Consider the following 55,868-nt stretch of genomic DNA (forward strand, 5'->3'; position numbering starts at 1 on the left):
CATGTCGAATGTGCTGGTAAAGCGCCTGACGCGAACATGCTCACCCGCCGTTATTGTGGTCTGGATGGTCTTCATGCAATTGCCGATGGGTCTGGTCATGGCCCTGTTCGACTGGCAGCCGGTCGTATGGGGCAATCTGCCCTGGATCGTCGTCGCTGGCATCGCCGGGCTCAGCGCGCATTACACCATGGCGCGGGCCTTCCTGTATCTGGACGCAACGGTCGCAATCCCGATCGACTTCCTGCGCGTGCCACTGACTGCGCTTGTCGGCTTTTCCTTCTACGCAGAGACGGTCAGCATCTGGCTGTTCGTCGGGGCAGGTATCATTCTGGCGGCGAATTACTATGCCTTTGGGGCTGAACGACGCAGAGCGCGCGTGGCGCGCGCCCTGTCCGTGCCAGGCTAGGCCCAGAATTAAAAAACGCGGCCCACATGGGCCGCGTTCTTGTTCTTCGATCGAAACCGGATCAGCGCTTCGAGAACTGGAAGCTGCGGCGGGCCTTGGCCTTACCGTATTTCTTCCGCTCGACCACGCGGCTGTCGCGGGTCAGGAAGCCAGCGGCTTTCAGCGCGGCGCGCAGCGACGGCTCGTGCAGTTGCAGCGCTTTCGAGATGCCGTGCTTGACCGCTCCGGCCTGACCGGAAAGACCGCCACCGGTCACGGTTGCGACGACGTCATACTGACCGGCAACGCCAGCAACGTCGAAAGGCTGGCGCAGGATCATCTGCAGAACCGGACGCGCGAAATATTCGTTCATCGGTTTGCCGTTGACGGTGATCTTGCCGGAACCGGCTTTCACCCAGACGCGAGCGACAGCGTCTTTACGCTTGCCGGTTGCATAAGCGCGGCCGTGCTGATCGCGCACCGGCTCACGCGGGGCGGCAGCAGGCGCTGCAGCGGTTTCGTTTTCGGCACCAGCGGGGGCCGCGGTTTCCGTGACCACGTCTTTCAGCTGGTCGAGGGATTTGATGTCTTCGGCCATGATTACGCGCTCCGGGTGTTCTTCTTGTTCAGCGGCTTGACGTCCAGGACTTCAGGCTGCTGAGCTTCATGCGGATGTTCGGTGCCGGCATAGACGCGCAGATTTGACATCTGCTGCTTGCCCAGCTTGTTGCGCGAGATCATGCGTTCGACCGCCTTGATCACCACGCGCTCGGGATGCGCACCTTCCAGCACCTGACGTGCGGTGCGGTGCTTGATGCCGCCCGGATGGCCGGTGTGCCAGTAGTATTTCTTGTCATCGCGCTTGGCGCCGGTCATCTGCACCTTGTCGGCGTTGATGATGATGACGTTGTCGCCCATATCCATGTGCGGGGTATAGGTCGGCTTGTGCTTGCCACGCAGGCGCATGGCGACGAGGGAGGCGAGACGGCCCAGAACGACGCCCTCTGCGTCGATCAGGATCCACTTCTTCTCGATCTCCGCCGGTTTTGCGGTATAGGTCTTCATGTCGCTGCCCTTTTGGGGGTTCAAATTCGAGATGGCGGTATATCGGTGATAGATCGCCTCAGGTCAAGCGACACAACTCAACAATAATCGTTTAAAAACAAATGGTTGAAAAATAGGTATTTAAATACCACATCATAACACACCTTTATTGCGGGCTTTTCGGCGGAATCGCATAGGTCATCGAGCATCGCGCGACAGGCTCCCCTACCCCTTCCGAAAAGATCAGCGTGTCTGCGATGGCAAGATTGCGACCCAGCTTCAGCACCCGGCATTCGGCCCGCAAATTCTGACCCGAGGCGGGCTTTCGCATGAAATCTATCGACGCGTTCGTCGTCACCGCCAAGGGCACCTTGCCGATCCGGGACAGAATCGCGCAATAGATGGCAAGGTCGGCCAATGCGAACATCGACGGGCCGGAAACCGTGCCACCGGGTCGCAAATGCGCATCTTTCACACGCAGTTCCGCGACCAGAACATCCTCCTGGGCACGCAAAACGCTGAAATCGGGCGCGACCTGCGCAAAGTCCTCTGCCAGAAACGCATTCAGCGCGTCCGCATCCATCTTCAATCCCACGGCTTTCCCCCCGTCCATCTTTGTGCCTATGCTGCGTCAGGCAGAGGGAGGAAAGCAACGATGTCCGAACTGATCTTACGCAACGACACAGGGCATGTGGTGCGGCTGGTTCTGAACAGCCCGAAGAACTTCAATGCTTTGTCTGCCGAAATGATCGCGGCCCTTTACACGACTCTCGCCTCTGTCAGCGCGGAAGAGGACGTCCGCGCGATCATTATCGCCGCCAATGGCAAAGCGTTCTGTGCCGGCCACGACCTCAAGCAAATGCAGGCCGCCCGCGCAAATCTTGACCGTGGCCGGGCCGGATTCGCGGCGCTGTTCGATGGCTGCGGTCAGTTGATGCAGCTTATCAGTTCGCTGCCCCAGCCCGTCATTGCCGAAGTTCAGGGTGTCGCAACTGCCGCCGGTTGTCAGCTTGTCGCATCATGCGATCTGGGCGTCGCGGCCAAAGCAGCAAAGTTCGGCGTCAATGGCATAGATATCGGCCTGTTCTGCTCTACCCCAGCGGTGGCGCTTTCACGTGCGATTCCGCGCAAAGCCGCCTTTGAGATGCTGGTGACCGGAAAATTCATCACCGCGACAGAGGCCGCGCGCCTTGGCCTGATCAACCGTGTTGTCGCCGCTGAAAAGCTTGAGGCCGAAGCGATGGAATTGGCACAGCAAATCGCGACGAAACTTCCCTCTGCCATCGCAATGGGCAAGCGTGGTTTCTACGAACAACTGGCCCATGAAACGTCCGAAGCCTATGAGGCCGCCGAGGACACGATGTGCGCCAATATGCTGCTTGCCGAAACGGATGAAGGCATCAGCGCCTTTCTTGAAAAGCGTAAACCAGCCTGGGCGAGCTAGCGCCGCCGGATCGTTTGCATCGCGCGCGCCCAACCGCCGGGAACCAGCAAAAAGCACGACAGGAACCCGATCCCGAAGCCGGAGATTTCGGCGATCCATGCATAGCCCGCATTGCCGAAAAGCAGGCCGAACACCAGTTGGAACAGCAGCAGCATCCCGATCAGCGTAAAGGCCCGCATCCGGTTGGCATCCTCCATCCCCAGCCGGACCCAAAGCAGGAATGTAAAGGCACCGACAAAGCCGTAGACCGCCGGATAGCCGCCGATCAGCGGTGCCAGCGGCAAGCCACTGGTGACGCCGAACAGCGTGTAGACGGCTGCCCCGCCGATGGATGAACCGAAGAAAAGTGCCACGACCGCCCAGGGCCGGAACTGCTCTGCCACCATCTTTCCAAGCGCCAGAGAGAAGACGATCACTAAAAGCGCATGTGTGACAGACTCGTGGATAAACGGGTATGTCAGCACTCTGGCGGCCTGACGGGCGCTGAAGACCCCCAGCTCCATCATCCGCACGGGCAGCTGCGGATAGTAGGCCGTCATCTCCAACGCATTCAGGCGCATGCCAATGCCCTGCGCCCCGCCGATCAGCCCGATCGCGCCCAGCCCGAACACGGCTTCGGCCGCGATCATTGGCAGCACAAGCGCCCAGACAACGGGCGGAAGGGCGTTTATGGGCGATTCATCATATCCGGGGCGCATTTACGTCTCCTGCTCAGGGCGGTTGCGCCCGGTTGTCCGCAGGGTTAAGCCACCTTCACGGATTTTCCAAGCAGGCACGATATGACCGACGCCAAGACCCAACGCATCTTTTCCGGCATCCAGCCTTCGGGCCACCTGACCCTCGGCAACTACCTGGGCGCGCTCAGGCGCTTTGTCGAACGTCAGGACGAGGGGATCGAGACGGTTTACTGTCTCGTCGATCTTCATGCGATTACGGTCTGGCAGGACCCTGACTCGCTGCGCCAGCAGACGCGCGAAGCGGCGGCCGCGTTCATGGCGGCGGGTATCGACCCTGCGCGTTCTATCCTGTTCAATCAAAGTCAGGTGCCGGCTCATGCGGAACTCGGCTGGTTGCTGAACTGCGTGGCTCGCATGGGCTGGATGAACCGCATGACCCAGTTCAAGGAAAAGGGCGGCAAGAATGCTGAAAAGGTCAGCCTTGGCCTCTACGCCTATCCTGCCCTGATGGCGGCCGACATCCTGGCCTATCACGCGACGCATGTTCCCGTCGGGGAGGATCAAAAGCAGCATGTCGAGCTGACGCGCGACATAGCGGCGAAGTTCAATCACGACTACGGCGTGGACTTCTTTCCCATGCCGGAGCCAGTAATTGAAGGGGCTGCGACGCGTGTCATGTCGTTGCGGGACGGTTCGAAGAAGATGTCTAAATCCGATCCATCGGATGCCAGCCGGATCAACCTGACCGACGATGCCGACACCATCGCACAGAAGTTCCGCAAGGCGCGGACCGATGCCGAACCCCTGCCCGGCAGCATGGACGAGCTGAAGGACCGGCCAGAGGCGCGGAACCTTGTCAATATTTATGCGGCTTTGTCCGGCGAGACACAGGATGAAGTGCTTTCACAATTCGACGGCAAAGGTTTCGGCGACTTCAAACCGGCGCTTGCGGATGTGGCTGTATCAGTCCTCGGTCCGATTTCCACCCGGATGACGGACTACCTTTCCGACGCCACCGAGATTGACCGCATCCTGGGCGAAGGCGCGGTGAAGGCCGAGGCGATCTCTGCCCCCGTCGTCGCGAAAACGCGCGAGATCATGGGCATGATCCTGTCGCGATAAGGGGCGAAAACGGGCATATAGAACACGTATATTTCGCATACATATCGCGTATATAATCTGTATATACAAAAGCGGGTCGGGGGAATCCTCCGACCCGTTTGATTTTTCGTCATTAGGGCGGCCGGTCGCGGTGACGCCGCTCGGCTGAGGCGTTAAAGGTAACCCACATCAAGGAGCTGGAGCCGTCGCATCTGGCCCGAAGCTATCCTTCGCTCGCAGCAGCATGACGCCAAGCGCCGACATGAATGGGCCGACAGTGGACGATCGCAACGCAACGCTACGCAAGAAAGTTGTACTATGCGTAGTTAGTGCCCTTGGCTTATTCCTGCCAAAATTGCAGCAATACAGCAGTATAATCAGCTGTAACCAAAAGGCTCTCTAAACATAGTTGCGGGATATTGTTTTGATGCGAATAATCGACTTGGAAGCTTCTGAAGCAAAGGCTTACCTCGAAAAATCAGAATGTTACTTCCGGTCGGATTTTCCCCCATATATCAGCTTTGAAGATATTTTAAAGGATACTGCAGCGGTCTTGGGTGGCGACACCTACCTCGCCTTTCAGAAGCCAAACCCCGACCGTGCAGTTGATATGTCTGGCGTCAACTATGAACTTCTAAGCACCAAAGATGGTCGCTTTGCCTGGCGACCGTTCGAGCTCATTCACCCAGCCATTTACATCACATTGATTAAGATCTTCTGCGAAGAGGAAAACTGGAGGTTGCTGCAGGACCGATTCAAGCAACTTCACTCAGGTGTAGTGGAATGCACCAGCTTTCCGATGGCGTCCAATGGTGAAGATAAACATGATGCTGTTCAAGTTCGCAATTGGTGGTTGCGATATGAGCAACGCTCGTTAGAGCTATCTATGAGCTATACACACCTACTAAAGACTGATGTCTCTAATTGCTATGGATCGCTCTATACTCATAGTATTGCATGGGCCTTGCACGGATACGAGGCCGCCAAAGTAGCCAAAAAAGACTATAGCTTACTTGGAAATCAGATCGATTTTCACATTCGCAATAGCCGCTACGGCCAGACGAATGGAATCACCCAAGGCTCTGTTCTGATGGACATTGTCGCCGAATTAGTGCTGGCTTACGTTGATCACCTAGTCACCATTAAACTCAGCGGCGAAAAGGACTTTCATATCCTTAGGTATCGCGACGACTACAGCATTTTCACACTGAATGATCAGCGAGCATCTGAGATTGTCAGAGTCCTTAGTGACTGCCTAAGAAAGGTTGGAATGCAGCTTGGCGCAGCAAAAACTTCTGTCAACAGCAATATCATCGAGGGTGCGATCAAGCCCGAAAAGCTGGCAGGTGTGCAGCTCGAAGACATGGATATCACACAAGCTAAGACCGTTCAGAAGCAGCTTCTGCGACTACATGCTTTTGCTCGCCTCTATCCCAACACTGGCGCAATCAAGCGGCTAGCGGATAGCGCGTTCCAAAAGATATCGAAGATCACCGAGGCTCCCGAAGATCTGCGCGTACAAGTGGCGATTGCTTGTGATATCGCGGTGGTTTCTCCTGGTGCGTTCCCTGCCATTTCTGGCATTCTTGCCAAACTGATTTCGCTCGCACCAGAACCGGACCGCCCGGAAATGTGGAGCAGCGTAGCAGATAAGATGACGTGGATACCGCATAACGGCCATCTCGAGGTTTGGCTACAGCGAGTCACGAAGGCGAAAGGTGTCGGGCTATCTTTTGAAAGCACAGAGCCGATTTGCAAAATTGTCAACGGCGAGTCTGTCCAACTCTGGAATAATGACTGGATTAACAGTCAAGACCTACTTCGGGCCCTTGATGTTTCTAAGATCGTTGTCAGCAGTCCGGGAGACCTCGATCCCGTTCCAGATACAGATGAGCTTTCGCTTTTCCGCGAGTACGCCGAATTCTCCTAATTACGATGCAGCTAAGTAAGCTTGTGTCAGCCTCTTTGAAGGTCGGATCGCTGCCGTTCGCCTAGGACGCAGCGAAGGTCCGTTTCCCGCCCGGACTCCGCAATTGCAAGAATTCAGACTAAATTAGCGAGGGCCGGGTCCCCCCGGCCGCTCCCTTTCTCACTCATCAATATCCGACAGTCGCGGCCCCGGCCCTGCGCGGGTCGGATGCGCCGAGCAGATAGCCGGTCTCGGGGTCTTTCATCACAGATTGGGTAGAGCCCATGACCTCTTGCAGCGACACTGTGTGGCCCTTGGCGGTCAGGGCGCGTTGGGTGTCGATGCTGATGCCTTCCTCGATCCGCAATTCCTCGGGCAGCCACTGGTGGTGAACGCGCGGTGCGGTGGAGGCCTCGGCCACATTCATTTCATGGTCGATCATGTTCATGATCACCTGAAGCACGGTGGTGATGATGCGTGCGCCGCCGGGAGAGCCGGTCACCAGCCAGACCTCGCCATCCTTGTTGACGATGGTCGGTGTCATGGATGAAAGCGGGCGCTTGCCTGCCTCTACGGCGTTGGCATCGCCGCCGAGCAGACCGTAGGCATTGGGCACACCAGGCTTGGCAGAGAAGTCATCCATCTCGTTGTTCATCAATACGCCGGTGCCCTCGGCGACAAGGCCAGAGCCATAGCTGAAGTTGATCGTGTAGGTGTTTGAAACCGCGTTCCCTTCACTGTCGATGATCGAATAATGCGTGGTTTCGTTCGATTCATATGGTGTCAGATCAGCAGGTGCGATGTTTTCGGAAGGTGTGGCAAAGGCCTGATTGATCTTTGCCCGCATATCCTCGGCGTAGTCCTTGCTGATCAGCTCATCAATCGGGACATCCACAAAGTCCATATCGCCCAGATATTCCGAGCGGTCGGCATAGGCGAGCTTCATCGCCTCGGCCATGAGGTGGATCGTCTCGGCCGAGTTCTCGCCAAGTGCACCGATCGGATAGCCTTCCAGTGCATTCAGGATCTGGATCAGGTGGATCCCGCCCGAGGAAGGCGGAGGCATGGAGACGATTTCATAGCCGCGATAGCTGCCCTTGATCGGTTCGCGCATGACGGCCTTGTAATTGGCCAGATCCTCGACGGTCATATCGCCGCCCGCTTCGGTCACGGATGTGGCAATGGCTTCGGCAACCGGACCGGAATAGAAGCCGTCCGGACCCTGTTCGGCAATCGCCTTCAGGGTGGTGGCAAGATCAGCCTGAACCAGCTTATCGCCGGGGCGGTAAAGCTCCCCACCTTCTTTATAGAAGATCGAGGCAGCGGACGGGTATTTGGTCAGCCGGTCCTTCAGCGCCTCCAGACTGTCGGCGAGATCGGGCGTGACGGTGATGCCTTCCTCGGCCAGTTTGATCGCGGGGGCGATGACATCGGCCCATTCCATCGAGCCATATTCATCAAGCGCCATTTTCATCCCGGCAACGGTGCCCGGAACGCCGGAGGCCGCGCCCGAAAAGCGAGAAAGCTCGCTGTCGGCATCGCCATTGGCATCAAGGAACATATCGCGCGTGGCGCTTGCAGGTGCCATTTCGCGGTAGTCGATGGCGTGGGTTTCGCCGGTTTCCGCGTCATGCACCAGCATGAAGCCGCCACCGCCAAGGTTGCCTGCGCGGGGCAGCGTCACGGCAAGGGCGAAGGCCACGGCGACGCCCGCGTCGATGGCATTGCCGCCCTGGGCCAGGATGTCACGCCCGACCTCTGCGGCGATCCGCTCTTGCGCGGAGACCATGCCGTTTTCGGCCCAGACGGGATGCACCCGGTCCATGCCGGAATAAATCGCCGCCTCCTGTGCGGCGGATGGCAGCGCCGCAGCCGTGGCCAGCGTCAGCACAAGCGAGCCGCCGAGCCGGATGTTTCTCATCATATTCATGATGACACCTCCCTGATTTCCGTTGATATGAAACCTCAGTCGAACCGCGTTCTGCCCCAAGGTCAAGTCGCGTTTACCAATCCTGCCCCAAGGACTTAGTTTTGCCGGGTGAGCCGCTTTGCACCGTCAAGGATGCTGAGCACGGGCCGATCAATCGCCTGCGCCAGTGCCTGCGCATAGGGCGGCAGGTTGCCGCATTCCAGCAGGACGGTTGTCACTTCGGGATGGCTGCGGATCAGTTGGCGGCCTGCGCAGATGACCGCCGCCTGCATCGCAGCGCGATCGAAGTGATTCGGCTGAAGGCTTTTCGGGGCAAGAAACACCCGTGAGAATTCCGGCATGTGGTCCAGACCCATGATGCGGATGCAGGGCGGATCTATTCTGGCGGCAGCCAGTGCGTTCGGGCCCAGGCTGGCCGCCGATGCCGTCAGAATGCCGATGACCTGATCCGGCTGCGCGGCCTGCAATTGCGCCACCATGCTCAGCGCAGAGAGCATGACCGGGATTCGGACAGCCTGCGCTATCTCATCCTGCATGGAAATCAGGAATCCGCAGGTCGAGGTGATGAGGATCGCGCCCTCGCCTTCCATATCCCGCGCGGCGGCGATGAAGCGCTCTGCAAGCGCGGCCGAGGGGCGGCCATCGCGCACGATCAGCGGACTGTCCGCGCCTTCGACGATGCGGATGCGGGCCGGGATGTGGTAGCTGCCCGGGTTCCCGGCATCGCCTGCAATGCGCGGGAAGCGCGTGTCGAGGCTGAGGACACCAATAAACCCGCTCATCCCGGTTCCGGCCTGTCAAGGGCGCGCAGGATGATGGGCGAAGCGTAAATCGGGATCTGGGCCATCGCGACGAACAGGCTGAAAGTCGGGTCGGGCGGAAGCGCGGCCAGCATCAGCGCGATATTGCGGTTGCCAAAAACCAGCCCGAGTGTGCGGGCTTTGGCCTGACCAAAGGGCCGCGCCGCAAGCGCCCGGATCAGCAGGTTCGCCCCAAGGTTCAGCGCCAGTGCCAGCAGTGCCAGCCAAAGGGCGAGGCCGGGCTGCGCCATCGCCTTTTCGCGAACCCCATCCATCAGCGGAAACAGGAAGGCCATCATCACCAATGCGCCCAGCCCGTCCAATGCCTTGCCCTGCGCGGCAATGCGGTTCGGACCAAGGATGCGGCGCAGCGCAACCCCTATGGCGATACCGCCCAAAAGGATCACCGCGACACGCAACGCGATCCTTGCGGGCTCGACAGACAGATCTATGCCCGAGGCAGACAATGCGAGCGGCACGAAAAGCGGTGCCAGCATATTGCTGGCCAGCATCCAATAAAGCGCCAGCCGCGCCTCATAGCCCAGCATCAGCGCGATATTCCCCGCAGAGTTCAGCACAGGTGCTGCACAGAATGCCGCCAGCACCAGCAACGTGCCGCTGCTGAAGCCGGCGCGTTCCCCAAGCCCGGTCAACAGCAAGGCCGCACCGATCTGAAAAAGTGCCATCCCGACGATCAGCGCCGGAAGATAGCGCGGATCGGTCAGGTCGGACATGATCGAGGCCAGGTCCAGCCGCGACAGCGCCAGCCCGATCAGCAGCGCGATCAGAAGTGGCAGCAACGGCACGAAAGCCGCATGCGGGATCGGCAGAAAGGGAATGACCAGCAGGCCCGACAGCAACAGCAGCCGGGCATGGCGCCCCGCCCATTCCAGCACATGGATCAGGATCAATTCGGCGCCTGCTTCATCGCCTCTGGCAGCCATGTCGCGAGTTGCGGGAACATGACCAGCACGCCGACCATGACGACCATGATCAGGAACATCGGCAGGGCCGTGCGGGCGATATAGCCCATGTCATGTTTCGTCATGCCCTGCAGCACGAACAGGTTGAAGCCGACCGGCGGGGTGATCTGGGCCATCTCGACCACCACCACCACGAAGATGCCGAACCAGATCATGTCGATCCCCGCGCCGCGCACCATCGGGTCGATAATCGCCATGGTCAGAACGACCGCCGAGATTCCATCAAGGAACATGCCGATGATGATGTAGAACACCGTCAGCGCCGCGATCAGCGCGATGGGCGAAAGCTCCATACCACCGATCCATGCGGCAAGCGTTCGAGGCACGCCGGTAAAGCCCATCGACAGGGTCAGGAAGCTGGCCCCCATCAGGATCAGCGCGATCATCGCGGATGTGCGGGTCGCGCCAAGCAGGCTTTGGCTGAAGCTTTCCCATGTCAGCGAACGCTGGACAGCAGCCAGAACAAGCGCACCGACGACGCCGAAAGCCGCGGCCTCTGTCGCGGTGGCGATGCCGATATACATCGAGCCGATCACCGTGACGATCAGCAGGATCACCGGAATCAGCAGCACCGAGTTTTTCAACGCTCCGACGAAGCCCAGCCGAGGCTCTGCCGCGGGCCTCTGATCAGGGCGGGCGATGGACCAGCCTGCGATATAGAGCATGAACATCGCCGCCAGCACGAGGCCCGGCAACACACCCGCCATGAACAGCGCGGTGATGCTTTCCTTGACCGTGACCCCATAGACGATCAGCGTCAGCGAGGGCGGGATCATCAGGCCAAGCGTTGCAGCCCCCGCAAGCGTACCGATGATCATGAATTCGGGATAACCGCGCCGGCGCAGTTCCGGGATGGACATTTTGCCGACCGTCGTCAGCGTGGCGGCAGACGAACCCGACACGGCAGCGAACACCGTGCAGCCGACGACATTGGTGTGCAGCAGGCCACCCGGCAGGCCGCGCAGCCACGGGGCCAGACCCTTGAACATGTCTTCCGACAGGCGGGTGCGGAACAGGATCTCTCCCATCCAGATGAACAAAGGCAGCGACGTCAGCGTCCAGCTTGAGGAACTCGTCCAGACGGTGATCGCCATCGAACTGCCCGGATTGCGCGAGGTGAAGCCGATCATGCCCATATAGGCCACGCCCATCAGCGCCAGCCCGACCCAAATGCCCGTGCCGAGCAGGAAGAACATGACGAACAGGAAAATGCCGATTTTCAGCCCCGTGGCGTCACGGTCAAAGCCGGTCATCAGATGGATCGCGGCATAGACGACCAGCAGGAAGGCCGCCAGCAGCGCGAAACGCAGCTTACGGTCGGTTAGCCGGTCAGGCGACATGGCTTCGCGAGGCGGGTCGACGCCAAGGCTGTCGGTCGTCAGTATGCGGATCAGATTGTCGATCATGGCCACGGCCATGACGCTGGCGCCAATCGCCATCGATAGTTGAGGGATCCACAGCGGCGTCGCATCCTGCCCTTGCGACACGTCACCGAAACGGTTGCTGATGATGGGCGTCTGAATCGCGTTCCAGGCGAAGAAGATCATCACCAGCGTGCCAAGCGCATAGCACCAGATTTCAAAGCCGCGCCGCCAGTTTCCGCTGCGGTCGATGACCAGCCCGACACGGATATGTTCGTTGTGAACGAAGGTATAGGCCAGCCCGAAGAAAGAGGCAGAGGCCATCGCATATCCGGCATAGGTCGCGCCGCCCGGCAGCAGCCCCCCCGACCAGCGTGCCACCATCTGTGTCACGACAATGCCGAGGATCGCCAGAAGCGAAAGCGCGGCAATATAGCCGCAGGCGGTGTAGATGGCGTCAATTGCGCGGCGCATGGGTTCCCCTTGGCAGAATGGCCGGCACGCCCCTGCGCACCGGCCATGTTCGCTCTGGCTGCGGATGCAGCCGTTTTGCTTATTCGGCGCGGAATGCGTCGATGATGGCCTTGCCCTGATCGCCCGTCGCCTCCAGCCATTCAGCCGTCATCTCTTCGCCGATACCGGCCAGATCCGCTGCAAGCTGCTCGCCCGGTTCGGCAACGTTCATGCCATTCTCTGCCAGCGTCTCAAGGAAGCCACCGCTCAGCTCTGCGGCGGTTTCCGAACCGCGCGTCTGTGCGGCTTCGGCGGCTGTCGTTACGCAATCGCGCTGCTCTGCCGGCAGGGCTTCCAAAGCGTCGGTATTGGCGAAAACCGTGTTGCGGGGCAGCCATGCCTTCACATCGTAGAAATGGCTCATATCCTCCCACGCCTTTTCGTCTACGCCCGTCGAACCGGACGAAATCATCGCAGCAACAACGCCGGTCGCAAGCGCCTGCTTCAGCTCTGCCGCTTCAACCTGCGTGGGGACCATACCAGCCAGTTCGGCAACACGCGCGGTGGAAGAGTTATAGGCCCGGAACTTGATGCCGGACATGTCCGCGACGCTGTTGACTTCCTTGTTGAAATACATCCCCTGCGCGGGCCACGGCACGGAATAAAGCAGCGTCAGTCCCTGACCGGCCATCATCTCTGCCAGCACGGGCTGGGCAGCGGCGCGAAGTTTCTCTGAAGCCTCGAAAGAGCTTGCGAGGAACGGCACGGAATCATAGCCGAACAGCGGGTCTTCATTGGCATGGGCCGACAGCAGACGCTCACCGATCTGCGCATCGCCGGTCTGCACCGCACGCTTGATCTCATCGCCCTTGAACAGCGAGCCCGAGGGATGAACGGTGATTTCCAGCTCTCCGCCGGTGCATTCCGCGACCTCTTCGGCAAAGGTGACTGCGTTTTCCGTGTGATAGTTGTCCGCAGGATAAGCGACGGGCATATCCCAGCTTTCGGCCTGCGCGGCGGTCGCAGCGACGATCCCGGCAGCGACGAGTGCGGCAAAATTCATCTTCATTTTTTTCCCCTCTGTTGGTTGGCATTTCTTATCGTTCTTGACCCCCGAAAGGGGTTGCAGGAAATACGTAACATCCTTTCCCCAACGTGATCCAGTGTTTAGCGCGACCGCCGAAACCTTGCCGGGGCAAAAGGCGTGATCTCTGATGCAGGGGTGCGGCCAGCGATCAGATCGGCCACGATTTCCGCCGTCGCAGGTGCAGAGGCCAGGCCGATATGACCGTGACCGAAGGCGTGGATGATATCGGCACTGGCAGATGCACGACCGATGACGGGCCTGCCATCCGGGGTCGAGGGCCGGTGCCCCATCCAGCGGCTGACATTCTGGTCGTTGATCTTCAGTCCGGGCCATGTCGTCCGCAGATGCGCCAGCAGGATATCCGCGCGCCGCCAGTCCGGCCGCGCATCGGGAGAGGCCAGTTCAACCTGCCCCGAGGCGCGCAGCCCACCGGCAACCTGTATATTCGCCATGCGGCCATCCTGCGGCATGACGGGAATATTGGCGATGCCTTCGGTGCCTGCAATCTGCACGAAATAGCCCCGCTCGCTTTGCAGAGGGATACGCTCGCCCGCCAGTCGAGCCAGCCGGGGTGCCCGGATGCCATTGGCGATGACCGCCGCGTCGCAGGCGACAGGGCCGCGATCGGTCTGCACCGCGCCAAGCCTGCCGCCAGAGAGATCAAAACCAGTTGCACGCGCGGCATGAAATTTGCCTCCGCGCGCGCTGACCCAATCGCAGATCGCGGACACATATCCGCCGGGATCGGTGCAATGGCCACCATCGGTGATCCGGATGGCAAAGCGGTATAGCGGCGAAAGCGCGGGCAGCAGGTCGCGCAGTTCTTCTTCGCCCAGTTCCTGCATCCGGACGCCCAAACGCTGGCGAATGTTCCATGCTGGAGCGTCTGTCTCAAACGCTGCGCGGTCATGAAAGGCATAGATCAGCCCGTCATTGCGGATGAATTCCGGCCGCCCGATGCTATCGGCCAATGCCCGGTGCCGCGCGGGCGCGTCGGACAGAAGCTGGTTCAGGGCGCGGGCCGTTTCTTCAACCCTTTGGGGCGAGCGGCCCGCCATCAGAAAACGCCACAGCCATGGCGAAAGAGCGGGAAGATGCCGCCAGCGGATGGTCAAAGCACCTTTCGGATCGCGCAACATCCCCGGCACCTTGCGCCAAAGGTTCGGGGCCGACATCGGAATGATTGACGCAGGGCTGAGAAAGCCGCCATTGCCAAAGCTTGCGCAATGCGGGCCACCGGGCGGATCCGGCTCTATGACGGTGACACGGTGAGAATCGGCCAGTAAACGCGCCGCAACGATTGCCCCGATCACCCCTGCGCCAATCACGGCGACATGCCTTTTCACCGCCATTCACCCTGTCCGGTTTCGCGCCTGAACGCATGGCTAGAACAACCGGGCGCTCGTTTCCAGCGTCCAGTTGCGCTGTCGTTCGACTGCGGCCTGACGCTTTCTGCTCAGCCGCCGGCCTCCTCACTTTTCAGGCCGAGGATCGCCGCACCGACCAGACCCGGCTCAATCCGGCATTCGGCCGGTACGATCAGCGGGCGGTCGAATTTGCGCAGCACCTTATCCCGCACCGCCCGGTCGAGTGCCCCGACCAGCGGGCGCGCGTTCGACAGGCCGCCGCCGACGGCGATGATTCCCGCGCCAAGCATGTTCTGCGCCATGGTCATCGGTCCGGTCAGAATCTCCAGCCAGATGGCGATGGTCCGGCTTTCCTCGGCCCTGCCCCGCTGCCACCCGTCGACGATGGCGTGACTTGCAAGATTCGCACCCGGATGCAAATGGCTGTGCAGGCGTTCCATTCCGCGCGCACCGCAGACGGAATCGAGGCAGCCCGCATTGCCGCAACCACAGGCGAAGGCTGGCAGTACAACCTGCGGATCGCCGACAACGCGCTGCGCGACTTCACCGTGGCCCCATTCGCCCGCCATACCGCCATCGGGATTGATCAGCTCTCCCCTGACGACGATGCCGCCGCCGATCCCGGTGCCGAGAATCACCCCAAAGACGATGTCATGCCCCCGGCCCGCACCGACGACGGCTTCGGCCATGGCAAAGCAGTCGGCGTCATTGGCGAGCACCACCGGCAAGCCAAGCGCGGCACTGAGATCGGCGACCACGCGTTTGCCATTCATGCAGGGTATATTGGCGACATTTGCGACCCCGGTGTCGGGATCGACCGCCCCCGCGATGGAAAAGGAAAGCCGCGTCGGTGGTTCCGGCGCGTCGGCGATGGCGCGGCGCAGCACGTCCAGAAAAGCGTCCAGATCACGGCCCGGCGTCGCCTCGCGCCCCATCGGGCGAACATCCTGCTGCGAATAGGCATGGGCGATCTTTATCGCGCTGCCGCCGATGTCGAAACACAGGATCATATCTTCAGTTCCCTCACCCGTGCGGGTCCGGCATTCGGGCGGCAGATGCGTCCAAGGACCGCCATGCGGCTGCCTTAAACCAGATCGTCACGGCCACCCGGATGGACCTCTTCGTAATAGTCGCGCAGCTTCAACCGACTTGCGGCAGCCTGATCCAGCACGATGGTCGCCTTGCGGTGCATCTGCAAGGCCGACGCGGGGCAAGCCGCACTCAGCGGGCCTTCGATCATCGCGGCAGCGGCCTCGGCCTTGCTGTCGCCATAGGCCAGCAGCACGACCTCATCGGCGCGCATGATCGTGCCGATGCCCATGGTGATGGCAAGGCGCGGGACGTCATCGGGATTATCGAAATAGCGGGCATTCGCTTCGCGAGTGGAACGCGTCAGCGTCTTGATCCGCGTTAGCGAGGACAGGCTGGAGGTCGGTTCGTTGAAACCGATGTGACCGTTCGCGCCCAGACCCAGAAGCTGCAATCCGATATCGCCCGCCGCCGCGATAGCCTTTTCATAGGCCGCGGCCTCTGCCTCGGGATCGGCGGCGTCGCCGCGCGGCAGATGGGTCGCGCCTTCCGCGAAATCGACATGGTCGAACAAATGGCCGCGCATATAGCGCCAGTATGATCGCGGATGATCGGGCGGCAATCCGACATATTCGTCCAGATTGAACGAACGGCTTTGCGCAAAGCTGACCTCGCCCCGGCGGTGATGCTCGATCAGACGGGCATAGACCGCCTCCATCGTGCCGCCGGTGGCAAGGCCAAGCACGGTTCCCGGCAGCGCGTCCAGACGGGCAACGATCTGATCGGCGGCGCGGGCAATGGCAAGTTCAGGGGTCGCGTGAATCAGAACCTTCACAGCGGCTTCCAGGCGATGGCGTCAATCTCGACCTTCGCGTCGATCATCAGCCTTGACTGCACGGTAGAGCGCACGGGCGGATGGTCGATGAAGTGCTTTTCGAAGACCGCGTTGAAGCTGGTGAAATCGCGCGGATCGTCCAGCCAGCAGGTCACTTTGATGACGTCTTCCAGCCCGCATCCGGCAAGGGCCAGCACCTGCTTGATATTCTCGATCACCTGCTCGGTCTGGGCGACGATCCCGCCGCTCACGACCTCTCCATCCACGGTGGGAACCTGCCCGGAAATGTGGACATAGTCACCGGCCCGCACGGCCTTGGCAAAGGGGCGGCGCGTGCCGCCAGCCTGCGGATCTGCGGTATCATAGCGGACAAGACGGGGATCATTCATGGCGGGCCTCAGGTAATTCATTTTCACTCCGGGCAAGGCATCCACCCGGATCACAACTTTGCTTTACCCAATTTCGTCGGCTCAAGTAAATTATTTTCTTCAACAAAATCCACTCAGACGGCGATTTACGCGAATCCTCACGCCGTCGCCGCCGCTGCCTTCCGATCGCGCCGCTTGCGTCTGGAGGCCCGGTTGTCGCGCAGCATCAGCATGGCCGGCGTCACGATAAGGGTCAGAACGGTCGCCACCACCAGACCACCGGCAATGGCCGCCGAAAGCTCTGTCCAGTATTGGGTGGAAGGCGCACCATAGACGATGCTGCGACCGAAGAAGTCGATGTTCAGACCGATCACCATCGGCATCAGGCCAAGCGCTGTCGTGATGGATGTCAGGAACACCGGACGCAAACGCTGCGCGCCGGTGCGCAGCGCGGCCTCCAGCGGGTGCATGCCTTGCTTTCTGAAGTCATTATAGGCGTCGATCAGGACGATATTGTTGTTCACCACGATCCCCGCCAGAGCGATGACACCGACCCCGCCCATGACCACGCCGAAAGGTCGCCCCGTGACCACCAGCCCCAGCAGGACACCGGCGATGGAAAAGACAATCGCGCTCATCACCACGAACGCCTGATAGAAGCTGTTGAATTGCAGGATCAGGATCATGAACATCAGCAGCACAGCGGCGACAAATGCGCTGACAAGGAAGATCATCGCCTCTGTCTGATCCTCTGCTTCGCCTGCAAATTCATAACTCGCGCCCTCCGGCAGGTCCGCATCGGCAAGCGCATTCTGAAGGGCAACCACCTGATCGTTGACCAGCACGCCCGGCGCCACATTCGCCTCGACCGAGGTGACGCGCCGCTCATCAATGCGGTGGATCACGCCGACACGCTCCACAGGCGAAAAGGACACGAAGTTCGAAATCGGCACCAGCCCCGAAGCGGTCGGCACCCGCAGATTGCTGAGCTCGGCCAGTGACCGCGCCTCGGACGGGAACCTGACGCGAATGTCCAATTCGCCCTCTGCATCAGAAGGACGGTAATCCGTCACCGTAATACCCTGCGTCAGAAGCTGTACCGCCTGCCCCAACAGGCTGACATCGGCGCCGTAACGCGCAGCCTCTGCCCGGTTCACATTGATGGCCACCTCGACACCCGACAGCGGACGGGTGTCGCTGACATCGGTGAAACCGCCGATCTCGTCCATGATGCCCAGCACCTGATCGGTCGCAGCGGCCTGCGCCTCTGCCGAATTGGAAAAGACACGCAGATTGACCGGCTTACCTTCCGCGGGCCCGCCGCTTGCGGTTTCGACCTGAACTTCGATGCCGGGAATATCCGCCACCATCTTGCGAATCCGCTCACCCAGTTCGATGGCCTTGGGACGTGTATCCCATTCCGTCAGATCAAGCTGGATCGTGCCCAGCACATCCTCGTCGCTGCCGCCAGAGGTTCCCATGCTGGAACGGGCATAGACACGCTCTACCCCCTCCATGCCCAGAATACGCGTCTCCACCTCGCGGACGAGGTCGTCGCGCTCATAGATGGAAAGGTTGTCACGCCCTCGCACCTGAACCTGCATGAATTCCGGTTCAACATCGGGAAAGAAGCTGAGACCGCGGCCAAACTGCCCGTATACGGTGAAGGATCCCAGCAGCATCGCGATGGCCAGAACCGTCGTCGTCCAGGGACGCATGATCGCCTTTTCCAGCAGGCGGACATAGATGCCCGTCAGCCCCGGCACCCGACGCGGATCGCCATATTCCGAGGCATGAAGCGCCATCTTGTCTTTCGCCGTCTGCGGCCGCACGCGCCCGATCACCCCGCCGACGACCGGAATAAAGACAAGCGCCATGAACAGCGATGCGCTGAGCGTCAGCAACACCGTTATCGGAAGATATTTCATGAACTGACCGATAACGCCTGACCAGAAAAGCAGCGGGAAGAACACGCTCAGCGTCGTCGCCGTCGACGAGATGATCGGCCATGCCATGCGCTTGGCGGCATGGGCATAGGCCTCTTTCGCGGTGTCACCTTCCTGCAGGCGCCGGTCGGCAAGCTCCACGGTCACGATGGCCCCATCCACCAGCATCCCGACGACAAGGATCAGCGCGAACAGCACGACGATATTCATCGTATAGCCCATCGCCCAGATCGCGGTGACGCCGGCAAGGAAGGCACCGGGAATCGCCAGCCCGACCAGCACGGCAGAGCGCAGGCCAAGGGCAAAGACGATCACGATCATGACCAGAAGAACGGCCGCCAGAACGTTGCTTTCAAGGTTCGACAGCATCGTCTTCACCTCGGCGCTCTGGTCCTGCAGATAGGCGACATTGACCGTTTCCGGCCAATCCGCGCTCAACTCCTCTCCCACAGCCTTCACGGCGGCGACCGTGTCGATGATATTCGCGCCAGAGCGCTTCTTGACCTCCAGCGACAGCGCCGGCTGGCCGTCGATACGGGCATAGCCGGTCGGGTCTTCGAATGTGCGGCGGACCGTCGCCACATCCTCAAATGTGACAACTGTGTCACCATCGACCTTGATCGGCATCTGCATGACATCAGCCACATTCTCGATCAGGCCGGGCACTTTCAGCACCACGCGCCCACCACCCGATTCGATGGCGCCCGCAGCAATAAGCTGGTTGTTCCGCGTCAGTTGCGAAATCAGCGAGTCGAAATCGAGGTTGTAGGTCTGGAACACCGTCGGGTCGATCAGCACCTCCAGAAACTCTTCCCGCTCGCCGCCGATTTCGGCCTCCAGCACGCCGGGTATGGCCTCAAACGCCTCCTGCGCCTGTTCGGCAAGCTGGTTCAGGGTGCGCTCCGGAACCGGTCCAGACAGAACGATCGTAATGATCGGGAAAAGCGCGGTGTTGATCTCAACGACGCTGATTTCGGTGGCGTCATCGGGCAATTCGCCCTGCACGGTATCCGCCGCCTCGCGCACCTTGTCCAATGCCTCGTCAATGTCACCGCCTGCCGCGAATTCAAGCTGAACGCTGGCATAGCCCTCGGTCGCGGTGCTGTTCATCAGCTCCACCCCTTCGATGGCGCCGAACTCTGCTTCCATCGGTTCGACCAGCAGGCGCTCTGAATCCGAAGGGCTGATGCCGTCCAGCGTCGTCAGAACATAGACGAGCGGCAGCGGCACTTCGGGATTGGCCTCTTTCGGGATCGCGACATAGGAAATCGCGCCCAGAGACAGAATCATGATCAGCGAGATGATGACCGCGCGGCTACGAGAGAAGGCGGCGTCGATGATGGCGTTCAACGGCCCGGCCCCACATTCTGCGTCAACTCAGAGCTTCCCGGCGAATCTGCGGCGCTGATGGCCGACGTGTCTTCGCCCGACGTATCCGGCGTGGCCTTCGCGTCTTCTGCAAGCTCCGGCTCCGCCTCTTCATCCTTGACGCGCACCTCCTCTCCGTCACGCACAAAACCCTGCCCGACGGTGATGATACGCACATTTTCAGGCAGGCCCGTCGCCCAGATGCCACCCATCTGCGCATCCGCGACTTCGACAGGAACGAAGCGGACCACACCCTCTTCCTCGATCTTCACACCGACATCACCATCGGGGCTGAGAGAGACAATCGAAGGCTCTATAAAATGCGCAAGCTCTTGCCCGGTAGGTATTGTAATCTCGGCAGAAATTCCTGCCGGTATCTCTCCATCTGGGTTTTCGATCTCGATCTCGGCAAGGAAGGTCCGCGTCGAATCCTCGGCCGCGGTTCCGACAAAGGTGACCTCACCCTCACGCTCCTGCCCGGTGATGAACTGCACCTTTGCAACCTGCCCCACCTTTATGCGGTTCAGCGATTGCTGGGGCACCTGAATGCTGACGGTCAAGGGCGTGTTATCGACGATCCGCGCCACCTCATCACCCGCTGCGACGAATTCGCCATCGTTGATCGGCAGCGCTTCGACACGTCCGGCAAAAGGTGCCGTAACGCTCAGATCCTCCAATGCATTCTCTGCCGTTGTGACCGCCGCCTGCGCCGTTGCAAGATCGGCACTCGCCTGAGTCACGCGGTCAGTCGTGGCAACCCCGCGTTCGCGCAACTGGCTGGCATTGTCGAATTCGCGCTGCGCACGGCTGAGTTCCTGCCGCGCGCGTTCAAGATCGGCCTCCGCCTGTTCCGCAGATAGCCGGGCGATGACGGCCCCCGCCTCAACCTCGCTGCCCTTGCTGACGGCAAGCTCTATCACGGTGCCCGACGCCTCGGCGCGGACCGAGGTGTCACGATCCGGCTGCGCCTGCCCTTCGGCGCGAAAATTCAGCGTCACCTCCTCGGCGGCAGAACTGCGGACCAACACCGTCGGCGGCTCGATCTCTGGTGGGGCTTCGGCCTGTGGGGCGTCGGGCTTGATAATGAACCCGCTGGCCATCCACCCCACGATCAGCAGCAGCAAAAGCATCGCCACCCAGAAAGAGCGCGACGCACCCTTATCCGTTTCAAATCTCAGCGGCGAGCGCCCGGTCGTCTGATCGGTCATCTGGATATCTTGCTTTGTCTCTGCGCGCGGAAAAGTGCCGCGATACTAGGTTGGAGTTCTATATAGTCCATGAATATCGGATAAACATACCGTGTCCGGAAAATGCACGGATTTACGCCCCCAAAACCGCCCTTGACCGAACGTAAAGCCACAAATGGGCCAATTTTCGTCGCAATCCCGTGCATGGTAAAACCCGCGCCACCTGCTAGTGTAACCGCGCCACAAGCCTACAGGATGCAGCGATGAACAAAGCGGAAATCATGGTTCTCACCCCCGTGCGATCGTCAATCATGCCGCAGCTTGAGGAACGCTTCGACCTTCTGCGCGCTGACAAGGCCGGCGAAACAACCGCCGAGAAAGAAGCATTCGTCACCAGACACGGCGCGAATTGCCGCGCCTTGCTGTGCAGCGGCAATGCCGAACTGACCGTCGCCATGCTGGACGCAATGCCGCAGCTTGGCCATGTCAGTTGCCTCACCGCTGGATATGATGGCCTGCCGCTGCGGGAACTGGCCGCGCGGGGCGTGACGCTCAGCAATACGTCGCCCGCTTTGCGCGATGACGTTGCCGATATGGCGATCCTGCTCATGCTTGCCGGGAAACGCGATTTTGTCACCGCCGAGACCTATGTCCGCAGCGGTGACTGGGCGACGAAAGGCATGTTCCCGCTTCAAAGATCCGTTTCCGGCAAAAGGCTGGGCATTGTCGGGCTGGGCTCTCTCGGTCAGGCGGTGGCGACGCGCGCTCAGGCGTTCAACATGCAGGTCAGCTATTGGAACCGACGGGAAAAGAATGCGCCCCTTCGTTTCCATCCTGATCTGATCCAGCTGGCCTCGGAATCCGACGTTCTGATCGTCACCGTCGCGGGCGGCCCGGAAACGGAGAACCTCATCTCGGCCGATGTGATGCAGGCGCTTGGTCCTGACGGGCTGCTGGTCAATATCTCACGCGGTTCCGTTATCGACGAACCGGCGCTGATCGACGCACTGCAAAGCGGCAAGCTCGGTGCCGCAGCCCTTGATGTTTTCGCGTCAGAGCCTGACCCCGACCCCAGACTGACCGCCCTGCGCAATGTCACGCTGTCGCCCCATCACGCATCCGGCACAGAGGAGGCCCGCAATGCAATGGCCCAGCTTGCCGTCGACAATATTTTCGCATTTATGGACGACAAGCCGCTGATTTCTCCGGTTTCTATCTGACCTGGAACTTTTCCCCGGCAAGCCAGACACGCCCGACGGTGATCTCTGGCGTAAGGGACAGGAAGTCTGCCCGCGCACCGGGGCTCAGATGGCCCAGATCGCACGCGCCCATCGCCTGCGCCGGATACAGCGCCGCAAGCCGCAGCGCCTCGTCCAGCGGCAGGTCCAGCTTCTTGTGGACATAGCGCACCGCGTCAATCTGCGCGATATCCGCGCCGGCCAGCGTGCCATCGGCAAGCGTCAATCGCCCGTCCTTGCGATAGATCTGGCGACCGTTCAGCGTGAATCCCGGCAGATCTGTCCCGATCGTCGACATCGCGTCCGACACAAGGAACATCCGCGCAGGCCCCGCCTTCCCGCGCAGCGCCACGCGCAGAGCCGCGTCATCGACATGGAAACCATCGGCTATCAGACCGGGCCACACGCGCCCGTCATCCAGTGCCGCGCCGACCAGCCCCGGCTGTCGATGACCAAGCTGGCTCATGGCATTGTAAAGATGCGTCGCCATCCGCGCACCCGCATCGAAGGCTGCCTGCGCATCGGCAAGGCTGCAATCCGTATGGCCAAGGCTGACCGTCACACCGGCCCGCGCCAGTTCACCGATCTGCGCGGGCGTCACCGATTCCGTGGCCACGGTGCAGATCATATGCGGCAATGCCCTGGCGGCTTTCACGATGATCGCCAGATCCTCATCCGACATCGGGCGGATCAGGGCCGGGTCATGCGTTCCCTTGCGCGACAGGGCCAGATGCGGCCCCTCCAGATGCAGGCCCAGCAACGAGGGCACCCCGGCAGAGCGGATTGCCGCATCAATCGCCGCATCGGTGACCTCGCGGTTATCGGTGATCAGCGTCGCCATGATAGAGGTCGTGCCCAGCGACAGGTGCGCCTTGCAAATCGTTGCAATGCCTTCAGGCGTCGGATCATTGTTGAACAACACCCCACCGCCGCCATTGACCTGCAAATCGACAAATCCCGGCACCAGCCAGCCATCGACCTTCTCGCCCGCGGGCGCACCGGATGCAGCGACAATTTCGCTGACCCGGCCGTCCGCCACAATCAGCGCCGCGTCCTCATGCCATTGATGGCCGTCGAAAATCCGGGATGCGTGAAAGGCGGTCTGGGTCATGGCTGTCAGGTCTCTTTATTTTCCGTCGCTGCCCCTGTCATGCGCTAACAAGCCTCAGATCGCAACAATTTCGCAGAGTTAGCGCGTATTTGCGGCGCGGGTCCAGCCTCTTGCCAATCGTACTGGGGCGGACACGATCTGTTTGGCCGTTGCGATGCAGTTGATGTAAGAGGATCGGCAGAACAATGCCCGAGGAGTGCGCAATGAGCCTGACCGAAAGACTGTCAACGGAACTGGAACAGATTCGCGCCGATGGCCTGTTCAAATCGGAACGTGTCATCACCTCCATGCAGGACGGCCAGATCGAGGTCGCGCCGGATCGTGAAGTCCTGAACTTCTGCGCCAACAACTACCTTGGTCTCGCCAATCATCCCGAACTGATTTCCGCGGGTCACAAGGCACTGGATCGCTATGGCTACGGCATGGCATCCGTTCGCTTCATCTGCGGCACTCAGGAAGAGCATAAGGCGCTTGAGACCCGGATTGCCTCATTCCTTGGCACCGATGACGCCATTCTGTTCTCAAGCTGCTTCGACGCGAATACCGGGCTGTTTGAAACGATCCTCGGCGCAGAGGATGCCATTATCTCCGACGCGCTCAACCACGCCTCGATCATTGACGGTGTGCGGCTGTGCAAGGCGCAGCGCCACCGCTATGCGAATAATGACATGGCCGAGCTTGAGGCTTGTCTTGTCAAAGCAAAAGACGCCCGCACCCGCGTTATCGTGACCGATGGCGTGTTTTCGATGGACGGCGTCATCGCAAACCTGCCCGCCATCTGCGATCTGGCAGAGAAATATGACGCCACCGTCGTTGTCGATGACAGCCACGCGGTCGGGCTGACGGGTCCCGGCGGGCGCGGCACCCCCGCGCTGCACGGGGTAGAGGATCGCGTCGGCATCCTGACAGGCACACTTGGCAAGGCGCTTGGCGGGGCCTCGGGCGGCTATGTCGCAGCTTCCGCGCCGGTGGTGGAAATGCTGCGCCAACGCTCCCGCCCCTATCTGTTCTCCAATACGTTGGCGCCAGTGATTGCGGGTGCCTCGCTCACCGCGCTTGACCTGATCGACAATGGCGATGATCTGCGCAACCGGCTGGATGGCAATGCCCGCCGCTTTCGCACGGAAATGGGCAGCGCCGGCTTTACCCTTGCCGGCGCGGGCCATCCCATCATCCCGGTCATGCTGGGCGACGCGCATCTGGCATCGGATTTCGCCGCGCGCATGATGGAAAAAGGCGTCTATGTCACAGCCTTTTCTTTCCCCGTCGTCCCGCGCGGTCAGGCCCGCATCCGCACCCAGATGTCGGCGGCACACAGCGATGACGAATTGTCCCGCGCCATCGCCGCCTTTATCGAAACCGGCAAAGAACTGAAGGTCATCGCATGAGCAGCAATATGATGAAGGCCCTTGTGAAGTCGCGGGCAGAGCCGGGCCTGTGGATGGAACAGGTACCCGTGCCGGAACCCGGCCCGAACGAGGTCCTGATCCGCGTCGGGCGCAGCGCCATTTGCGGCACCGATGTCCATATCTGGAACTGGGACGCATGGGCCGCAAAGACCGTACCCGTCCCGCTTGTCACCGGGCATGAGTTTTCCGGCGTCATCGCCGATACCGGCAGCGCCGTCACCCGGTTCCGCCCCGGCCAGCGGGTCTCGGGCGAAGGCCATATCACCTGCGGCGCCTGCCGCAACTGCCGCGCCGGTCGCGGCCACCTGTGCCGCAACACCCTTGGCGTCGGCGTCCACCGCGCCGGGTCCTTCGCGGAGTATCTGTGCCTGCCCGAAAGCAATGTCGTGCTAATCCCCGAGGACGTCCCCGACGAAATCGCGGCGATCTTCGATCCGTTCGGCAATGCCGTCCACACCGCGCTCAGCTTCAATTGCGTGGGCGAGGATGTGCTGGTCACCGGTGCCGGTCCCATCGGGATCATGGGCGCAGTTGTCGCGCAGCGTGCCGGCGCGCGGAAAGTCGTCATCACCGACATCAACCCCGTCCGGCTTGAACTCGCCCGCAAGATGGGGCTGGAAAACGCAATCGACACCCGCAGTCAGGACCTGTCCGACGTCATGACGCAGCTTGGCATGACAGAAGGCTTCGACATCGGGCTGGAAATGTCCGGCGCGGCGCCTGCCTTCCGCCAGATGATCGAGCTGATGAACAATGGCGGCAAAATCGCCATTCTGGGCATTGCCCCCGCCGGGTTCGAAATCGACTGGAACAAGGTCATCTTCAAGATGCTGCATCTCAAGGGCATCTATGGCCGCGAGATGTATGAGACATGGTACAAGATGATCGGCCTCGTTCAGTCCGGGCTGGACCTGACACCGCTGATCACCCACCGCCTGCCGATAGACGAGTTCGAGGCAGGGTTCGCCGCCATGCGATCGGGAGAGGCGGGAAAGGTCGTGCTGGACTGGGGCGTCTGAGCGCGCCCCTTACAGCAGCCCCCTTTGCTTCAGATCATCCTCCAGCGCATGCGGCGTGGTGAAATGCACGGCCTCCATCCCGATGCTCTCGGCCCCTGCGCAATTCTCGGGCTTGTCGTCGATGAACAGGCAGTCGCCGGGGGCCAGCCCGCTGCGCTCACAGAACAGGCGGAAGATCGCCGGATCAGGTTTCAGCATCCGCACAGCACCGGAAACGATCACTGTATCGAACGCCTCGCCCAGCCGGGGATGGGCGACAAGCGCGTGCGGCCATGTTTCCGCCGACCAGTTGGTGATCGCGTGGATCGGATAGCCCGCAGCCCGCAGACGCTCCATCAGCATCCATGTCCCCTCGATCGGTTCGACAAGGCTGGCGGGGAAATTTGACAAATACAGACCCAGCCGCTCCCGGTCCGCCTTGTCTTCCAGTTCAGCAGCCAGATCGGCAAAATTCTCGCCCCCATCGGCCCGCTGATTGCGGCCGTCGAAATCGATTCGCCGCAAGAACGCATCCACGGCCTGGCGGCCGCCCAGTTCTGCCTCGAACACCGGGACGGGGTCCCAACGCATCAGCACATTGCCAATATCGAATACGATCGCTGTCATTCTTGCGTTCCACTCTGCTTGAACCCGTCCGCGCCACCATGCCCCTGCGCATCCAGATAGGCCAGCAACTCATTCACCGCCGCACCGCCCGCCCGGTTTGCCCCGATGGTCGACGCGGACGGACCGTATCCCACAAGATGCACACGCGGATCACGCTCCACCTGCGTGGCAAGCCGCCCTGTCATGACGATGCCGCCATTGTCCTCTCGCAACTGCAAGGGTGCCAGATGGTCCAGAGCACTGCGGAAACCCGTCGCCCACAGGATCACATCCACCTTTTCCTCATGCCCATCGGGCCAGCGGATCGCATCCTCGGTGATCTCGGAAAACATCGGCAGGCGGTTCAGAACGCCCCGCACCTCCATCGCGCGGATCGTCGAACCGCGCGGGATACCCGTCACCGATACGACGGACCCGGGCACAAGCCCTTTGCGCACCCGCTCCTCCACCCGCGCGACGGCGGCGCGGCCATCTTCTGGCGTGAACTCGGTATCGCGGAACTGCGGCACTCGTCGCGTCACCCAAAGCGTTTCCGTCACGTTCGAAATCTCGTCAAGAAACTGCAACGCCGAAATCCCCGCCCCCACGATCACCACACGCTGACCCGCAAACTCCTCTGCGCTGTGATAGTCATGTGCGTGCAGCTGACGGCCGCGAAACAGTTCCCGCCCTGGGTAATAGGGAATCTGCGGCGCATCCCATGTGCCAGTCGCGTTGATGATGCCCCGCGCGGAAAAGGTCTCATGATCGGTTTCCACCCGCAACCGGTTGCCACGGTTGCAGACCAGCCGGACCGAGACCGGACGATACACCGCCAGTTTGAAATGATCCTCATAGGCCCGGAAATAGCGCGGCACGGCCTCTGCCGCGCGGACCTCATCCTGATCCGGGTCCAGCACTTCGGCAAAGCCCATGCCGGGCAGATCATGCACACGGTTCACGGTTTTCATGGTCAGCGAGGGCCAGCGAAACTGCCACGCGCCGCCTGGTTGCGGTGATTTATCCAGCACGAGATAGCCCCGGCCGCCCTTCAGACCATGCCTTTGCAAATGGTAGGCCGCCGACAGCCCCGCCTGCCCGCCGCCGATGACAAGAATGTCGATCTTATAGGCGGCCCTGACCGCCGCCTGTTGCCGTCCGTCGTCGCTCATGCGCAAAGCTCCGTCTGCTTGGGCATGAAACGCCGCAGGTCTGGGCCGGGTTCAAAAGCTTCTCTGGCCATGTCGGCTTGCCGCGACCCGGCGCCGCAGCTAGCCTTGCTTCTGTCCGAATGGCGCTGCGAGAGGGGTGGTGAACTTCGCCAACAGGCCCCGGCACGGCAACACGGCAAGCAAGAGGTGTATATACGCATTATATACGGGATATAGACGGAATATTTACGCGATATCTTATCAGTTTTCAGGGCCTTTTGCGCATTTGGCAGCACCGGTTCACGCCGCACCGCAGCCCGAACTCTCGCACGGCCCATCATAAGGAAAGCACATGAGCGAACGTAAACACTGGGTCGGAGTCGTCAGCCGCGAGCACGTCATGATCGGTGTCGCCGGCGGCTTCGCGATGCTGAATCACGGCAAAGAGGCACCGCTTAAAAGACTGTCGCCCGGCGATACCCTGATCTTCTATTCTCCGCGTATCAGCTATCCTGATGGCGCGGTGCTGAAGGCGTTTACCGCAATCGGAACCGTCGGCGTAAAGCCTGCCTATCAGGCCGAAATGCGGACCGGACAGACTGGCTTTCGCCGCGATATCGACTGGATGGACGCAACCGAAACGCCCATTGCGTCGTTAACGGATCAGCTTGAATTCACCAGCGGAAACTGGGGAATGCTGGCCCGCAGGGGAAGCTTTGAAATCTCTGGTGCGGATGCGCAGGTGATCCGCGCCGCCATGATAAAGGATTGAAATAAATGCAGATGCTCGTTCACTACACAATCTCCGACTACCCGACATTTCGCTCTGCCTTCGACAATGACGCCGAAGACCGCAGCAACAATTCGCTGTCGCTTCTGCAGCTTTGGCGCGAAAGCAATACGAGCGCATGGGCCCTGTTCAACGTGGCCGATCCGAAGAAGGCGAAGGACTATCTGGACGGCGCAGCAGGGGTATTCAACTCGCAAGCCGGTATCAGTTCAGCAGAAGCACATATGCTTGAAACCGCATGATGCGACGCGCCCTCGGCACGATCGCGATTCCCATCGCCGCGGGCTACACCAAGGCCATGCGCGGCCATCATGATCCACGGAATGCTGCACGGCTGGGGCTGGCTGGGCGGGTTGCACCGGCGGTGGGACTGGACCAACGGCTGCATCGCCGTCACCAATGCCGAAATGCAGGAAATCTGGGTAAAAGTGCCAGACGGTACACCGATTAAGATAAAAGGGACATCATGACCGCCGAACTCACCGCACTTACGCTGGCCGGATTGCTGCAAGGCGTGCAATTCGCCCTTTACGCCATTCAGGGCAATAAGGAGCTTGGTCCGCGCGTCACAATGGGACCGCGTGACAACCCACCTCCGGTCGGCGTTCTGACGGGACGGCTGCAGCGGGCGCTGAACAACCACTTTGAGGGACTAATCCTGTTTGCCCTCGCGGTCATGGTCGTCACGCTCGGCGACAAGGGCTCTGCCTTCACGGCCGCCTGTGCCTGGATCTATCTTGCGGCGCGCGTGCTTTACGTGCCGGCATATGCCTTCGGCTGGGTGCCGTGGCGGTCCTATATCTGGATGGTGGGCTTTGTCGCGACCATGCTGATGATGCTGGCCGCTCTGTTCTAGAAAACATCTAAGGGTATGCAATGATGACGCCAGAGCTGACCGTCCTTGCACTTGCCGCGGTGCTGCAGGCAGCCCAGATCGGCATAGCCGCGATGGTGATGAACAAGGACGTCGGCGCGGATTGGAATGCGGGTCCGCGCGATAGGCAGCCGGAATTTGCGCCAATGACTGGCCGCCTGCGCCGGGCCGTCAATAACCATTTTGAATCGCTTGCTTTTCTGACCATCGCTGTCGTTCTGGTTACGATGTCAGACCAGCAGAACCCCTTCACCGCCTGGGCCGCATGGATACATCTTCTGGCGCGGGTCATTTACATACCCGCTTATGCCTTCGCCTGGACGCCGTGGCGATCCGTAATATGGGGTGTCGGCTTCCTGTCGGTCATGCTGATGATCCTCAGCACGCTGTTCTGACGGCGATTAGTCGCCGGCCTGCTGATTTTTCCGGGTGAACACGCCGCGCGGCTTGTGTATGCACGGCGTAATGCCTGCCGCCAGCCGCGGCCGCTGAACTGTTAAGGAGACCCGTATGTCCAGCTATGACCTCATCGTGATCGGCGCCGGCCCCGGCGGCTATGTCTGCGCTATTCGCGCCGCCCAGCTGGGCCTCAAGACCGCGGTCGTCGAAGGGCGCGCCACGCTTGGCGGCACCTGTCTGAATGTGGGCTGCATCCCGTCGAAGGCGCTGCTGCATGCCTCTCATATGTATCACGAAGCCGGACATAATTTCGACAAGATGGGCCTGATGGGAGAGCCGCCCTCGATCGACTGGACGGTGATGCAGGGCTACAAGGCCGAAACGGTCGAGACGAACACCAAAGGCATCGAATTCCTGTTCAAGAAGAACAAGATTGACTGGCTGAAAGGCTGGGGAACGATCGAAGCCGCTGGCAAGGTGAAGGTCGGGGACGAAACCTACGAGACCAAGAATATTGTCATTGCCACCGGTTCTGAACCCAGCCCGCTGAAGGGGGTAGAGGTCGACAACGACAGCGGCGTCATCGTTGATTCCACTGGCGCGCTGACGCTCGCCAAGATTCCTGACAGCATGGTCGTCATAGGCGCCGGCGTGATTGGGTTGGAACTTGGTTCGGTTTATGCCCGCCTTGGTACAAAGGTTACGGTCATCGAATATCTGGACGCCATTACGCCCGGTATGGATGCCGAAATCCAGAAACAGTTCCAGAAAACGCTGAAGAAGCAGGGCATGGATTTCGTGCTTGGCGCGGCCGTGCAGTCGGCAACTGCGGCGAGGGGCAAGGCAACGGTCACCTACAAGCTGCGCAAGGATGACAGCGAGACATCGGTCGAGGCCGATGTGGTGCTGCTGGCGACCGGTCGCCGTCCTTATGTCGAGGGCCTTGGTCTTGATAAAGCCGGGGTAGAGATGACCGATCGCGGGCAAGTCAAGATCGACGATCACTGGCAGACCAACGTCAAGGGCATCTATGCCATCGGCGATGCGGTTCCCGGCCCGATGCTGGCCCATAAGGCCGAGGATGAGGGCATGGCCGCCGCCGAAGTCATCGCCGGTAAGGCCGGTCATGTGAATTATGACGTCATCCCCGGTGTGATCTACACATCGCCAGAGGTTGCGTCGGTCGGTCTGACAGAGGCAGCGGCGAAGGAAACAGGCCGCAAGATCAAGGCGGCAAAGTTCCCCTTCATGGGCAATGCCCGCGCCAAGGCGATGTTCCAGGGCGACGGTTTCGTGAAGATCGTCGCGGATGCAGAGACAGACCGCGTGCTCGGCTGCCACATCATCGGGCCGAATGCGGGCGAGATGATCCACGAGGTATGCGTCGCGATGGAATTCGGCGCCTCGGCCGAGGATATCGCGATGACCTGCCACGCGCATCCGACCACATCCGAAGCAGTGCGCGAAGCCGCCCTTGCGCTTGGCGACGGCGCCATCCATGTCTGATCGCAACGATCCCCGGACGGTCGGGTTCAACCCCGGTCGTCGCCTTGCGCTCTTTGGCCTGTTCGCCCTTGCGGCTTGTGGTGGTGGACGGAAGTCAAGCAAGTCGCGCCCGGCCGAGCCGCGCGGAGACCTGTATCCCGGTGAGACGCCAGAGATGCGGGCCAAGATCAATTACTGGGCCGCCCAGCACGGCATCCCCGCATCGCTTCTGCACAGGGTGATTCAGCGGGAATCGGATTACCGCGCCAATGCCCGCAATGGCCCGTATTATGGATTAATGCAGATTCTGCCCCAGACAGCGCGCACGATGGGCTATCGTGGTCCGGCATCGGGTCTTCTGGATGCCGATACGAACCTTAAATATGCCGGGCGTTATCTTCGCGGTGCCTATATCGTTTCCGGCGGTAACGAAAAGGAGGCTGTGGGTTGGTACGCCCGCGGCTATTATTACGAGGCCAAGCGCAAGGGCCTGCTTGAAGAAACGGGGCTGAGAAGCTGATGCGCCGCTGGCTGTCCTCTGTGATTGTGACGCTGTCGCTGCTTTTTTCAGCGACCGCCACGGCTGCAGAGGATGAGCTGATCTTTTTCCGCATCGGCAACGGCTCTACCGCTGGCACCTACTATCCTATCGGTGGCATTATCGCGGCTTCGATTTCAAACCCTCCGGGTGGGGTGGAATGTGCCGATGGTGGTGCCTGCGGCGTTCCGGGGCTGCTTGCCTCGGCAGTGGCGACGGCAGGTTCGGTCGAGAATGTCGAACTTATCAGCCGCAACATGCTGGAATCGGGCTTTGCCCAGGCGGATGTGGCGCATTGGGCGCAGACAGGCACAGGTAACTTCGCGGGCCTGCCACCGATCGAAAGTTTGCGCGGCATAGCCAGCCTTTATCCCGAAACGATACATATCGTGGCCCGTGCCGACGCGAATGTTGCAAGCCTTGCTGATCTGCGCGGTAAACGTGTTTCGCTGGATGAGCCCGGCTCGGGTACGCTGGTCGATGCACGGCTGGTGCTGGATGCCGCAGGCATATCCGATGCCGATATAACGGTCATGCACCTGCCCGCGACCCGTGCCGCCGTCGCGCTGCGCGAAGGAAAGCTTGACGCTTTCTTTTTCGTCGGCGGCTATCCGGCCCCTGCAATCAGCCAGCTTGCCGGGCAGGCCGATGTGACACTTGTGCCAATCGGTGAGGAGGTCGCCAAGAAACTGACCGGGGCCGGTGCGTTCTTTCTGCGCGGTACGGTACCGCAGGGTGTGTATCGCGGTGTATCGGCGGATGTGCCTACACTTTCTGTCGGCGCATTATGGGTGACGTCGGCGCAGCAGCCGGATGACCTGATCTATGCCATCACCCGCGTGTTGTGGAACGACAACACCATGCGCCAGTTGCAGGTGGGACACCCGGTTGGCCGCCGCATCAAGCGAGAGAACGCATTGGACGGCATCGCCATCCCCCTGCACCCCGGTGCCGAACGCTATTATCGGGAGGCTGGCCTGCTGGATTGAGCCGCTTCGGACTTGCATGTTAACGCTATCCGGGCCAGTTTGCCGGCAACTTCCCAAGGAGTTCCGGACATGATCCCTCAGACGCAATCCGAACATACACGCGCACTTTGTTCATTGGCCCCTGTCATTCCTGTGCTGGTGATTGACGACGCCGCACAAGCGGGCAAGCTTGCCGAATCCCTTATCTCCGGCGGCCTGCCCGTGTTGGAGGTCACGTTGCGGACAGAAGCGGCGTTGGAGGCGATCAGCGCGATGGCACGAGTGGCTGGCGGGCATGTCGGCGCAGGCACCGTCCTGACGCCCGAGCAGGTCTATCGTGCGAAAGATGCAGGTGCGTCCTTTGCCGTGGCACCGGGCGCCACCGAAACGCTGATCCGCGCTTGTGAAGATGCCTCCCTCCCCCTGCTTCCGGGTGCCGTTACCGCGTCAGAAGTGATGCAGGCGAATGAGTTCGGCTATGACATGCTTAAATTCTTCCCTGCCTCTACCTCTGGCGGGGCAGCGGCGCTCAAGGCCCTGGCCGCGCCGCTGCCGCATGTCTCGTTTTGCCCGACCGGCGGCGTGACACCGGAGAATGCGGGTAATTATCTGTCGCTGCCGAATGTGGTCTGCGTCGGTTCCAGCTGGGTCGCGCCGGGCAATGCGGTTGCCAATGGCGACTGGGCGGGGATCGAGGCGCGCGCACGCGAAGCGTCGCAATTGCGGAACCGATGATGTGACACAGGCGGGAGACAGCGCAGGCAGCCTGCCGATGCGGCGTGCCTGGCACAACGTGATTATCCTTGTGCTTGCGCAGGCCCTGATGGGCGCGCAAATGCCGATGATCTTCACGATCGGTGGTCTGGCGGGCCAGATGCTGTCGCCCAATCCCTGTTTCGCAACGCTGGCGATTTCCATGATCGTGCTCGGCTCGGCGTTGAGTGCCAGACCCTTGTCCGGCTTCATGCAGCGCCACGGGCGGCGGGCAGGTTTTCAACTGGCGGCACTTTCAGGAATGCTGGGTGCCGGGATTTCGGCGCTCGGCCTCTATCAGGGCAGTTTCACACTGTATCTGACGGGTTCGCTGATGACTGGCGTCTATATGTCGTCACAAGGCTTCTTCCGCTTCGCCGCCACCGATACCGCGCCAGATCATTTTGCGCCACGCGCAATCAGCTTTGTCATGGCGGGCGGCCTTGTATCGGCCTTCGTCGCGCTTTTATTGCTTCGCGTCACCGACGGGCTTTCGGCGATTCCGTTTCTGTATACCTATGCCGCCATCATGCTGCTGAACCTGATCGGCATCGGGCTGTTCATGGCACTGGATATTCCAAAACCCACGCCGAAAGCTGAAAGTGTCACCCAGCAGGGTCGCCCGACGGGTGAAATCCTGCGCGATCCCGCCATCGTCGTGGCGATGATCTGCGCGATGGTTTCCTATGCGCTGATGAACCTTGTCATGACCTCTACCCCGCTGGCGATGGTCGGCTGCGGGTTGCAACAGGCCCAGGCCGGTGACGTCGTTTTTTCGCATGTGCTGGCCATGTTCATTCCCAGCTTTTTCACCGGCCACCTGATCAACAGATTCGGCGCGGCACGCATCGTTGGGTTGGGCCTGTTGATCCTGACGGGTGCAGGTGCGGTTGCGTTGAGCGGGGTGACGCTGGAGAATTTCTATATCGCCCTGATCCTGCTGGGGCTGGGCTGGAACTTCGGCTTCATCGGCGCGACCACAATGCTGGCCCGCGCGCATGCACCCGAAGAACGCGGTCGGGTCCAGGGGATAAACGACCTTGTGGTTTTCGGCGGGGTATTTCTGGCCTCGCTGTCATCTGGCGGATTGATGAACTGCTCTGGCGCGATCGACGCGCAGACCGGATGGAATGCGGTCAATATGGCGATGGTGCCATTCCTCGTGCTGGCAGGCGGGGCGCTGATCTGGCTGAGGATGCGCCCTAAGGCAGCCTGAGGACCGGGGCGCTGCCCCGGACCCCGAGGTATTTTCACACCAAAGACGCGCGCATGTTCAGGATATCCTTGGCGAGCGACAGTGTCGAAGGATCGTGGTCCGGCGATGGTTCACCATCCAGAAGCGGGGCCACCTTCAGGGCAAGTTCCTTGCCGAGTTCAACGCCCCATTGGTCGAAGCTGTTGATGCCAAGGACAACGCCTTCGACAAAGACGCGGTGTTCGTACAGCGCCACGATCTGGCCGAGTGTGAAGGGCGTGAGCTGCGGTATGAGCAATGTTGTTGAGGGCCGGTTTCCGGGGAATACGCGGTGACGGGCCTGTCGCTCCAACTCGTCACCCGTCAATCCTTTTTGTTCCATCAGCTTTCGGGCGGCGATCAGGTCACGGCCGCGCATCAGGGCCTCTGACTGGGCGAGGCAATTGGCCAGCAGAAGCTTGTGATGGTGATCCAGTGCGGGTTCATGGCCAAGGGCGGCAGCGATGAACTCGCAAGGGACAATCTGTGTGCCCTGGTGGATAAGCTGGTAGAACGCGTGCTGCCCGTTCGTTCCCGGCTCCCCCCAAACAACGGGGCCGGAGGGCAAAGGAAGATCGCTGCCATCCATGGCCACGCGTTTGCCGTTCGATTCCATTTCGAGCTGCTGCAGATAGGCGGGCAGACGTGACAGGCGGTTGTCATAGGGCAGAACCGCGCGGGTCGGATAGCCGCTGATCTGGTGGTGCCAAATTCCCACAAGTGCCAGCATGACGGGCATGTTCCCTGTCAGCGGCGCCTCGCGAAAATGGGCATCCATTGCCGCACCGCCGCGCAGCATCTCGCGGAAACTGTCGGGGCCGATGGCGATCATCAGGGACAGGCCGATCGGGCCCCACATGGAATAGCGGCCACCTACCCAATCTTCGAAGCCGAAGACGCGCGCGGGATCAATTCCCCATTCGGCGGTCTTGTCCGTTGCCGATGAAAGGGCAGCAAACTGACGCGCGGGTTCGTTCACCTTGCGCTTCATCCAGTCCATCGCGGTCTGCGCGTTGGTCATGGTTTCAATCGTGGTGAAGGTTTTCGACGCCACGATTATCAGCGTCGTTTCTGCATTCAGTGCCGAGAGAACCTCGGCAATATCTGCGCCATCCACATTTGAGACGAAATGCGCCTTGGGTCCATCGTGATAGGGTGAAAGTGCGATGGTGGCCATTTTCGGCCCGAGATCAGAGCCACCGATGCCGATATTGACGATATCGGTGATCTTGCCGCCCTGCCCCTGATACGCGCCGCTTCGCACATCAGCGGCGAACGCGCACATACGGTCGAGCGTTGCCGAAACCTCGCCACAAATATCCTGTCCATCGACCGTCAGCGCACGATCATAATTGCGCAGGGCTGTGTGAAGGACAGCGCGATCTTCGGTTTCGTTGATGCGTTTGCCACTGAACATCGCATCGCGCCTGTCTGGCAGGTCGGCCAGCAGTTCCAGCAGGGCGTCGCGGCTTTGCGCGTCGATATTGGTCTTTGAGTAGTCGAAGATCAGGTCGTCGGCTTTGACGGTGAATTCCTCTGCCCTGTTCGGGTTCTCATCGAACAAGGACGTTATGCGACGCTCGCCCGAGGGGCGAAGCGATTGCAGGCGGGTCCAGATGGGTTCAAGATCAGTCGGCATAATGCACCGTCGCGTCACGCAGGAAAGCAGCAATGGGCGCATCAATCGGGTTGGCGCACATCGCCTCCTCAAGTGCTGCGCGTTTCTGCGCACCAGTGATGAGGATATGGATATTCAGGGCCGATTGCAGGGCCGGCGCTGTCAGTGTGATGCGGGGCTCTGCCCCACCGGACGCCGCCATGACAGGCGGTGCATCATGGGCAAGCAGCCTGTCCAGACCCGATGCACCCGGGAAAAGGCTGGCCGTATGCTTGTCATCGCCCATGCCGAGCACGAGTACGGTGATCGGCAACAGAGGCTTCAGCCGCTCGGACAGTGCCGGGGCCGCGCCTTCCGGCGTTGGGTCACCGGTATAGAGGTCGAGATATTCCGCCGAAGCGGCCGGACCGTTCATCAGCGTTTCCCGCAACATCGCAGAGTTTGAGCGGGGATGGCTGGCCGGAACCCAGCGTTCGTCATTCAGAAAGACGGTAATGTTTGCCCAGTCCAGCGGAAGGGCCGACAGCGCCTTGAACATAGGTGCAGGGGTCGAGCCGCCGGGCACACACAAGCTGGCCGGTCCGACCGCTTCCAGTTGCTGGCGCAGTTGTCCCGCAATACGGTCAGCCAGCGAAAGGGCCAGCAGCTCCCGGTCGGGATAGTTTACAATCTCGGCACTCATGCGCGTATCTCCCGCCAGCGGCGATTGTCGCGATGCATCAGGCGCAACGCTTCTTCGGGTCCGGAAGATCCGGGATCATAGGGTTCGGGCCTTGCCTTGCCGTCTTCCCAAGACTTGATGATCGGATCGGCCCAGGCCCACGCGGCCTCGACCTCATCGCCGCGCATGAACAGGGTCTGGTTGCCGCGGATGACATCCATGATCAGGCGTTCGTAGGCGTCGGGCATATCCGCACCTTCGGGGCCGAGCGCATCGGCAAAGGACATATCCAGAGGCACCTGCACAAGTCGCATTCCGCCCGGTCCCGGTTCCTTGATCATCACGGTCAAATCCATGCCTTCATCCGGCTGCAACTTGATGACAAGCTGGTTCGCCCGCTGGCCACTTTCATCGAAGATCGAATGCGGCGGCTCTTTGAAGGTGATGACGATCTCGCTTGTGCGGGCGCGCAGTTTCTTGCCCGTCCGCAAATAGAACGGCGTGCCCTGCCACCGCCAGTTCGAGATGCGGACCTTGAGGGCGACATAGCTTTCGGTGCGACTGGCGGGGTTTTCGGCGTCGTCCAGATAGCCCGGGTTGTCACCGTCGCCCTGATATTGGCCACGAACGATTTCCGCTTCCTCAACCGGCTGCAACGCACGGATCACCTTCAGCTTTTCGTCGCGAACAGCGTCGGGGTCGAAGTGATAGGGCGGCTCCATCGCGGTCAGGCAGAGAAGCTGCATCAGGTGGTTCTGAACCATGTCGCGCATGGCGCCGGAATTGTCATAGTAGCTTCCGCGCCCACCAACACCCACGGTTTCCGACACGGTGATCTGGACGTGATCGACGAATTGCGCGTTCCAGAGAGGCTCGAACAGAATGTTCGCAAAACGCACCGCCATCAGGTTTTGAACGGTTTCCTTGCCCAGATAATGGTCGATCCGGTAGATTTGCTTTTCCGCAAAATGCTGGGCCAGGGTCGCATTCAGTTCCTGCGCGGATGCGAGATCGCGACCGAAGGGCTTTTCAACGACGATACGGCTGTTTTCATCCGCTATTCCATATTCCGACAGACGCTGCGCAAGGTCGCCAAACAGCGATGGCGCGACAGAGAAATAAAAGGCGCGTACCACGCCATCGCGCATCCGTTCTTTCAGTTGATCCCAGCCGCCAGTACCCTTGGCGTCAATGGCGACATAGCCAAGCTCTGCCAGAAAGGCATCAAGCTGGCTTTTATCGGCTTTGGGGGCGAATTCTTCAATCGCTTTGCGGGTTTCCTCGCGGAATTCTTCATCGGTCAGTTCTGAACGCGCAGCACCGATGATGCGGGCATTGGCTGGCATCTGGCCGGCAAGGAAACGGCGATAAAGACCGGGCAGGATCTTGCGATGAGCAAGATCGCCAGTGGCACCGAAAATCACCAAATCGAAATCTTCGACAGGAATGGTTCTCACAACCATAGGGACCTCCTTGGTTGGGGTTCTGGTATCCGATGTTAGCGTTATCAGCAAGCGGCGATACTCTTAACGGGTGAGGGCGCGGCCAAGGCGTGGCAACCGCGCCCGCTTCATCAGGGCCCGAAGCTCGATCTCTGCGCCAAGCTGGTTTGCCTTTTCGTGTGCCGAGTGCGCTGCGGCGGCAACAGGGTCGGGGTGATGCGCCCAAAGATCGGTCAGGAAAGCATCCGGGTGGATTGCCTTGGTACCGGCCGCCAACATTGTCCCGCGCGGAAAGTCGCGAAGGTTCATCGTCACGATCAGATCGGCATGTCGCTCTACAGCGGCGGCCAAAACGTGCAGATCCGCAGGATCGGGCAAATCGAAGCCCTGCGCGGCGGCTTCGTTCCCGTCGGTCGTGGCATCGGGAAACCGCTCGCGAAGCAGACTGGCTTCGGCACCGGCAATGTCCGCCGCCACAGGGCTGAGTTTGGCGGCCGAATACGTCCATTCTTTCAATATGCGTTCTGACCAAACCGGCCTGAACAAGCCTGCGGCAGCAACGTCGGACAGAATTTCGCGCAGCACCGTCGGGAAAAGAACGTTGGCGTCGAGAACTGCAATCATCCGTCCAGCCTGAAGAACAATGCCTTCAGATAACCCGTCTCGGCCAGCTGAGGAAGCGTAGGATGATCCGGCCCGGCCTGCCCCGTATGGATCAGTTGGCCACGCCGCCCGCCCCGACCGATGCCCCGCGCTGACGCGTTCCGGAAACTGGTCAGATCCGCCGCATGGCTGCACGAACACAGACCCAGATAGCCGCCCGGCGCAACAAGCGGTGCCGCCAGTTTCGCAACACGTTCATAGGCGCGCAGCCCCGCCTCAAGCGCCGGCTTGGAGGGCGCAAAGGCTGGCGGATCGCAGATGACAACATCGAATTGGCGACCTTCGTTCGCCATCGCCTCCAACGCGGCAAAGGCATCCTGCCGGATTGTTTCCAGACGATCAGCCACGCCCGCTGCTTCGGCACCCTTCTTCGCAAGACTCAGGGCCGCCTCTGATCCGTCAACGCAGGTTGCATGTTCTGCACCAGCGGCAAGCATGGCAAGGCCAAACCCACCGACATGGCTGAACACGTCCAGCACCCGGCCCGACGCTATCCGCTGCGCAAAGGCATGATTCGGGCGCTGATCATAAAACAGCCCGGTTTTCTGCCCGCCCATAAGATCGGCCAAATAGATTGCACCGTTCATCGGAACTTCAATCGGCGCTGCTGGCGCATGACCTGTCAGGACTTCCATTCGCTCTGGCAGGCCCTCCAGACCGCGTGCCCGGCCCTGACCGTTCAGAACAACGGTGCCAACGCCAACAACGTCATGGAGCGCGGCCGCAATCTCCTGCGCCATAGCGTCAGACCAGGCCGCGTTGGGCTGGATGACTGCCGCATCCCCGAAACGGTCGATGATCAGGCCGGGCAAACCGTCCGCTTCCGCGTGGACGAGCCGGTAGAATGGCGTATCATAAAACCTTTCGCGCAGCGCCAACGCTCGCTTCAGGCGACCGCGCAACCAATCCGCGTCAATCACCGCTTCGGGATCGGCATCCATCACGCGGCCAATGATTTTCGATTCGGGGTTTACCGTAACGAGTGCCATCGGCCGACGCTCTGGATCCTCCAGCACAGCGAAACTGCCGGGTTTGATGCCGCGCGTCCGGCGGTCGGTCACGACTTCATCGGCAAAGACCCAAGGGAAGCCGTGGCGTATAGCCTGCGGTTTTGTCTTTGGCCGCAAACGGATGACAGGTAGCGTGCTCATCGGTGGTCCTTTCACTCGCCCCACGATGTGGCACGACCCTTCACATACGGCAAGAGCACGCGGCCACCATTGCGGTGTTACCGCTAACAAGCTATATTGCCGGCAATCGAATCCAAATCGTTTCAGGAGGCCAGCCATGACCCTGCACGCCAGCATCGACCGCGTTACAGATCGCATTCGCGAACGTTCCCAGCAGACACGTTCGGCATATCTGTCGCGGATATGCGCAGCGGCAGAGGAAGGCCCGCGGCGCGCGCATCTGTCCTGCGGCAATCAGGCCCATGCCTATGCGGCGATGGAGAACAAGGAAGACCTCGCCCTGACGCGCAAGCCGAATATCGGGATCGTCACGGCCTATAACGACATGCTGTCCGCCCACCAACCCTATGAGCGTTTTCCGGCCCTGATCCGGGCAGCCGCCGAACGCGCAGGCGCGACCGCGCAAGTCGCGGGCGGCGTGCCGGCGATGTGCGACGGCGTAACCCAAGGGCGTCCGGGAATGGAGTTGTCACTTTTCTCACGCGACGTGATCGCATTGGCGGCCGGGGTCGCCATGTCACATGATACCTTCGATTCCGCGCTATACCTTGGTGTTTGCGACAAGATCGTGCCCGGACTGGTTATTGCCGCCGCCACCTTCGGCCATGTCCCATCCGTTTTCGTCCCGGCGGGGCCGATGCCATCCGGCCTGCCCAATGACGAAAAAGCCAAGGTTCGCCAGCAATTCGCCTCGGGCGAGGTTGGACGCGACAAGCTGATGCAGGCCGAGATGGCTTCTTACCATTCGCCCGGCACCTGTACCTTCTACGGGACCGCGAATTCCAACCAGATGCTGATGGAGATGATGGGCCTGCATCTGCCGGGATCGAGCTTCGTCAACCCGAATACCGATATGCGCGACGCTCTGACTGGTGCCGCGGCAGAACGAGCCGCCTCGATGACGCGACTCGGGAATGATTACCTTCCGGTCGGTGAGATCCTTGACGAGCGTGCATTCGTAAACGGGATCGTCGGGCTGATGGCCACTGGCGGCTCGACCAACCTTGTGCTGCATATTCCCGCAATGGCACGCGCGGCGGGTGTTCTGCTGGATATCGAAGATTTCAACGATATTTCCGACGCTGTGCCGCTGATGGCGCGGGTCTATCCGAACGGTCTGGCGGATGTGAACCATTTCCATGCGGCAGGTGGCCTTGGCTACATGATCCGGCACCTGCTGGAGGCCGGTATGCTGCATGAAGATGTGCGCACGGTCGCCGGCGGTGGTCTGAACCGCTATACGACAGAGCCGAAGCTGAAGGACGGCCGCGTAATCTGGGAAGATGGGCCGAAGGAATCTTTGAACGAGAAGATCCTGCGCCCTGTTTCTGACCCTTTTGCGAAGTCTGGCGGGCTGAAGCAGCTTGAAGGCAACCTTGGCCGCGGGGTGATCAAGGTGTCTGCGGTCGCGCCTGAACGTCACATCATCGAAGCGCCTGCCCGCGTCTTTTCGGATCAGGAGCAGGTCAAGGCAGCCTTCAAAGCAGGCGAGTTCACCGAGGATACGATTGTCGTTGTCCGCTTTCAGGGTCCTGCGGCGAACGGAATGCCAGAGCTTCACTCTCTGACGCCGATCCTTGCCGTATTGCAGGATCGTGGCCTGCGCGTTGCATTGGTGACAGACGGTCGCATGTCCGGCGCCTCGGGCAAGGTGCCCGCTGCAATTCACCTGTCGCCAGAGGCGGCGAAAGGTGGGCCACTGTCAAAGGTTCGCGACGGTGACATGATCCGCCTTGATGCCGTGAACGGCGTTATTGAATGCGAGGCCGCCGGTTTTGATACCCGCGAACCGGAGATTGCCGATCTTTCCGGCAATCATTTTGGCATGGGCCGCGAAATGTTCGGCCTGTTCCGCGCCGCTGCCGGGGATGCAACCGAAGGGGCTTGCGGGATCGTGTAATCCCGCTGCCCGTCAGGTCAGCCTCTCAACCGCGACAGCCGTCGCCTCGCCGCCGCCGATGCAAAGCGATGCGACACCGCGCGTCATGCCATAGGTTTGCAGCGCGGCCAGCAAAGTGACCATGACCCGCGCCCCTGATGCACCGATCGGATGGCCAAGGGCGCAGGCACCACCATGAACATTGACCTTGTCATGCGGCAGTTTGAGGTCGCGCATCGCCGCCATGGTCACGACGGCAAAGGCCTCGTTGATCTCGAACAGGTCGACCTCGTCAAGATTCCAGCCGGACCGTTCTGCCAGCCTTTTCATCGCCCCCACAGGCGCGGTGGGAAACAAGCTCGGTTTATCGGCGTAGGTCGCGTGTCCCACAATCCTTGCCAGCGGGGTCAGCCCCATTTCCTCAGCCTTTCCTTGCCGCATCAGGACAAGCGCCGCCGCACCGTCTGATATGGAAGAGCTGTTGGCGGCCGTGACCGTTCCGTCTTTGCGGAAAGCTGGCTTGAGCGTGGGAATTTTATCCAGATTCGCCTTCCCCGGCTGTTCATCCGTGTCGACCAAGACCTCGCCCTTCCGGGTACTTACAGTCACTGGCGCGATCTCTGCTTCGAACTTGCCGCTTCCAATCGCTTCATTTGCGCGGGTCAGGGATGCAATGGCGAAATCATCCTGCTCCTTTCGCGTAAATCCATAGCTTTGGGCGCAATCCTCGGCGAAGGTACCCATGAGGCGACCCTTGTCATAGGCGTCTTCCAGACCATCAAGAAACATGTGGTCCATGACCTGACCGTGTCCCATGCGCATACCGCCGCGCGCCTTCGGCAGCAGATAGGGGGCGTTCGACATGCTTTCCATGCCGCCTGCAACGGCAATCTCTGCACTTCCGGCCACAAGCAGGTCGTGCACGAACATTGCAGCCTTCATTCCGGAGCCGCACATCTTGTTAATGGTCGTTGCACCGGCAGCCAGCGGAAGGCCCGCACCAATCGCCGCCTGCCGCGCCGGGGCCTGTCCCTGCCCCGCCGGCAAGACGCAGCCCATCACGACTTCCTCAACAGAACCAGCCGCAATGCCCGCGCGTTCCACTGCGGCGCGAATAGCCGTTGCACCAAGATCTGCCGCCGCGACGCTGGCGAAATCACCCTGAAAGCCGCCCATAGGCGTGCGGGCTGCGCTGACGATAACGATGGGGTCTTTGCTCATGAAATCCTCCTTTTCATGGCCGACAAGCCGGTCAGGGCTCTGTCGGTGGTCCGAAGCGTTCGGTCATCCGATTGCGGATCTGGTCGCGCGCTTCACGGTATTTCTGCAAGACGGCCTCGCGCCCCTCGGCCAGTCCTGTCGGGTCCATCACCGGCCAATATTCGATCTCCAGATGCGAATGCCGTGTCAGTTCTATCGCCTGCCGCTGCGAGGCGGGTGACAGGGCCACTATAAGATCAAAACTGCTTAAATCATCGCCCCAGCTTTGCATTTCCTCGAAGCTGCGGGAACGGTGGCGATCCAGCTCCACACCCAGTTCCGCGCAAACGGCAATCGCAAAGCCGTCGATTTCCATATCATTGTGCACACCCGCCGACTGAACATAGGCAGAGCGTCCATAGAACTTCTTCATCATTCCCTCGGCCATGGGCGACCGGATCGCATTGTGATCGCAGCAGAACAGGATCGAATGGGGAATCTGTCCGGCCATATCAGCCTTGAGGAATAAGCGCACAAATCAGGGTGAACAGGCGGCGCGAGGTATCTATGTCAACGACGGCCTTGCCCTCCAGCCGCTCCTGCAACGTCCGCGCACCTTCGTTGTGAATACCGCGCCGTGCCATGTCGATCGCCTCGATCTGGGCTGGCGGCATGGTCTTCACCGCATCGTAATAGCTGGCGCAGATCTGGAAATAGTCCTTCACGACCTGCCGGAACGGACCAAGCGACAGATGAAACTCTGCCACCTTGCCGCCTGCCTCGGTCGAGATATCGAACACCAGACGTCCATCGCGGATCGCGAGGTTCAGCCCATATGGTCCGGGCGGCGCGGGCTGGCCCTCTCGTCCCGGAAGGTCAAAGCTGTTTTCGTCCAGCAGATCGTAAACGGCCACGCGACGCTCTTGCTGAACTTCGGCCGAGGCTGGTGGCATGGCGCTGTCGTCGATATCGACGCGGATCAGGCGGTTCATGACGCCTCCCTTGTAAACGTGGCTTTGGCCAGAATGTCCAAAGCGGGTAGCCGCGGCAAGGCCCGGCATGCGGATGTGAAAGGTTCGGGCTTGCCGGTCGCGGTCGGCGCGATGTCGGGGTTGCAGGCTGGCATCATGCCGAACCCACCCGGTTCAGGCCCTCAAGCCGGGCTGCGACAGATTGGCCATGCGCCTGCAACCCCTCGGATTGGGCCAGACGCACCGCTGCCGGACCGATTGCCGCCAACGCGTCGGGCGAGAGCCGCGCCATCGTGGTCCGTTTCAGGAAATCACTGACCGACAGTCCCGAGGAAAACCGGGCAGAACGCGCCGTCGGCAAAACATGGTTCGGCCCGCTGACATAGTCACCGACAGCCTCGGGTGTATAGGCCCCCAGGAAGATCGCGCCGGCATGACGCGTCTTTTCGGCCAGACGCTCCGGCTCTGCCACGCAAAGTTCAAGATGCTCTGGCGCGATCCGGTCTGACAGAATTGCAGCCTCGTCCAAGTCGCGGGTCACGATGATCGTGCCGTAATCGCGCCAGCTTGCGCCCGCAATTTCTGCCCGTTCAAGTTTCGGAATAAGTCCGGCAACGGCATCTTCGACCGCGCGCGCCATGCCTGCGTCCGGCGTGATCAGAATGGACTGGGCATCGGCGTCATGTTCGGCCTGGGCCATCAGATCAAGGGCAAGCCAGTCAGGGTTCTGATCGGCATCGGCAATGACGAGAACTTCCGACGGACCGGCGATCATGTCGATTCCCACCTTGCCAAACACCTGCCGCTTTGCAGCCGCGACATAGGCATTTCCCGGCCCGGTAATCTTATCGACCGGGCGGATGGTTTCCGTTCCATACGCCATCGCCGCAATCGCCTGGGCCCCGCCAATGCGGTAGACCTCGTCAACACCGGCAAGCTTGCAGGCCAGAAGCACCAGCGGATTTATGACCCCATCGGGTGTCGGTACGCAGACGATCAGCCGCTCGACACCGGCGACCCGAGCAGGCACCGCATTCATCAACACCGAGGACGGATAGCTCGCCTGCCCGCCGGGCACATACAGGCCCGCTGCGGAAACAGCCGTCCACCGCCAGCCAAGCGTCGCACCGGCGTCATCCGTCCAGCTTTCATCTGCGGGCATCTGCCGCGCGTGATAGGCACGGATACGCTCTGCCGCGAGTTCGAGCGCATCCCGATCCTCTGCAGGGACTTTTGCCACTTCGCGATCAATCTCGTCCGCGGAAACCCGCAGCGCCGCCGCATCCAGCGTCAGCCTGTCGAAGCGCGCCGTATAGTCGATCAGGGCCGCATCGCCACGCTGGCGCACATCCGCGATGATTGCCGCGACCACACCGCCGACATCGGCCGAATCCTCGCGCTTGGCCGCCAGTATTTCGTTGAAACGGCTTTCAAAATCGGAATCGGTGGTGTTCAGGGTGACGGGCATCGGCGGTTCCTCCTTGCGGGATGTCCTTAGCCGGACGACATGCGACGCTCAAGCAAAGAGAGCACGCAGTCTTGCCGAAAGCGGCGGGCGGAGCATTCGGCGCATTTCGATTTCCCAATTTCCGCGACCATTCAGCATGGGCGGACCGCCCGTCTCGACAAAGCCGGCGCGACGATAAAGGATCTGCGCGGCCTCATTGTTCTGCCCGACATGCAGGCCCATACGGGTCATACCCGCCTCTGCCGCCCGTTCGGCCAGCCGTGCGAAAATGGCATCGCCCAGACCTTTGCCCCGCATTTCTGGTGCGACATAGACGGACATGACCCATGCCAGATCAGGCTCTGCGGATGATATGTCGCGCTCCCAGCTTGCCACGGCACGAGGAGAGCCGGGTGACGGGCCCGCCGCCCACATTTCGCAACCGCTCAGCCTTTGGGCAAAATCCGCAAGAGGCCGCTCCTCCCAATCGTCAAAGCTGGACCCGAAAGCGTCTGGCGCCGTTCGCAGCGCCTCAAGACGGATCTCGCGCCATTCCTGCGCACGATCGGGCGTAAGTTGCCACAGCTGAAAATCGCGCGTCACGCGTCGTCGTGCTGCGGTTTATGTCCGGAGTTCGCGACATAGGGACGGCTGACATCGCGCAGATCGATCGAAATACACTCTACATCCGCGGCAATGGTCCCATCGCCTGCGAATTCCAACAGCAGGCGACCCGTGCCATCCTCTCCGGCTTCCCAGCCGAGAGCCAGCAGCGAAAGCACCTCATTCGGGTCGTCGCGCTTGATACCATCGCTGCGCAGGCCCGTGATGTCGGACACGACCAGCAATGCACGAACCCGCTCAAAATCACGCCCCTCACGCTCTGCCGCTTCTGCATCTTCCCAGCGGAAACGATTGATCAGCAATGCCAGCTGGCGACGGCCGCGATCGAATGTCAGGTCCGCGCCTGTCAGCACAGCATCCTGCACCAGCATGGACAACACCGACAGATCCTCTGCCCCCTCTGCGCGCAGCATCAAGGGACCGGGCTCGACATCGTGGAAACTCGCGTCACTCATCGGGATGCGCCTCCTTGACGCGTTTCAGGTCTGCGCCCACGCCGCGCAATTTGCGTACGACACGTTCATAGCCACGATCAAGATGGTAGACGCGGCTTATAACTGTTTCACCTTCGGCGGCGAGGCCCGCCAGAATAAGGCTGATCGAAGCGCGCAGATCGGTCGCCATGACTGGCGCACCGCGCAGCTTCTCCACGCCGGTAACCGTTGCATGCCCGCCATGCACATCTATCTTGGCTCCCATCCGCATCAATTCGGGCGCGTGCATGAAACGGTTTTCAAATATCGTCTCTTCCAGCACCGATGTACCCTCGGCTGTGCACATCAGGGCCATCATTTGCGCCTGAAGGTCGGTCGGAAAACCGGGGAAAACCTCTGTTTTCACGTCGACTGCGCGGATGCGACCATTCTTGCGGGCGACCTTGAGGCCGCGATTGGTCTGCTCGACCGAGATCCCGGCTTCGTCCAGCTTGTCGCAGAAGGCTTCGATCAGGTCGACGCGACCACCGATCAGTTCTACCTCTCCGCCGGCGATGGCAGGCGCAATCATATAGGTCCCCAATTCGATGCGATCGACAACGACCGGGTGGGTGGTACCGTGCAACTTATCAACGCCCTGAATGGTGATCGTGCCGGTGCCCTCGCCTTCAATCTGCGCACCCATTGCGCGCAGGCATTTGACCAGATCGACGATCTCAGGCTCTCGCGCGGCGTTTTTCAGTACAGTGGTTCCCTTGGCCAGCGTCGCTGCCATGACAATGTTTTCCGTTGCACCGACCGAAGCAAAGCTTTGTTCGATGACCGCGCCCTTCAGCCCGCCCGGAACCTCGGCGTGAAGATAGCCTTCTTTCAGTTCGATCTGCGCCCCCATCGCCTCCAGGCCCGAGATATGCAGATCCATCGGCCGCGCACCAATGGCGCAGCCGCCGGGAAGCGACACAACGGCCTTGCCAGCACGCGCCAGCAGAGGACCAAGCACAAGGTTGGATGCCCGCATCTTGCGCACGATATCGTAATCGGCAGTCAGATTGTTCAGATCATGGCTGGACAGCGAAAGCACCTTGCCATCCTGCATCGAGGTAAACTCTGCCCCCAGCGATTGCAGCAGCTCGGCCATGGTGCGGATATCCGACAGGCGCGGCGCATTGGTCAGCGTCAGCGGCTCATCGGTCAGAAGCGTCGCGGGCATGAGCGTCAGGCACGCGTTCTTTGCCCCGGCGATCGGAATCTCGCCGTGAAGCTCTCCACCGCCCTGCACGATGATCTGATCCATTATTCCTCGCTTTCCGGGGCGTTGTCCTGCGACCTGTCGCCCTCTTGCTGCTCATCCTTATGGGCGCGCGCCCTTGCCTGCGCCTTGCGCCGGACGAGATTTGCCCTCAACGCGGCGCCAAGCCTGTCATCACGGGAGGCGGTGTCGCCGGATTTGCGCGTCTTTGTCATTGGGTTCTGTTAACGCTTTGCCCGTGGAACGTCTAGCGTCGGGTGAGTTGGCGCAGGATCCCATGCAATACCTGAACATCGGCCCGTGTCAGCGCCATGCGCGACCAAAGGTTGCGCAGGTTCAGCTTCATCGGCGGGGCCTTTTGTTCCGGGAAGAAATAGCCTGCCTCATCCAGCTTTGCTTCATAGTGATCGGCCAGCTTTTCGATTTCGATCCGGTCGGCAGGCACCTCTCCGGCAGGGCGGCGGTTCGTGGGCATGGGCTGTGCTGGCAGACGTTCATGCGACCATTCATAGCCCATCAGCAGAACCGCCTGCCCCAGATTGAGCGACGGAAAATCTGGATTGACCGGCACGGTCAGGATCGCATTGGCGCGGGCAATGTCGTCATTTTCCAGTCCGGCGCGTTCAGGGCCGAAGATGAAAGCCACCCGTCCGCCCCCGGCTATTTCCTGCCTTGCATGTGCGGACGCCGTAGCCGGAGAGAATACGGGCTTGGTCAGTTCCCGGCCCCGCGCGGTCGTGGCGAAGGCATAGGTGATCCCCTCCATCGCTTCGGCAAGCGTTGGGTATACCCGCGCCCGATCCAGCACTTTGCCTGCGGCACCTGACGCCATCGCAACAGCACGCGGGTTCGGCCATCCGTCGCGTGGATCAACGATGCGCATTTCGGTCAGCCCGAAATTCAGCATCGCGCGCGCCGCCGCGCCGATATTCTCGCCCATCTGGGGGCGGGTCAGAATGATGACGGGTTGGGGTGCGCTTTGTGACATGACGCGCCTGTTAGCCCTGCGCGACGATGCCCGCAAGCTCTGGCGCGGGGGGGGATGCGCTGATATGGCATTACCAAAAGGGATACGCGATGAATGACTCGTCTGAGGCGCCAACCGCGCCGCAATTGTACTTGATTACCCCTGTCGGCGCAGAGCCGAGTGCGGTGAATCCGATGCTGGCCGAGATCATCGAACGCTTTGACGTCGCCTGCATCCGCATTCCCGGCGCCGGCGATGCCGCTCAACTCGGCCGTATGGCCGACACTGTGCGCGAGATTGCGCATTCCAATGACGTCGCGGTGGTGATCGAAGAGCATGTGCAGATCGCGCAGCAGCATGGGCTGGATGGCGTGCACCTTCTGAAATCCGGTGGCAAACATATTCGCGCTGCGCGAAGCGAGCTTGGGGCAGATGCAATCGTGGGCGCCTTTTGCGGGGTGTCTCGGCATGATGGTATGATCGCGGCAGAGGCCGGTGCCGATTACGTCAGCTTTGGTCCTGTCCGCACGACCGGGCTGGGATCAGGCGAACTGGCCGATCCAGAGCTTTTTGCCTGGTGGTCCGAAATGATCGAGGTTCCGATCGTCGCTGAAGGCGGGCTGGACGCAGCCATGATCGGAAAGCTCGCGCCAATCACCGACTTTTTTGCCATTGGAAGCGAGATCTGGTCTGCTGACAGCCCGGCAACGACCCTCTCTCACCTTTGGCGCTAGGGTTTTAGGGCGATCAAAAAGAAAGGGGGCCGCGCGGCCCCCTTTCGGGTTCTGACACTGCGCTTGCGTAAAGCCTCAGCTTGCGGCGGCCTGCGGAGACGCATCGGAGATGCGGCGCGCGCGCAGTTCTTCTGCAACAAGGAATGCGAGCTCCAGCGACTGGCTGGCGTTCAGCCGCGGATCACAAGCCGTGTGGTAGCGATCAGAAAGATCCTCATCGGTCACGGCGCGAACACCACCCGTGCATTCGGTCACGTCTTTGCCGGTCATCTCGAAATGCACGCCGCCGGGAATCGTGCCCTCGGCCTTGTGCACACCAAAGAACTCGCGCACTTCGTGCAGGATCGAATCGAACTGGCGGGTCTTGTAGCCGGTCGATGATTTGATCACGTTTCCATGCATCGGGTCGCACGACCAGACGACATTCGCGCCCTCTTCCTGAACGGCTTTAATAAGCCGTGGCAGATGATCGCCAACCTTGCCCGCACCGAAACGGGCGATGAGCGTCAGACGCCCCGCCTCATTCGCCGGGTTCAGTTTTTCCATCAGGACTTTCAGATCGTCTTCGGTCGTCGTCGGGCCGCATTTCAGGCCGATCGGGTTCTGTACACCACGACAGAATTCGACATGCGCACCGTCGGGCTGGCGCGTACGATCACCGATCCAGATCATATGACCCGAGCCCGCCACCGGCAGCCCGGTCGTGGTATCCACCCGCGCCAATGCCTCTTCATATTCCAGCAGCAGCGCCTCATGGCTGGTGTAAAACTCCACCTGACCGAGTTCCGGCGCAATCTCTGCGGTGACGCCCGCCGCCTGCATGAATGCCATCGCATCGCTGATCCGGTCGGCAATCGCGCGGTAACGCTCTGCCTCGGGGCCGGAAGTGAAGTCGGCAATCCAGCTTTGGACACGGTGGATATCGGCATAGCCCCCGGTCGAAAATGCGCGCAGCAGGTTCAGCGAGGCCGCAGCCTGCGTATATGCAGACAGCATCCGCTGAGGGTCCGGAACGCGGGCGGCCGAGGTAAAATCAAACCCATTGATAATGTCGCCGCGATAGCTGGGCAGTTCCACCCCATCCACCGTCTCTGTCGGGGCAGAGCGCGGCTTGGCGAACTGTCCGGCCATGCGCCCGACCTTCACCACCGGAAGTTGCGCCCCCCATGTGAGCACAACGGCCATTTGCAGCATGACCTTGAAGGTATCGCGAATGTTGTCGGCGCTGAATTCGCCGAAGCTTTCAGCGCAGTCGCCGCCCTGAAGCAGGAATGCCTTGCCCTGTGCGACATCGGCCAAATGAGCACGCAATTTACGCGCCTCACCCGCAAAGACGAGCGGCGGGTACTTCCCAAGCTGCGCCTCAACTGCGCCAAGCGCTTCGGCGTCGGGATAATCCGGCATCTGAACGCGGGGATAGGCACGCCAGCCGGCCTTTTCCCAGTTGCGGGCGGCGGTATTTGGGCGCTGTTCCTGCGTCATGTCGGACACTCCTTAATGTTACCACAACGCTTATAGATGCACCTCAGGGGAAGTAAAAGACCGCCGTCTTGCATGAATTGTCATGAAACAACAGCAATTGCTGGATGCATTCGGGCGACAATGAACTTTACATTCACGGGGCTGCACCGATAACGTGCGTGGCATCAACAAGACCAACAGGGGTTTAAAAAATGAAAAATATGCTTCTCGCGACTGCCGCCACCGCATTGTTTGCCGGGGCCGCTGGCGCCGAAGAGGTGAAGCTGGGTCTGCATCTGGGCTTCACCGGTCCGCTGGAATCCATGGCACCCGATATCGCTGCCGGCGGTGAGGCCGCGGCCAAGGAAGTCAGCGAATCCGGTAACTTCCTTGATGGCTCTACCGTCGTCACTTCGCGGTCGGACACCACCTGCATCGACGCTGCGGCCAGCGTCGCCGCGGCAGAGCGTCAGGTTGCCGAAGGTGCCAAGGTGATGGTCGGCGGACAATGTTCGGGCGAAACAATCGCCACTCTTGAAAGAGTTGCGATTCCGAACGGCGTGATGATGATTTCGCCCTCGGCAACTTCGCCGGCACTGTCGACGATCGAGGATAACGGTCTGTTTTTCCGCACGGCGCCTTCTGACGCCCGTCAGGGTGAAGTGATCGCTCAACTGCTGAATGAAAAAGGCGTCGAATCGATTGCCATCACCTATACCAACAACGACTACGGTAAAGGTCTCGCCGACAGCATTCAGGCCGCATATGAAGGGCTGGGCGGTTCTGTCACGACCTCTGCCGCACATGACGATGGCAAGGCCGACTACTCTGCCGAAGTCGCGGCACTGGCCGCTGCGGGTGGTGATGCGCTTGTCGTCGCAGGTTACGTGGATCAGGGCGGTTCGGGCGTGACCCGCGGCGCTCTCGACACCGGCGCTTTCGACATGTTCGTCTTCCCTGACGGCATGGTGAGCGACTCGCTGACCGAGCGCTTCGGTTCGGAAATCGACGGCTCCATCGGGATCAACCCGGCCGCTGATGGCGATGGCCCGGCACGCTTTGCAGAAGTCGCAGAAGCGAACGGTTTCACCCCGACGAGCGCCTATGCAGCCGAAGCTTATGATGCCGCAGCGCTGATCCTGCTGTCCATGCAGGCCGCCGGTTCGTCCGATCCGAACGAGGCGAAGGCGCATGTCATGGACGTCGCCAACGCACCGGGTGAGCAGATCCTGCCTGGCGACCTAGCCAAAGGCCTGGAACTGCTGGCCGCTGGTGAAGACATCGACTATGTCGGCGCATCCTCGGTCGAAATGGTAGAGCCGGGCGAAACCGCAGGCTCCTATCGCGAAACAACCATCACCGATGGTGAACTGGAAGTCGTAGGCTTCCACTGATCGCCCCAAAGCAATTACGGCCCGGCGCAACCTGCGCCGGGCCTTTTGCAATGGAAAAAAGCGCTAAAACAGAATAGACTTAATAATTAAGCGCTTGGCATTGATACATCATCTTACGCGACGGGGATGTAATGATCCGGGTTGAAAACCTGCATAAGAAATTCGGTGGATTTTCCGCCGTTGATGGCGCTGACCTGACCATCGAAACCGGTTCGATTACCGGGTTGATCGGTCCGAACGGTGCCGGAAAGTCCACCCTTTTCAACGTGATTGCTGGTGTCCACGCACCGACCGAAGGCCGGGTGATCATGGATGGAGAGGACATAACCGGACTGCCACCGCATGAGCTTTTCCACAAGGGTCTGCTGCGGACCTTCCAGCTCGCGCATGAGTTCGCATCCATGACGGTGCGCGAGAATCTGATGATGGTTCCCGCTGCCCAGACGGGCGAGCGACTGCTTAGCACATGGTTCGCGCGCGGTGCGATCCGCCGCGAAGAAGAGGCGCTGCGTGCAAAAGCGGACGAGGTGTTGGAGTTCCTGACCATCAGCCATGTCGCCGACGAAAAGGCCGGCAACCTCTCCGGCGGGCAGAAAAAGCTGCTGGAACTGGGCCGCACGATGATGGTCGACGCAAAGATCGTGTTTCTGGACGAGGTCGGCGCGGGCGTGAACCGCACCTTGCTTGGAACCATCGCCGACGCGATCATCCGCCTGAATAAAGAGCGTGGATACACATTCTGCGTCATCGAACATGACATGGATTTCATCGGCAAGCTCTGCGACCCGGTAATCGTGATGGCCGAGGGCAAGGTGCTGGCTCAGGGATCTGCAGACAGCATCATGCAGAACGAAGCCGTGATTGAAGCCTATCTGGGCCGCGGCCTGAAGAACAAGGAGATGATCGGCGCATGAGCGACAACGATCCCTTCGGCAACAGCCGTGATGCCTCGATCGTCAACCAGCACGGGCGTGGCGAAATCGACGGCACCCGCCGCTCTGGCCCGGTGAGAGAGGGCAAGGCGGGCGACCCCTTCCTGATCGGCGAAAATATGACAGGCGGTTACGGGAAAGGCCCGGACATCCTGCACGATTGCACAATCGCGGTCGAAAAAGGCGAAATCGCTGTGATCGTCGGCCCCAACGGGGCAGGCAAATCAACCGCGATGAAAGCCCTGTTCGGTATGCTTGACCTGCGCGAAGGCTCCGTCAGGCTGAACGGTCGCGATATTACCGCGCTGAATCCTCAGGACCGCGTCAAAGCGGGCATGGGTTTTGTGCCACAGGTGAACAACATCTTCCCGTCCATGACGGTTGAAGAGAACCTGGAGATGGGTGCGTTTATCCGCGACGACAACATCCGTGAAACAATGGATCAGGTTTACGAGCTGTTTCCGGCAGTCGCCGAGAAGCGCAGGCAGGCAGCAGGCGAACTGTCCGGTGGTCAGCGTCAGCAGGTGGCCGTCAGCCGCGCGCTGATGACCCAGCCCAGCCTTCTGATGCTGGACGAACCGACCGCCGGTGTTTCGCCCATCGTCATGGATGAGCTGTTTGACCGGATCATCGCCATCGCACGTGGTGGTCTGCCGGTGCTGATGGTCGAACAGAATGCCAAGCAGGCGATGAACATCGCCGACAAAGCCTATGTTCTGGTGCAGGGCGCAAACGCCCATACCGGCACCGGCAAGGAGCTTATGGATAATGATGAGGTGCGCCGCACCTTCCTGGGAGGTTGAACCCATGAATATCATGAATTTGCGACCACTCGTCGCCTGTGCCGCGCTTCTTTGCGCAGGCCCCGTTTTCGCGCAGGACGCCGCACCTGCCGAAGAACTGCCACCCGCAGCCGAGGCTCCCCTGCCCCCGGCGGGTGAGGCACCCGTGGATGAGATCGCTCCGATCTCTGACGTTGCACCCGACGGCGGTGCTCCCGATGCGACCTCGACCGCACTCGCCTGCACATTCACGACCGAATGTGTGGATAATGAATGCGCGGACTCGGGCTATGAGGGTCAGCTGACCGTTATAACCGATGGAGCGGGACTGGCCGAGGCCGAATGGGCCGACCCGTCCGAGACTGTGGCGATGTCGGCGATTCTGGAAAACGGAACAACACTGGCCACCTCGACCGAGTCCGGGCCGGCAAAGCAGCGGCTACTGACCGTGCTGGCAGATGGTCAGGCACGTTTTACCACGCATCTCACTGATCCGCTTATGGCGATCACCTATGTTGGGCAGTGCGAATGAGGGCGAGACGTAACGAAAAGATCTTCGCAGTGGCCGCCGCGTCAGCAGCTTTCCCAGACGATCAGAAAAAGTCGCTAGAAATACTGCCCTGCGGCACAAGCCCAATTTACCAAGGCAAGAACATAGCCGGAGAACTCATCACTTTGATGCTGGATACGACGACTGGCCGATACGGCAATAATGTGATGGGCGCTGACGGGCTGACCCTGATGGATTCAGGCCAGTGCAGGGGGGCAGCGTGATGGAACCGATCAACGCACTTATCGTCTTTCTGAACTTCGTCTTCATTCCCGCCGCTGCCTATGGTGCGCAGCTTGCACTGGGCGCGCTCGGCATCACGCTGATCTATGGCATCCTGCGCTTCTCGAACTTTGCCCATGGCGATACGATGGCGCTTGGCACGGCGATCACCATTCTTGCGACCTGGGGCCTGCAATCGTTGGGAATCACCCTTGGCCCGCTGCCGACCGCGCTGCTTGCGCTGCCTATCGGGATTGCGGGTTGTGCGCTTGCGGTACTGGCCACCGACCGAAGCGTTTATCGTTTCTATCGACGCAAGAAATCCGATCCGATTATTCTTGTGATGGCGTCGGTCGGTGTGATGTTCATCACCAACGGGCTGACGCGACTGTTGATCGGTGTGGACGAAATCCGCTTTGACGACGGCGCCCGCTTTATCATTAACGTCCGCGATTTCCGCGAATGGACGGGGCTGTCAGAGGGGCTTGCGCTTCGCAGCACGCAGCTCATCACCGTTGTCATGGCCGTCATCGTCGTCTGGGCGCTGTTCTGGTTCCTGAACCGCACCAAATCGGGCAAGGCGATGCGTGCCTATTCGGACAACGAAGATCTGGCGCTTC

General features: G+C 60.7%; 57 protein-coding genes and 1 pseudogene (2 of these 58 running past the window's edge). 24 read left to right on the plus strand and 34 right to left on the minus strand.

The features are described 5' to 3' along the window. A protein-coding gene (locus PAF20_RS10965; protein WP_271070676.1) for a DMT family transporter crosses the window boundary here: on the plus strand, nt 1-406 show its final stretch. Its footprint begins 500 nt before the window's first position; the window shows 406 of its 906 coding nt (coding positions 501-906); its start codon lies beyond the left edge, outside the window; it ends in the stop codon at nt 404-406. A 61-nt stretch (nt 407-467) separates the two neighbouring features. Here PAF20_RS10965 and rpsI read toward each other — a convergent pair whose 3' ends face one another. The 3 genes from rpsI to PAF20_RS10980 form a co-directional block, all read right to left on the minus strand. Beyond that, nucleotides 468-983 carry a 30S ribosomal protein S9 gene (rpsI, locus tag PAF20_RS10970; protein WP_271070677.1) on the minus strand — a complete coding sequence of 172 codons (516 nt, stop codon included), beginning with the start codon at nt 981-983 and terminating at the stop codon, nt 468-470. Between the two features lie 2 nt (nt 984-985). Continuing rightward, entirely contained in the window at nt 986-1,450 is a 465-nt protein-coding gene (gene rplM / locus PAF20_RS10975) for a 50S ribosomal protein L13 (protein ID WP_271070678.1), read from the minus strand. A gap of 145 nt (nt 1,451-1,595) precedes the next feature. Next, on the minus strand, nt 1,596-2,042 hold the full coding sequence (locus PAF20_RS10980; RefSeq protein WP_271070679.1) for a PaaI family thioesterase: 447 nt from the start codon (nt 2,040-2,042) through the stop codon (nt 1,596-1,598). A 42-nt stretch (nt 2,043-2,084) separates the two neighbouring features. Between PAF20_RS10980 and PAF20_RS10985 the strand changes: the two genes are divergently transcribed. Further along, nucleotides 2,085-2,873 (plus strand): enoyl-CoA hydratase, encoded by a 789-nt coding sequence (locus tag PAF20_RS10985; RefSeq protein WP_271070680.1) that lies wholly within the window; start codon nt 2,085-2,087, stop codon nt 2,871-2,873. Here the strand turns inward: PAF20_RS10985 and PAF20_RS10990 are convergent. Continuing rightward, nucleotides 2,870-3,571, minus strand: coding sequence for a rhomboid family intramembrane serine protease (locus PAF20_RS10990; protein ID WP_271070681.1), 702 nt, complete (start codon nt 3,569-3,571; stop codon nt 2,870-2,872). The genes PAF20_RS10985 and PAF20_RS10990 overlap by 4 nt on opposite strands. Before the next feature lie 81 nt (nt 3,572-3,652). Here PAF20_RS10990 and trpS point away from each other — a divergent pair, with 81 nt between their 5' ends. Both trpS and PAF20_RS11000 read left to right on the plus strand, forming a co-directional pair. Further along, nucleotides 3,653-4,672: a tryptophan--tRNA ligase gene (trpS, locus tag PAF20_RS10995; RefSeq protein ID WP_271070682.1), complete on the plus strand. Its 1,020-nt coding sequence runs from the start codon at nt 3,653-3,655 to the stop codon at nt 4,670-4,672. Between the two features lie 406 nt (nt 4,673-5,078). Beyond that, nucleotides 5,079-6,581 (plus strand): RNA-directed DNA polymerase, encoded by a 1,503-nt coding sequence (locus PAF20_RS11000; RefSeq protein WP_271070683.1) that lies wholly within the window; start codon nt 5,079-5,081, stop codon nt 6,579-6,581. A 166-nt stretch (nt 6,582-6,747) separates the two neighbouring features. Here the strand turns inward: PAF20_RS11000 and ggt are convergent, their stop codons facing one another. From ggt to PAF20_RS11060, 12 genes and pseudogenes are all read right to left on the minus strand, one after another. Beyond that, complete coding sequence (ggt, locus tag PAF20_RS11005; protein ID WP_271070684.1) at nt 6,748-8,490, minus strand: gamma-glutamyltransferase; 1,743 nt, start codon at nt 8,488-8,490, stop codon at nt 6,748-6,750. Nucleotides 8,491-8,585: 95 nt separating this feature from the next. Next, nucleotides 8,586-9,272, minus strand: a complete 687-nt coding sequence (locus PAF20_RS11010) for an aspartate/glutamate racemase family protein (protein ID WP_271070685.1) — start codon at nt 9,270-9,272, stop codon at nt 8,586-8,588. Beyond that, complete coding sequence (locus PAF20_RS11015) at nt 9,269-10,234, minus strand: hypothetical protein (protein ID WP_271070686.1); 966 nt, start codon at nt 10,232-10,234, stop codon at nt 9,269-9,271. The genes PAF20_RS11010 and PAF20_RS11015 overlap by 4 nt, the downstream gene beginning before the upstream one ends. Continuing rightward, the gene (locus PAF20_RS11020; protein WP_271073310.1) at nt 10,198-11,526 is read right to left on the minus strand and encodes a TRAP transporter large permease; all 1,329 of its coding nucleotides are present in this window, start codon (nt 11,524-11,526) and stop codon (nt 10,198-10,200) included. Before PAF20_RS11020 ends, PAF20_RS11015 begins: the two co-directional genes overlap by 37 nt. A 135-nt stretch (nt 11,527-11,661) precedes the next feature. Then, a pseudogene (locus tag PAF20_RS11025) lies at nt 11,662-12,108 on the minus strand (TRAP transporter small permease); the annotation flags it as partial. 79 nt (nt 12,109-12,187) lie between these two features. Further along, complete coding sequence (locus tag PAF20_RS11030; RefSeq protein WP_271070687.1) at nt 12,188-13,156, minus strand: TRAP transporter substrate-binding protein; 969 nt, start codon at nt 13,154-13,156, stop codon at nt 12,188-12,190. A 98-nt stretch (nt 13,157-13,254) separates the two neighbouring features. Next, the gene (locus PAF20_RS11035) at nt 13,255-14,526 is read right to left on the minus strand and encodes an NAD(P)/FAD-dependent oxidoreductase (RefSeq protein ID WP_271070688.1); all 1,272 of its coding nucleotides are present in this window, start codon (nt 14,524-14,526) and stop codon (nt 13,255-13,257) included. Nucleotides 14,527-14,630: 104 nt separating this feature from the next. Then, complete coding sequence (locus tag PAF20_RS11040) at nt 14,631-15,551, minus strand: ROK family protein (RefSeq protein WP_271070689.1); 921 nt, start codon at nt 15,549-15,551, stop codon at nt 14,631-14,633. A 74-nt stretch (nt 15,552-15,625) separates the two neighbouring features. Then, nucleotides 15,626-16,405, minus strand: coding sequence for a glucosamine-6-phosphate deaminase (nagB, locus tag PAF20_RS11045; protein WP_271070690.1), 780 nt, complete (start codon nt 16,403-16,405; stop codon nt 15,626-15,628). Further along, the gene (locus PAF20_RS11050) at nt 16,402-16,794 is read right to left on the minus strand and encodes a RidA family protein (protein ID WP_271070691.1); all 393 of its coding nucleotides are present in this window, start codon (nt 16,792-16,794) and stop codon (nt 16,402-16,404) included. The genes nagB and PAF20_RS11050 overlap by 4 nt, the downstream gene beginning before the upstream one ends. Before the next feature lie 137 nt (nt 16,795-16,931). After that, on the minus strand, nt 16,932-20,069 hold the full coding sequence (locus tag PAF20_RS11055) for an efflux RND transporter permease subunit (RefSeq protein WP_271070692.1): 3,138 nt from the start codon (nt 20,067-20,069) through the stop codon (nt 16,932-16,934). Further along, nucleotides 20,066-21,295: an efflux RND transporter periplasmic adaptor subunit gene (locus PAF20_RS11060; RefSeq protein WP_271070693.1), complete on the minus strand. Its 1,230-nt coding sequence runs from the start codon at nt 21,293-21,295 to the stop codon at nt 20,066-20,068. Before PAF20_RS11060 ends, PAF20_RS11055 begins: the two co-directional genes overlap by 4 nt. Before the next feature lie 242 nt (nt 21,296-21,537). Between PAF20_RS11060 and PAF20_RS11065 the strand changes: the two genes are divergently transcribed. Continuing rightward, complete coding sequence (locus PAF20_RS11065) at nt 21,538-22,494, plus strand: 2-hydroxyacid dehydrogenase (RefSeq protein WP_271070694.1); 957 nt, start codon at nt 21,538-21,540, stop codon at nt 22,492-22,494. On the opposite strand, the gene nagA is transcribed toward PAF20_RS11065, so the two are convergent. Continuing rightward, complete coding sequence (gene nagA / locus PAF20_RS11070) at nt 22,487-23,623, minus strand: N-acetylglucosamine-6-phosphate deacetylase (protein WP_271070695.1); 1,137 nt, start codon at nt 23,621-23,623, stop codon at nt 22,487-22,489. The genes PAF20_RS11065 and nagA overlap by 8 nt on opposite strands. A 203-nt stretch (nt 23,624-23,826) precedes the next feature. Between nagA and PAF20_RS11075 the strand changes: the two genes are divergently transcribed. Next, nucleotides 23,827-25,011, plus strand: coding sequence for a glycine C-acetyltransferase (locus PAF20_RS11075; protein WP_271070696.1), 1,185 nt, complete (start codon nt 23,827-23,829; stop codon nt 25,009-25,011). An 11-nt stretch (nt 25,012-25,022) separates the two neighbouring features. Next, the gene (gene tdh, locus PAF20_RS11080; protein WP_353620617.1) at nt 25,023-26,051 is read left to right on the plus strand and encodes an L-threonine 3-dehydrogenase; all 1,029 of its coding nucleotides are present in this window, start codon (nt 25,023-25,025) and stop codon (nt 26,049-26,051) included. Nucleotides 26,052-26,060: 9 nt separating this feature from the next. Here the strand turns inward: tdh and PAF20_RS11085 are convergent, their stop codons facing one another. Together PAF20_RS11085 and PAF20_RS11090 are read right to left on the minus strand one after the other, a co-directional pair. Further along, complete coding sequence (locus PAF20_RS11085) at nt 26,061-26,657, minus strand: HAD family hydrolase (RefSeq protein ID WP_271070698.1); 597 nt, start codon at nt 26,655-26,657, stop codon at nt 26,061-26,063. After that, nucleotides 26,654-27,808 carry an NAD(P)-binding domain-containing protein gene (locus PAF20_RS11090; protein ID WP_271070699.1) on the minus strand — a complete coding sequence of 385 codons (1,155 nt, stop codon included), beginning with the start codon at nt 27,806-27,808 and terminating at the stop codon, nt 26,654-26,656. The genes PAF20_RS11085 and PAF20_RS11090 overlap by 4 nt, the downstream gene beginning before the upstream one ends. A gap of 331 nt (nt 27,809-28,139) precedes the next feature. Between PAF20_RS11090 and PAF20_RS11095 the strand changes: the two genes are divergently transcribed. The 10 genes from PAF20_RS11095 (at nt 28,140) to PAF20_RS11140 (ending at nt 34,810) form a co-directional block, all read left to right on the plus strand. Continuing rightward, nucleotides 28,140-28,559: an EVE domain-containing protein gene (locus tag PAF20_RS11095; RefSeq protein WP_271070700.1), complete on the plus strand. Its 420-nt coding sequence runs from the start codon at nt 28,140-28,142 to the stop codon at nt 28,557-28,559. Between the two features lie 5 nt (nt 28,560-28,564). After that, on the plus strand, nt 28,565-28,819 hold the full coding sequence (locus PAF20_RS11100; RefSeq protein WP_271070701.1) for a hypothetical protein: 255 nt from the start codon (nt 28,565-28,567) through the stop codon (nt 28,817-28,819). Nucleotides 28,820-28,888: 69 nt separating this feature from the next. Then, the gene (locus tag PAF20_RS11105) at nt 28,889-29,047 is read left to right on the plus strand and encodes a L,D-transpeptidase family protein (protein WP_271070702.1); all 159 of its coding nucleotides are present in this window, start codon (nt 28,889-28,891) and stop codon (nt 29,045-29,047) included. After that, complete coding sequence (locus PAF20_RS11110) at nt 29,044-29,433, plus strand: MAPEG family protein (RefSeq protein WP_271070703.1); 390 nt, start codon at nt 29,044-29,046, stop codon at nt 29,431-29,433. Before PAF20_RS11105 ends, PAF20_RS11110 begins: the two co-directional genes overlap by 4 nt. A gap of 20 nt (nt 29,434-29,453) precedes the next feature. Continuing rightward, nucleotides 29,454-29,846: an MAPEG family protein gene (locus PAF20_RS11115; RefSeq protein WP_353620587.1), complete on the plus strand. Its 393-nt coding sequence runs from the start codon at nt 29,454-29,456 to the stop codon at nt 29,844-29,846. 115 nt (nt 29,847-29,961) lie between these two features. Next, nucleotides 29,962-31,356 (plus strand): dihydrolipoyl dehydrogenase, encoded by a 1,395-nt coding sequence (gene lpdA, locus PAF20_RS11120; RefSeq protein WP_271070704.1) that lies wholly within the window; start codon nt 29,962-29,964, stop codon nt 31,354-31,356. Beyond that, nucleotides 31,349-31,855: a lytic transglycosylase domain-containing protein gene (locus PAF20_RS11125; protein ID WP_271070705.1), complete on the plus strand. Its 507-nt coding sequence runs from the start codon at nt 31,349-31,351 to the stop codon at nt 31,853-31,855. The genes lpdA and PAF20_RS11125 overlap by 8 nt, the downstream gene beginning before the upstream one ends. Further along, a complete protein-coding gene (locus tag PAF20_RS11130; RefSeq protein WP_271070706.1) occupies nt 31,855-32,862 on the plus strand; it encodes a TAXI family TRAP transporter solute-binding subunit in 1,008 nt (335 codons plus the stop codon). The genes PAF20_RS11125 and PAF20_RS11130 overlap by 1 nt, the downstream gene beginning before the upstream one ends. Nucleotides 32,863-32,931: 69 nt before the next feature. After that, nucleotides 32,932-33,576, plus strand: a complete 645-nt coding sequence (gene eda / locus PAF20_RS11135; RefSeq protein WP_271070707.1) for a bifunctional 4-hydroxy-2-oxoglutarate aldolase/2-dehydro-3-deoxy-phosphogluconate aldolase — start codon at nt 32,932-32,934, stop codon at nt 33,574-33,576. Nucleotides 33,577-33,613: 37 nt separating this feature from the next. Then, nucleotides 33,614-34,810, plus strand: a complete 1,197-nt coding sequence (locus tag PAF20_RS11140) for an MFS transporter (protein WP_271073312.1) — start codon at nt 33,614-33,616, stop codon at nt 34,808-34,810. A 34-nt stretch (nt 34,811-34,844) separates the two neighbouring features. Here PAF20_RS11140 and pgi read toward each other — a convergent pair whose 3' ends face one another. The 5 genes from pgi to PAF20_RS11165 form a co-directional block, all read right to left on the minus strand. Next, nucleotides 34,845-36,467, minus strand: coding sequence for a glucose-6-phosphate isomerase (gene pgi, locus PAF20_RS11145; RefSeq protein WP_271070708.1), 1,623 nt, complete (start codon nt 36,465-36,467; stop codon nt 34,845-34,847). Continuing rightward, nucleotides 36,457-37,128, minus strand: coding sequence for a 6-phosphogluconolactonase (gene pgl / locus PAF20_RS11150; protein ID WP_271070709.1), 672 nt, complete (start codon nt 37,126-37,128; stop codon nt 36,457-36,459). The genes pgi and pgl overlap by 11 nt, the downstream gene beginning before the upstream one ends. After that, a complete protein-coding gene (gene zwf, locus PAF20_RS11155) occupies nt 37,125-38,570 on the minus strand; it encodes a glucose-6-phosphate dehydrogenase (protein ID WP_271070710.1) in 1,446 nt (481 codons plus the stop codon). Before zwf ends, pgl begins: the two co-directional genes overlap by 4 nt. 63 nt (nt 38,571-38,633) lie before the next feature. Continuing rightward, nucleotides 38,634-39,173 (minus strand): RSP_2648 family PIN domain-containing protein, encoded by a 540-nt coding sequence (locus tag PAF20_RS11160; protein ID WP_271070711.1) that lies wholly within the window; start codon nt 39,171-39,173, stop codon nt 38,634-38,636. Further along, the gene (locus PAF20_RS11165) at nt 39,170-40,363 is read right to left on the minus strand and encodes an RSP_2647 family RNA methyltransferase (protein WP_271070712.1); all 1,194 of its coding nucleotides are present in this window, start codon (nt 40,361-40,363) and stop codon (nt 39,170-39,172) included. Before PAF20_RS11165 ends, PAF20_RS11160 begins: the two co-directional genes overlap by 4 nt. A 136-nt stretch (nt 40,364-40,499) precedes the next feature. Between PAF20_RS11165 and edd the strand changes: the two genes are divergently transcribed. After that, nucleotides 40,500-42,302 (plus strand): phosphogluconate dehydratase, encoded by a 1,803-nt coding sequence (edd, locus tag PAF20_RS11170; protein ID WP_271070713.1) that lies wholly within the window; start codon nt 40,500-40,502, stop codon nt 42,300-42,302. Nucleotides 42,303-42,314: 12 nt separating this feature from the next. Here edd and PAF20_RS11175 read toward each other — a convergent pair whose 3' ends face one another. The 9 genes from PAF20_RS11175 to PAF20_RS11215 all read right to left on the minus strand — a co-directional run bounded on the left by PAF20_RS11175 (nt 42,315) and on the right by PAF20_RS11215 (nt 49,194). Next, a complete protein-coding gene (locus PAF20_RS11175) occupies nt 42,315-43,502 on the minus strand; it encodes an acetyl-CoA C-acetyltransferase (protein ID WP_271070714.1) in 1,188 nt (395 codons plus the stop codon). Between the two features lie 31 nt (nt 43,503-43,533). After that, nucleotides 43,534-43,992 carry an arsenate-mycothiol transferase ArsC gene (locus PAF20_RS11180; RefSeq protein ID WP_271070715.1) on the minus strand — a complete coding sequence of 153 codons (459 nt, stop codon included), beginning with the start codon at nt 43,990-43,992 and terminating at the stop codon, nt 43,534-43,536. A gap of 1 nt (nt 43,993) precedes the next feature. After that, nucleotides 43,994-44,473, minus strand: coding sequence for a UPF0262 family protein (locus PAF20_RS11185; RefSeq protein ID WP_271070716.1), 480 nt, complete (start codon nt 44,471-44,473; stop codon nt 43,994-43,996). A 133-nt stretch (nt 44,474-44,606) separates the two neighbouring features. Next, nucleotides 44,607-45,920 carry a histidinol dehydrogenase gene (gene hisD / locus PAF20_RS11190; RefSeq protein ID WP_271070717.1) on the minus strand — a complete coding sequence of 438 codons (1,314 nt, stop codon included), beginning with the start codon at nt 45,918-45,920 and terminating at the stop codon, nt 44,607-44,609. Nucleotides 45,921-45,968: 48 nt separating this feature from the next. Further along, a complete protein-coding gene (locus PAF20_RS11195) occupies nt 45,969-46,502 on the minus strand; it encodes a GNAT family N-acetyltransferase (RefSeq protein WP_271070718.1) in 534 nt (177 codons plus the stop codon). After that, a complete protein-coding gene (locus tag PAF20_RS11200) occupies nt 46,499-46,978 on the minus strand; it encodes a DUF2948 family protein (RefSeq protein ID WP_271070719.1) in 480 nt (159 codons plus the stop codon). The genes PAF20_RS11195 and PAF20_RS11200 overlap by 4 nt, the downstream gene beginning before the upstream one ends. Beyond that, nucleotides 46,971-48,251: a UDP-N-acetylglucosamine 1-carboxyvinyltransferase gene (gene murA / locus PAF20_RS11205; protein ID WP_271070720.1), complete on the minus strand. Its 1,281-nt coding sequence runs from the start codon at nt 48,249-48,251 to the stop codon at nt 46,971-46,973. Before murA ends, PAF20_RS11200 begins: the two co-directional genes overlap by 8 nt. After that, a complete protein-coding gene (locus PAF20_RS11210; protein ID WP_271070721.1) occupies nt 48,251-48,421 on the minus strand; it encodes a hypothetical protein in 171 nt (56 codons plus the stop codon). The genes murA and PAF20_RS11210 overlap by 1 nt, the downstream gene beginning before the upstream one ends. A gap of 32 nt (nt 48,422-48,453) precedes the next feature. Beyond that, a complete protein-coding gene (locus tag PAF20_RS11215) occupies nt 48,454-49,194 on the minus strand; it encodes an RNA methyltransferase (protein WP_271070722.1) in 741 nt (246 codons plus the stop codon). Nucleotides 49,195-49,283: 89 nt separating this feature from the next. Between PAF20_RS11215 and PAF20_RS11220 the strand changes: the two genes are divergently transcribed. Then, nucleotides 49,284-49,907: a thiamine phosphate synthase gene (locus tag PAF20_RS11220; protein WP_271070723.1), complete on the plus strand. Its 624-nt coding sequence runs from the start codon at nt 49,284-49,286 to the stop codon at nt 49,905-49,907. 75 nt (nt 49,908-49,982) lie between these two features. Here PAF20_RS11220 and PAF20_RS11225 read toward each other — a convergent pair whose 3' ends face one another. Next, on the minus strand, nt 49,983-51,389 hold the full coding sequence (locus PAF20_RS11225; protein WP_271070724.1) for a class II 3-deoxy-7-phosphoheptulonate synthase: 1,407 nt from the start codon (nt 51,387-51,389) through the stop codon (nt 49,983-49,985). A 191-nt stretch (nt 51,390-51,580) separates the two neighbouring features. Between PAF20_RS11225 and PAF20_RS11230 the strand changes: the two genes are divergently transcribed. From PAF20_RS11230 to PAF20_RS11250, 5 genes are all read left to right on the plus strand, one after another. Then, the gene (locus PAF20_RS11230) at nt 51,581-52,762 is read left to right on the plus strand and encodes an ABC transporter substrate-binding protein (RefSeq protein ID WP_271070725.1); all 1,182 of its coding nucleotides are present in this window, start codon (nt 51,581-51,583) and stop codon (nt 52,760-52,762) included. Between the two features lie 131 nt (nt 52,763-52,893). Then, nucleotides 52,894-53,676, plus strand: a complete 783-nt coding sequence (locus PAF20_RS11235) for an ABC transporter ATP-binding protein (RefSeq protein ID WP_271070726.1) — start codon at nt 52,894-52,896, stop codon at nt 53,674-53,676. Next, entirely contained in the window at nt 53,673-54,497 is an 825-nt protein-coding gene (locus PAF20_RS11240) for an ABC transporter ATP-binding protein (RefSeq protein ID WP_271070727.1), read from the plus strand. Before PAF20_RS11235 ends, PAF20_RS11240 begins: the two co-directional genes overlap by 4 nt. Before the next feature lie 4 nt (nt 54,498-54,501). Beyond that, on the plus strand, nt 54,502-55,008 hold the full coding sequence (locus tag PAF20_RS11245; RefSeq protein ID WP_271070728.1) for a hypothetical protein: 507 nt from the start codon (nt 54,502-54,504) through the stop codon (nt 55,006-55,008). Between the two features lie 241 nt (nt 55,009-55,249). Continuing rightward, nucleotides 55,250-55,868, plus strand: partial view of a branched-chain amino acid ABC transporter permease gene (locus PAF20_RS11250; RefSeq protein WP_271070729.1) — the 5' portion only. It continues 386 nt past the right edge of the window; the window shows 619 of its 1,005 coding nt (coding positions 1-619); the start codon lies at nt 55,250-55,252; its stop codon lies off the right edge, out of view.

This window comes from Paracoccus albus (genome assembly GCF_027913035.1).
GTDB lineage: Bacteria > Pseudomonadota > Alphaproteobacteria > Rhodobacterales > Rhodobacteraceae > Paracoccus > Paracoccus albus.

Bases quoted from the DNA above. Each gene is read 5' to 3' on its own strand.
- rpsI (WP_271070677.1), bottom strand. From the start codon at position 983: ATGGCCGAAGACATCAAATCCCTCGACCAGCTGAAAGACGTGGTCACG.
- rplM (WP_271070678.1), bottom strand. From the start codon at position 1,450: ATGAAGACCTATACCGCAAAACCGGCGGAGATCGAGAAGAAGTGGATC.
- PAF20_RS10980 (WP_271070679.1), bottom strand. From the start codon at position 2,042: ATGGACGGGGGGAAAGCCGTGGGATTGAAGATGGATGCGGACGCGCTG.
- PAF20_RS10985 (WP_271070680.1), top strand. From the start codon at position 2,085: ATGTCCGAACTGATCTTACGCAACGACACAGGGCATGTGGTGCGGCTG.
- PAF20_RS10990 (WP_271070681.1), bottom strand. From the start codon at position 3,571: ATGCGCCCCGGATATGATGAATCGCCCATAAACGCCCTTCCGCCCGTT.
- trpS (WP_271070682.1), top strand. From the start codon at position 3,653: ATGACCGACGCCAAGACCCAACGCATCTTTTCCGGCATCCAGCCTTCG.
- PAF20_RS11000 (WP_271070683.1), top strand. From the start codon at position 5,079: ATGCGAATAATCGACTTGGAAGCTTCTGAAGCAAAGGCTTACCTCGAA.
- ggt (WP_271070684.1), bottom strand. From the start codon at position 8,490: ATGAATATGATGAGAAACATCCGGCTCGGCGGCTCGCTTGTGCTGACG.
- PAF20_RS11010 (WP_271070685.1), bottom strand. From the start codon at position 9,272: ATGAGCGGGTTTATTGGTGTCCTCAGCCTCGACACGCGCTTCCCGCGC.
- PAF20_RS11015 (WP_271070686.1), bottom strand. From the start codon at position 10,234: ATGGCTGCCAGAGGCGATGAAGCAGGCGCCGAATTGATCCTGATCCAT.
- PAF20_RS11020 (WP_271073310.1), bottom strand. From the start codon at position 11,526: ATGACCGGCTTTGACCGTGACGCCACGGGGCTGAAAATCGGCATTTTC.
- PAF20_RS11030 (WP_271070687.1), bottom strand. From the start codon at position 13,156: ATGAAGATGAATTTTGCCGCACTCGTCGCTGCCGGGATCGTCGCTGCG.
- PAF20_RS11035 (WP_271070688.1), bottom strand. From the start codon at position 14,526: ATGGCGGTGAAAAGGCATGTCGCCGTGATTGGCGCAGGGGTGATCGGG.
- PAF20_RS11040 (WP_271070689.1), bottom strand. From the start codon at position 15,551: ATGATCCTGTGTTTCGACATCGGCGGCAGCGCGATAAAGATCGCCCAT.
- PAF20_RS11050 (WP_271070691.1), bottom strand. From the start codon at position 16,794: ATGAATGATCCCCGTCTTGTCCGCTATGATACCGCAGATCCGCAGGCT.
- PAF20_RS11060 (WP_271070693.1), bottom strand. From the start codon at position 21,295: ATGACCGATCAGACGACCGGGCGCTCGCCGCTGAGATTTGAAACGGAT.
- PAF20_RS11065 (WP_271070694.1), top strand. From the start codon at position 21,538: ATGAACAAAGCGGAAATCATGGTTCTCACCCCCGTGCGATCGTCAATC.
- nagA (WP_271070695.1), bottom strand. From the start codon at position 23,623: ATGACCCAGACCGCCTTTCACGCATCCCGGATTTTCGACGGCCATCAA.
- PAF20_RS11075 (WP_271070696.1), top strand. From the start codon at position 23,827: ATGAGCCTGACCGAAAGACTGTCAACGGAACTGGAACAGATTCGCGCC.
- tdh (WP_353620617.1), top strand. From the start codon at position 25,023: ATGAAGGCCCTTGTGAAGTCGCGGGCAGAGCCGGGCCTGTGGATGGAA.
- PAF20_RS11085 (WP_271070698.1), bottom strand. From the start codon at position 26,657: ATGACAGCGATCGTATTCGATATTGGCAATGTGCTGATGCGTTGGGAC.
- PAF20_RS11090 (WP_271070699.1), bottom strand. From the start codon at position 27,808: ATGAGCGACGACGGACGGCAACAGGCGGCGGTCAGGGCCGCCTATAAG.
- PAF20_RS11095 (WP_271070700.1), top strand. From the start codon at position 28,140: ATGAGCGAACGTAAACACTGGGTCGGAGTCGTCAGCCGCGAGCACGTC.
- PAF20_RS11100 (WP_271070701.1), top strand. From the start codon at position 28,565: ATGCAGATGCTCGTTCACTACACAATCTCCGACTACCCGACATTTCGC.
- PAF20_RS11105 (WP_271070702.1), top strand. From the start codon at position 28,889: ATGATCCACGGAATGCTGCACGGCTGGGGCTGGCTGGGCGGGTTGCAC.
- PAF20_RS11110 (WP_271070703.1), top strand. From the start codon at position 29,044: ATGACCGCCGAACTCACCGCACTTACGCTGGCCGGATTGCTGCAAGGC.
- PAF20_RS11115 (WP_353620587.1), top strand. From the start codon at position 29,454: ATGATGACGCCAGAGCTGACCGTCCTTGCACTTGCCGCGGTGCTGCAG.
- lpdA (WP_271070704.1), top strand. From the start codon at position 29,962: ATGTCCAGCTATGACCTCATCGTGATCGGCGCCGGCCCCGGCGGCTAT.
- PAF20_RS11125 (WP_271070705.1), top strand. From the start codon at position 31,349: ATGTCTGATCGCAACGATCCCCGGACGGTCGGGTTCAACCCCGGTCGT.
- PAF20_RS11130 (WP_271070706.1), top strand. From the start codon at position 31,855: ATGCGCCGCTGGCTGTCCTCTGTGATTGTGACGCTGTCGCTGCTTTTT.
- eda (WP_271070707.1), top strand. From the start codon at position 32,932: ATGATCCCTCAGACGCAATCCGAACATACACGCGCACTTTGTTCATTG.
- PAF20_RS11140 (WP_271073312.1), top strand. From the start codon at position 33,614: ATGCGGCGTGCCTGGCACAACGTGATTATCCTTGTGCTTGCGCAGGCC.
- pgi (WP_271070708.1), bottom strand. From the start codon at position 36,467: ATGCCGACTGATCTTGAACCCATCTGGACCCGCCTGCAATCGCTTCGC.
- pgl (WP_271070709.1), bottom strand. From the start codon at position 37,128: ATGAGTGCCGAGATTGTAAACTATCCCGACCGGGAGCTGCTGGCCCTT.
- zwf (WP_271070710.1), bottom strand. From the start codon at position 38,570: ATGGTTGTGAGAACCATTCCTGTCGAAGATTTCGATTTGGTGATTTTC.
- PAF20_RS11160 (WP_271070711.1), bottom strand. From the start codon at position 39,173: ATGATTGCAGTTCTCGACGCCAACGTTCTTTTCCCGACGGTGCTGCGC.
- PAF20_RS11165 (WP_271070712.1), bottom strand. From the start codon at position 40,363: ATGAGCACGCTACCTGTCATCCGTTTGCGGCCAAAGACAAAACCGCAG.
- edd (WP_271070713.1), top strand. From the start codon at position 40,500: ATGACCCTGCACGCCAGCATCGACCGCGTTACAGATCGCATTCGCGAA.
- PAF20_RS11175 (WP_271070714.1), bottom strand. From the start codon at position 43,502: ATGAGCAAAGACCCCATCGTTATCGTCAGCGCAGCCCGCACGCCTATG.
- PAF20_RS11180 (WP_271070715.1), bottom strand. From the start codon at position 43,992: ATGGCCGGACAGATTCCCCATTCGATCCTGTTCTGCTGCGATCACAAT.
- PAF20_RS11185 (WP_271070716.1), bottom strand. From the start codon at position 44,473: ATGAACCGCCTGATCCGCGTCGATATCGACGACAGCGCCATGCCACCA.
- hisD (WP_271070717.1), bottom strand. From the start codon at position 45,920: ATGCCCGTCACCCTGAACACCACCGATTCCGATTTTGAAAGCCGTTTC.
- PAF20_RS11200 (WP_271070719.1), bottom strand. From the start codon at position 46,978: ATGAGTGACGCGAGTTTCCACGATGTCGAGCCCGGTCCCTTGATGCTG.
- murA (WP_271070720.1), bottom strand. From the start codon at position 48,251: ATGGATCAGATCATCGTGCAGGGCGGTGGAGAGCTTCACGGCGAGATT.
- PAF20_RS11210 (WP_271070721.1), bottom strand. From the start codon at position 48,421: ATGACAAAGACGCGCAAATCCGGCGACACCGCCTCCCGTGATGACAGG.
- PAF20_RS11215 (WP_271070722.1), bottom strand. From the start codon at position 49,194: ATGTCACAAAGCGCACCCCAACCCGTCATCATTCTGACCCGCCCCCAG.
- PAF20_RS11220 (WP_271070723.1), top strand. From the start codon at position 49,284: ATGAATGACTCGTCTGAGGCGCCAACCGCGCCGCAATTGTACTTGATT.
- PAF20_RS11225 (WP_271070724.1), bottom strand. From the start codon at position 51,389: ATGACGCAGGAACAGCGCCCAAATACCGCCGCCCGCAACTGGGAAAAG.
- PAF20_RS11230 (WP_271070725.1), top strand. From the start codon at position 51,581: ATGAAAAATATGCTTCTCGCGACTGCCGCCACCGCATTGTTTGCCGGG.
- PAF20_RS11235 (WP_271070726.1), top strand. From the start codon at position 52,894: ATGATCCGGGTTGAAAACCTGCATAAGAAATTCGGTGGATTTTCCGCC.
- PAF20_RS11240 (WP_271070727.1), top strand. From the start codon at position 53,673: ATGAGCGACAACGATCCCTTCGGCAACAGCCGTGATGCCTCGATCGTC.
- PAF20_RS11245 (WP_271070728.1), top strand. From the start codon at position 54,502: ATGAATATCATGAATTTGCGACCACTCGTCGCCTGTGCCGCGCTTCTT.